This is a genomic window from Geotalea daltonii FRC-32 (assembly GCF_000022265.1).
GTDB classification, from domain to species: domain Bacteria; phylum Desulfobacterota; class Desulfuromonadia; order Geobacterales; family Geobacteraceae; genus Geotalea; species Geotalea daltonii.
The window spans coordinates 3,842,818-3,900,488 of the sequence record NC_011979.1; the positions used below are offsets into that span (position 1 = coordinate 3,842,818).

Genomic DNA, 57,671 nt, shown 5'->3' on the forward strand with positions numbered 1-57,671 from the left:
TAGCAACAATGATGATTAAATTACGATTGAGCATGTAGCCACTCCAATTTTTATAAAATATTTGTTCTCTGAAAATTGTGAAATAAATTTACACTAGCTCCTCAATCACATTAACAATGGTTTCTACAAAATTGTTTAGATCTTTACTGGTGGTGTAATCTTTCATCTGCATGCCTAGCAAGGCAAATGACAGCTTTTTCAAAAATTCTGTTGATACTCTAACCCACAACGTATCAAGTTTATCTACAACAATTTTATTAGCTTCATATTTCGATATACCAACTAAAACACAGTAAAACCCTTTTTGAAGTTCTCCTGAAGAGTACAAAACACTATACATTTCTAAACCAGAATCTCCGGCTGCAGCCGCAATTGCTAAATAATGCATTAGTTCTGCAACCATTGCTCGTTGCAGCAGTCCCCCATTCATGGCACCATTAATCATATATGCCCCAGCACAAGTCTCAGGATTAGTGATGATATAGCCACAGCCAACCCAGCCATTGAAGTTTATATTCGTCTTAGACACAGTAACGACTTTGCCAGCGTTAACTGCATTGCTAATATCCTCTTTGGTCTGCTGATCAAGCTGTAGTTGCGGCATCAGTGCGGATACGTTCTGCTGGTTGATTGTGTAGATGGGTATTCCCTGATCATTGGCAATCTTAAGTGCCTTGACTGTGCTGATTGCTTGTGCTTGATTCTCCGGTGTTGAAAAAAGTTGTTCCGGCACGCTATGCTCCAGAGCGGATGATGTCATGCCACTGGATAGCATGTACTGCTTCGCTGTATCGTTGTTGCCATCCTTTGCCTTCACCACCTGCATCAAATAATCTGCATCCATATTGAGTCCGCCAGTGCTGACGAAGCGTGGTATGCCAAAGAACATCGCCACTCTCAGTTTGGTAGCAAAAATAGTTTCCGAAGGCACAGTGATGGCATTGACGTTCATTGTTCTGGCGGTGATGTAGTTCATGGTGCCAAGCTCTGCATGGTAGGCCAGCGCGGTTGTATAGAGCAGGTCACCGACAAGGTCGTCCTTCATCATGCCGCTGAAGTCGCTGTTCTGCAGTTTTGTTTTGGTCGTCTCCAGCTTTGACTTCAGCGCCGTCAACTGCTCTTGGCTGATCCTCCCAAGATTGAGCCCAATCGCCTGATACACACCGGCATCGATGTAATTGGTTATCTGACTCGCTCCATACGACGGATCGGAAAAAGTGATAGTAAAGATGTTGGTCCCTCCAAGCCCAACCGGTGCACCTGTGGCAACCACCTGGCCGTCAATCCTCAACTCGGGTTTTACATTGATCAGGTATGCCGGGAGTTGTGACGGCAGTTCGCTTGGCTGGATAGGCGATCCATCTGCATGGGGAGTCGGCAAGAAAGAATTGATGACGGCTTCATCCTGTGGGGTCGCTGGTGAGTAACTGAGGGTAATCTTCTTCCCTGCCAGTTCGGCAAGGTTTTTGCTGATATTCAGTGATGTATCAGTGGGTAACGGTGCATCGGGATCATAGGCTGTAATATCGACTGTCTCCTTTTTGACGTAGAAGGACAGCTTGTGGCGCAAGGTATCTGGAACAGCGGCAAAGGTTGCTCCCTTTACGGCGGTGCGGTACGGCAGGGTGCCCAGGAGATACGGATATTCCTTTTTGACGATCTCTTTCTTGCCGAGGACGTCGCCAACTGTGGCATTGGGATAATTCTGCTGTATGTAATTTTGCACCCGTGTCTGGTAGTCCTGCATGGTCTGCTGGACGAGCAGAGAATTTACACCTGTAACATAGCCTTGGGTTTCGTTGATGGTGGCGCCTGATTGAATCTGGGTCAGGAAGGATTGCGCGTCAAAGGGAACGGCTGTCTTGATGTCGATCCCTTGGGAATAGTTGTACTGCTTGTAGCTTGGATCGAGCCTGATCCAGGTATCTCCTTGTCCCTGTTTGTGCTTGGCGCCTCGGGACGGAATATAGTCGATGAAGGCTTCGACCCAGACATGCTCGAACCGAGCGGCTACTATTTTGCCATTAGCAACGAGACCTTTGGTGGGTATGCCGCCGCTGGACATGAAATCCAGGGCTGCCATGGGGTCGGAAAAGCCCCCTGCCCAGTTCATAATTTTTTCGATAGGCAGTTCCACGGTGCCGGTGACATAACGTGCATGAATCCCGGCTGTCCGCAGCAAAGCGATAAGCAGAGATGAAGTATCGAAGGCATTCCCCTGTTTTGTCTGCATGGTCATCTGGGCACCCTGAATGGAGCCCCAGGTGGGGACGAATTCGATGTTGTTCCTCACCCACTCATAGATCTTCACCGGGTTATTCCCCAACTCCAGCGCCTTGGCCCTGATCTCCGGGGTCAGTTGCACCTCGATGGTCTCGGCAAGGTCGTCGGGTGTTAACAGCCCGGCCGTAGAGCCTGCGGATGCCAGCATAATTCGCATCTGGTTCTTCCAGGCATGTTTGTCCTTCTTCAGGTCCTTCTCGAACTCTTCCTTTTTCATGCGCGGTTCGCGCTTGATAACCTTGGGTTGACGATGGGGGAGATTGTTGGGGTCGAGTTTTTGATGGCGGGATGGGGCTTTTGTTTTTTCCAGATGCTGGTGGGCTTTTTCCATGCCCGTATCGGCCTCTGCCTTGTCCTTGGCTTTCTCTATGATATCGAGATTGCCCTTCAGTTCTGCCAAATTGTCATCGTAATGCTTGACGAACTTACGGTGCCGCTCCAGGATCTCCGGGGGAAGCTTGGCATCCTTCAGCTTCTTTTCCGTCTCGGCGAACTGCTTGCGCACTTCCACGTCAAGGGCTTCGATCTCTGCCTTCTTGGTCCGCAGGCGCCCTTTCTTGGTCTGCAGATCTTCCTTTTTATCGCCGAGGATGTCTTCAACCTCTTCGGTTGCCTTGGCAAAGCGCTCCTCTGAGCCCTCCGGCTTTTTCTCGACCTGCTGCAACTTGGCCTTCTTCGCCTCGATCTGGGCTGCATTGGCAATGCTGAAAACCCCACCGGACGTCCAGGTAAAAAAGCAGAGAACTACTGCGGATATCTGACGTGAGTATTTGCGGAACATCTTTCCCCTCCATAAAAAACATTCAAAAACATCAAACCTTGAATTGGACGCGGAAACTGCGGATCAGAACGGATCAAGCATTAACCCAAAATCCTAAGTTTTTGATCTTGGTTTAAAATCCGCCTTTTCAGCCGTTATCCGCGTCCCATTCAAAAGTCTTTAAAATCTTAAAATCCTCAAAACCTGAATTGGACGCGGAAACTGCGGATCAAAGCGGATCAAGCATAAACCCCAAAAGCCTTAGGTCTTTGATCCTGGGTTTAATCCGCCTTTTCCGCCTTTATCCGCGTCCCATTCAAAAGCCTTTAAAATCTTAAAAATCCTCAAAACCTGAATTAGACGCGGAAACTGCGGATCAGAGCGGATCAAGCATTAACCCAAAATCCTAAGTCCTTTGATCTTGGTTTTAAATCCGCCTTTTCCGCCGTGATCCGCGTCCCATAAAGATTTTTGACTTTAATCCTGCAGTCCGCTCTTCACCGAAAAGTGCACAAAACTTCATCAGTGTCACCAAAAGTGTAAAAAAATTTTACAGTGTAAAAAATTTTTACAGCCTATATCATTGTTTTTAAAGGGTAATCAGGACTATAGAAAATTGATGAAAGGATTACAACTGAATTAAAAATATAATTTGTTAATTTGTAGGCACAAAATCAGCATCAAACCAAAGAGACGCTTTCATTGGAGTGGGAAAAGCTGAGGCGGTTGCTGCGTAGGGCCTGTGAGAATGGCTCGGAGAGGGTTTAGAGATCCAGATTTATGAAATCGAAGGCCTGTACCATGTCGGCAACGGCTTTGGAGCGGCAATACTTGATGAATTCCCTTGCAAGCGGGGTCGGTTCCCCTTTCGCCACCAGGTTCAGGACGCGGATTAGCGGGTACGAGCCGTTGACGATGGAAGCCTTGGTGGGAAGCCGGCCGTCGAGGGCAATCATGTGGATCTTGCCCTGCCGGCTGGAATAGCGGTAGGCCTCGCCGAAGGAGACATAGCCGATGGCGCCGCTGTTTTTTGCCACCGCCTTGATGGTAATGGCCGATGAGGCAGGAATGAGAATCCCCTGCAGCTGCGACACCGGTATCTGCAGATATTCGGAAACGATTTTGGTGGATGATCGCCCGTCACCCCGCAATATGGCCTTGAGCGGCTGATCTCTGCCGATAAATTGCTTCCAGTTGCTTGCCTTGCCGGTGAAGACCTGCGCCAACTCGGCTCTGGTCATATTTTTTACCGAACTGTTGCCGGAAACGATGAAGCAGATGGCATCGAGCCCAACGGGGAATGCCTTCAGGTCCCGTTCCGTTTCCTTGAGCGCCCGCGACACCATGCCGAGGGAATTTCTGCTGGTTCTGGTATCGCTCAAACCTCTGGCGGAGTTATAGCCCTGGACGGTGATCGTCACCCCCGGGTGCAGTCGCTCGAAGGATTTGGCCATTTCCGCAATGAGCGGAGCCATGGTTTCCGAGCCGGTAATCAAAAGGCTGCCGGAGAGGCGCTCGGCGGCCGATGCAGGCAAGGGGCTGAAGATCAGCAGGGAAAGCAGGAGAAAAGCCAAAAGACACGGGTGCTTGCTCGTAACCATCATTTTTTTCCTTTCAGGGGAAAAAGGAAAGAATTTCATCGTGTCGGTCCAGCCGTGCGAATGCAGGCATATCTGCCTTGTAGGCGATAAAGGGAACGCCCGCAGCTTCGGCGGCCAGACGGTCTACCTCGGAATCGCCGACGAAAAGGGCCTGCTGCGGTTCAAGCCTGTAATATTCAAGTACCTTTAGCAATGGGTCCGGGTAGGGCTTTGGTCTCTCCACCTTGGCCGCCGTCATCACATAGCTGAAATAACGGGAAAGATCGAAGGATTCCAGCACCATATCCACGGAGGTGGAGCGGTTGGTGCAGACTGCCAGATGGACCAGCGGCTGCAGTGCTGTCAATGTCTCGCGGAAGTTCTCCTCCATGGACATCAGATGCACCAGATCGCCGTAGTTTATGGTCCCGGCAAAGGCCTGGGCCTCGGCGCAACGTTCATCGCCGGCAAAAAGGTACGCCATGACATCGGCATTGGCATAGGTATGCAGCACCCGCATCATCTCCCCATCATTCCGGTCCAGGGGAGGTTTGCCGAAATTGGCCAGGATCCGTTGATAGAAGGCGAAGTTGGCCTCGAAGGAATCGAACATCACCCCGTCACAATCGTATATTACCGCTTTATAGCTTGCCCTCACTCCTCACTCCTCACCGACTGCAGATATTCCTCCCATTCAATGGGAAGCAGGTGCTTTTTCCGGTTGTTGCACTCCTTGCAGGCAGGCACCACATTGCCCCGGGTGCTCTTGCCTCCGCGGATAACCGGGACGATATGGTCCATGGAGAGTTCATCTGCGGGGAACCTGCCGCCGCAGTAGTGACAGATCCCCCGGGCAAGGCGATTTTTCCACCACTGGGACTTGCGCAGTTCACGGGCCTTTTCCCGCTCCCGTTTTATTTCCTGTTCCGATATTTCGATGATGAAGGACAACGAATGTACCCCTGATTACAATCAATTCTTTCTGCGAGGGGGGGCTGCCGCGGCTTCGTCCGTTCGTTCGATCGCAGCAACTGCGGACCTTGCAGTGCCGCCCTTTATTCCTCAGGCGTCCATGATGCAGGTTATCGGTGCTTCTTGCAATATCCGGCGGGTGTCCGCTCGCCGTTGCTGCTCAGTCACTCTCTCCCGAAGCCACGGCAGCCGTTATTCCACATGATTCAACATTAATTTCAACAAGACCGCCGGAAGGTTTCTATGGCCGCCCTGGCCAGCTCATCGCAGCGCTCGTTTTCCGGGTGACCATTGTGCCCCCGCACCCAGAGCCAGTGGATGGTGTGAAGGCGGGACAGTTCCATGAGCCGTTCCCACAATTCCCGGTTCAACACCGGCTCCTTTTTGCTGTTGACCCAGCCTTTCCGCACCCAGCCGCCGATCCACTCGGTCATCCCCTTGACCAGATACTGGGAATCGGTGGTCAGATGGACCTCGCACGGTCTTTTCAGGGAAGCGAGCGCCTCTATGGCGGCAGTCATCTCCATGCGGTTGTTGGTGGTGTTGCCGTCGGCGCCTGACATCTCCTTGACGTTGTCCCCATAGCGGAGGATGCAGCCCCAGCCGCCGACACCCGGATTACCGCTGCAGGCCCCGTCACAAAAAATCTCAACCTTCAATATAGGCCCCTTCAGCTTTCAAAAGCTCGGCGATTGCCGCCATTACCCGGTCAACGATGAGCTGATGGGTCTCTTTGCAATCCTGCAGCAAATACAGATCGGAAAAATCCAGCGGCTGGCCGAAGACAACAGCGGCTTTCTGGCCGATGCCGGGAAATTTCCAGTGATTGAGGCCGATGAGCGCGGTGGGAATCACCACGGGCCTGGTGTCATAGATGATCTTGCCGACTCCGCGGTTGCCCTTGCCCAGCACGCCGTCCTTGTGCCGGGTTCCTTCAGGGTAAAGCATGACCTTCTGATCCCTGAGCAAGTCATTGATTGTTTTGCCCGCCCGTACATCGCGGCCGCGTTTGACGGGAAAAGCGCCCCATGAACTATAGAGCCAGCGCTGAAATATGCTGGTGAAGAGCTCTTCTTTGGCTGGAGCCCAGAGCATCTGCAAGGCATGCCGCCTGATCACCGCCCAGGGAAGGAATATGGTTTCATAGGCGGATATGTGGTTTGAGGCTATCAACACACCGCCGGACGGGGGAATGTTGTCGCTCCCCTTGATGTGGAAGTTGTTGATGGACGAGGCGTAAAAACCGACAACATGGCAGGAAAAGGTTACCCAGAAGCGGCGCAGAAATGAGACTTTCAAGGACTACCTCTGTTAGAAATGGGATAGAGCCATACATATAGCATGATTGACAAAAAGGGGGCAAGTTTGTTGAAACAGCAGGAGGAACCGGGAACAGGGAATGACAGCTAATGGAGCGGCAGGGGCAGGGGCAGATGTCTCTGTTAAATTTCAGTTGAAGGTAAAATAAAAGGTGGCTCCTTTTTCCGGCTCTCCTTCTCCCCACACCCGGCCGCCGTGATGCTTGATTATACGCTCTACCGTCGCCAGGCCTATGCCTGTCCCGGAAAAGTCGCTGCTGCTGTGGAGTCTTTGGAAAGGTTTGAAAAGATTCCCTGCCTTTTTCATATCGAAGCCGGCGCCATTATCCCGGATAAAGTAAACCTTTTTACCCTCATCTTCCCTGGCCCCGAAATCAATTCGTGCATCGGGACGTTTGCCCGTATATTTCCAGGCGTTTCCCAGCAGGTTTTCCAGTACCACATGTGCCAGTTCGGGATCGCAACAGGCGGTGACATCTGCCGCAATATTGAAAACAACCTGCCGGCCCGGCGCTGTCAGCTGCAATTCGGTGGTAATGTCGAGGGCAAGCCGGCTAAGGTCCACCTCTTCCCGCTTTATCTCTGCCTTTGTCACCTGCGACAGCGCCAACAGTGCTTCAATCAGCTCTTCCATCTGCTCGCACGCATCGGTGATGGTATGCACGAAAAATTTTCCATTTTCGTCGAGCAAGGGGGCGTAATCTTCCTGCAGAGCCTGGCCGGCGCTGAAAATGCGCGTCAACGGCGTACGCAGATCGTGGGAAACGGAATAACTGAAGGCTTCCAGTTCTTTATTAGCCGCTGCCAGTTCTGCAGTGTGGGCGAAAAGATCTTCATTCAATTTTTTTATCTGTTTTTCCGATTTCTTCAATTCCGTAATGTCGATGACTATGCCGACAAGTCCGGCAACGCCCCCCCTGGCATCGGTAAAGGTGGCACTGTTCAAAATGACCTGCCGCTGGCCGCTATCTGCACAAGGAATTGTGGTTTCGAATATCTGCACGCCGGGCTCGGCGAAAAGTTTCCGGTCCATGCTTTCCTGGGCCGCGGCAAGGTCGGGAGATAAAAATTGAGAGGCTGTCTTACCGATGACACCACTTTTGGCAATACCGCTGCAGTGGGTAAAGGCTTCGTTGCAACCCAGGAAAACGCCATTTCTATCCTTGTAGAATATCGGGCTGGGTATGGTATCGATCAGCCGTTGCAGCAGATTGGCCTGACGCTCAAGCTCGGCTTCGGTCTGCTTGCGCCTGGTAATGTCCCTGACCATCTCGATGCCGGCGATGACTTTGCCGTTTTTATCCCGCAGGGACGAGGAAATGATCTCGACGTGGATTTTCCCTTCTGATCTGGCTGGAGATGATTCGCGCCGGTAAACCTTGCCGTCGCGAAAAGATTTGGTCAGATCGCAAAAATCACAGGTTTTTTCATTCATTTGGTAGGCCCGGTAGCAGTATTCACCCACGTGGTCACCTACCAGCGCCTTATGGGCATCATTCTGATAAAGTACTTTGAGGTCGGTATCCTGAATGCTGATGCCGTCCCCCATGGCGGAGACTATGGCTATCGTCTTTTCCTTTTCCGCTTCAGCCTCGTCCACCGCGGCTTGCAGGGTAGTTTCCAGCAGATCACGCTGCATCAGAACCCGTCTCATATAGAAGGCAAATCCAATGATGAACAAGGAGAAAAAACCACGCATGGCCAGCTCTCGGGTTCCCGGCGCGAACAGCTGCTGACGCAAGGTCCCTTCGCGCATGAGATGGGCATCGAAGACAGCGTCTCCAAACCAGAACAGAGCGAGGGCCCCCATGGCAATGGGGATAATTTTTTCGCTGGTGTTCCTCTTACTCATTATTTCATCCGTCCTCACAAACTCATTAATGCTCACAACCATATCCCATCGACGGCAAATTTACAATGACCGCATTTTCCCCCGGTCAATTTATCGGCTGAGACCACATATCCGGTGCGGCGGATGAGCAGCTCGCCGCACTCCGGGCAAAAGGTATGTTCACCCTGGCTGCCGGGGACATTTCCTTCATAGACATAGCGCAGCCCCGCGTTTTTGCCAATCTGCCGGGCACGGTCCAGGGTAGCCAAAGGGGTCCTCGGCTGGTCGAGGAGCTTGTAGGTGGGATAGAACTGGCTCACATGCCACGGCACCTCAATGCCCACCTTTCCGGCAATAAAGCGGGCGATGCCTTCCAGATCGGCATCCGAATCATTCCAGTTGGGAATGATCAGCGTGGTGAGTTCAATCCAGATTTCCTGCCGCTTGTATTCCACAATGGAATCCAGCACCTCCTGGAGCATGGCATGCACCACCTCTTTGTAGAAGCGGTCGGAATAGCCTTTCAGATCGATGTTGGCCGCATCCAGGTAGGGCCGGATCTGGCTCAATGCTTCCGGGGTAATGTAGCCGTTGGTGACGAAGATGTTCTTCAATCCTGCTGCCCGTGCCAACACTGCAGTGTCATATGCGTATTCGAAATATATGGTCGGTTCGGTATAGGTGTAGGAGATGGAAGCACACCCGCTACGCTTGGCATTGGCGACTATTTCCTCAGGGCTGAGTTCCGTTCCCATGATCTCCAGCGTACCGCCGCTTGGTTGGGAGATGGCATAGTTCTGACAATGGAGACATCTGAAGTTGCATCCCACTGTGGCTATTGAGTATGACCTGCTGCCTGGAAGAACATGGAACAGTGGCTTTTTCTCTATGGGGTCCACGTGTTCCGCAATTGCTTTGCCATAGACAAGGGTATAGAGGGTGCCGCCCTGGTTCTCTCTCACCATGCAGATGCCCCGTTTGCCTGAAGGTATCAGGCAACGAAAGCGGCAGAGTCCGCACTTGACAGTATCGCCCGTTTTCCTTTCATAAAACATTGCCTCTTTCATGGTATTACCTCCTCTTGCTTATCGGCAAAGGTAATGGGAAAATAAGGAAAAGTTCAAGATCCTGCGGCGGGATTTGCCCCAGTACACTACTTTAACTGTACCATTAACCACAACGATAAAAAGCGGTAATAAAAGCGCCCCGGTGCAGATTATTTGCATCGCATAGCCGCTCCGAACAAGGGCAGACGGATGCAGCAGGCATAAACCACTGTTTTATTCAATAGTTATCAAATTATTGTCTTGCAGGAAAAATGTTGATTACCTAAGATAATGGAAACAAAAGAAAAAAGGAGAGATGAATGCATTGCCCAATCTGTAAAAGCAGCAAAAAAGTGGAAATCGACATGCATGCCGACGGCTACGCAAAGGACCTGCTGGAGTGCAACGAGTGCGGAGCCATCTGGACAGACTACCTGGGCAAGATTACCCTGCTGAACGCACAGGCCGCCTGATCGACAAATACCGGGAATCCGCGCCACCCGGATTCCCGGAAAAATTTTCCTGCTGCAAACACTCCTTACCAGCCTATTACTCCGAGACTACCTTTTCCAGGATCTCATCATAGATACCCGCCATCACCTGCCAGTCATAGCGACTGACCGCATCCCTCAGCATCTCCGTCGAAGGGTGAGCAACTTTCAACAATCCCTCAAGCTTCGCCTCAAGCTCCGTTTCTCCATCATAGAAGAATTGCCCATACTGCTCATCCGGAAGGTGTTCCGGATATGCAAGCCGCTTCGGCAGCAGCGGCAGACAGCCGCAATAAACTGCCTGGACGACGCTTGCGCCAAAGAAATCATGGTAAGAGGTAACTGGCAGTATATCCGCTTCCCATAACCAGCATGCGTATTCGGCAAAGGTTTTCGCAAAACCGAATTGAATAATTCTATCGCCAAGCCGCTCACGGGCTTCGTGAAAGACTCCCGGTGCATTGGAAAAACTCTCACCCAGAACGGCAACCTCAAAATCGAGATTTCTGGCTGCCAGGCGTTCAAGCACGTTAAAGAACCCATCGGGGTTCTTGTCATATTCCCAACGGTGGTTCCATAATACAAGTGGCGGTCTTATAGCAGGCTCGCTTTGTATTTGACGATGCGGGTCCAATTGCCGCAGGTCCATGCCCAAATGCAGCACCCGGGATTTCCGACCTATAGATTGAATGCTGCTCCACTCCCGTTTGTCGGGCATCGCCTTGAGGAAACATGGCAATTCTGCCATGAAGGCATCGTGGTGATAGGCGGAGTTGAAAAAGACGGCATCGGCGGCAAGGGCGCTTGCATAGTTGATGAATGCGTAATGCATGTCACGGTTCAGGGCCTTGTCGGCATCATCGGGAGACCACGGGTAGGTAAGCTGATTTTCGTGGAAATAGAGAGCTGCCTTGCAGGGGGCCGATTTTGACCGTGTCAGGGCGAGAAAGGTGGTTAGATCCAGCATGTCCGTGGCCAGAAGGAGATCCGGCTGGAATTTTGAATCGAGGAACCGGTGAGCTAGAGCGACGGCGCCGCCATGCATCCGCCATTTCCAGTGCCTGCCGGGAAGACTGAGGATCTCCACCTGGTGTCGGCTATAGCGGGCATATTCCTCGGCCCAGGCGGCATGAGACCCCGTGAAGAATGGTTCCAGGAGGGTGATTTTCATTTAGATTCCTCAGAGGCCTTCTGAGTGAATGGCAACGCGGCAGATTGGCCCTTTAGGCCCCGCGGGTCCGCAGTAGTTTTGCATCAGCTTCTTAGAACATGAAGCGGCGCATGCTGATATTGAGGAGTATTCCCACCCCCACCATGGATGTAACCATGGAGGTCCCTCCGTATGAAAAGAACGGCAGCGGTACCCCCACCACCGGAAAGAGACCGATGACCATGCCCATGTTGATGACGATATGCCAGAAGATCATGGCCGTAACACCAACAGCCATGAGGCTGCCGAACCGGTCGTTGCACCTTGAGGCAATATGCAGTCCCCACAGGACCAGAAACAGGTAAAGGGCCAGTACCGTCATGCAGCCCACAAAGCCCCATTCCTCTGAAAAGACTGAAAAGGCGAAGTCGGTATGTTGCTCGGGAAGAAACCGCAGCTGGCTTTGGGTTCCATGGAGGAAACCTTTGCCGAGCACCCCCCCCGAACCGACGGCGATCTTGCTCTGAATGATGTGGTAGCCGCTCTTCAACGGGTCCTGTTCAGGGTTGAGGAAGGTAATGATACGGGCCTTCTGGTAGTCCCGCAGGTAGTAGTGCCAGGCCAGGTAAAAAATCGGCACCGCTGCAAGCATGATGGAGACGACGGCACTCCATCGGACCTTCACATAAAGGAGCATCGAGGAGGCGATGAGGATGACCATGATGGCGGTACCCAGGTCGGGTTGCTTCATGATAAGCAGTGCCGGGATGCCGAGTATCATGCATGGATAGATCAGGTCTCGCAGCGTAAGGCCGTTAAACACCGGGTACCTGCTGAAGAAACGGGCAAAGGTCATTATGACCACAATCTTCATCGGCTCGGAAGGCTGAATATTGATGAATCCCAGGTCCAGCCAGCGCGTGGCCCCCATAGATGTCTTGCCGATCAGGAGAACGGCCACCAATAGCAGTACCACCCCCCCATACACCCAGTAGGCTATGTCATCCAGGATGTGATAATCGATACTGCAGGCCAGAACGCAGAGAGTGACCCCGGCCGTGATCCAGTATAGCTGCTTGATGAAATAAGGGGGTCCTGCCATCTGGTAAGAAGCGGTGGCGCTGAAAATATTGACCACCCCGATACCGCAGATAAGCAGCACCAGCGTCAGCAGGGTCCAGTCGAAATTGGTGAACAACCTTCTGTCAAACATTAAGGACAGCCTCCACTACCAGGGCTTGCAAAACAGCCTGCCATTCAAAGCCCCGCTGAAACTCATTCTTCATCTTCTGCAGGAATTTCATCCGTCTGCTCCACATCCTCTTTCTTAACCGGTTTTTTTATCACTCCTTTACCCTCGAAATAAGCCCTCAGGATGCGTCCGGCTATGGGAGCCGCGGCGGCGCCTCCGTGCTCGCCGTGTTCAATGACGACGCCGACCGCCACTTCAGGCTTTTCAAAGGGCGCAAAGGCTACAAAAAGGGCATGGTCGCGGAACTGGTAGGGAACATCACCCCTGCTGTCCCGAAGCTTTACCACTTGTGAAGTGCCGGTCTTGCCTGCCACCTTTACCTCATAGAGACGTGCCGCCCCACCGGTGCCGTGAGGCTCGTTGACGACGGCAGCCAACCCCTCTTTGACCAGTTTGTATGTGGAAGGTTTTATTACGGCAGTGCCGATAGTTTCCGGTGCAAATTCCTTTAGCACCTTTCCGTCCGGATCTATTATCCGCTTCACAAGATGTGGCCGATAGATGGCGCCTTCATTGGCAACGGTTGCTATCATCGAAGCAAGCTGGATGGGCGTTGTCAGCACATAGCCCTGGCCAATGGCGACGGAGAGCGTTTCGCCCCGGTACCACTTTTTGCCATACTTCTTGAACTTCCAGTCGGAAGTGGGTATCACTCCACTCTTCTCGTTATCGAGACCGACCCCCATGGTCTGGCCAAGGCCGAGCTTTCTGGCATATTGAGCGATCTTATCCACCCCCAGGCGCTCGCCCAGTTGGTAAAAATAGACGTCGCAGGATTGTCTCAGCGCTTTCTTCAGGTCGACTCGGCCGTGCCCTTTCTTTTCCCAGCATTTGAAGGTACTGTTGCCGAACTTGTACGAGCCGCTGCAGTTTACAGCAGTATGTTCATCGATCAGTCCCTCCTCCAGGCCGGCAATGGCCGTAACTATCTTGAAGGTGGAGCCGGGGGGGTATTGTCCCTTGAGAGCCTTGTTTTCCAGGGGATGCCGCTTGTCCTCAACGTACGATTTCCACTGCTCGGGAGAAAGCCTGCCGGAAAAGAGAGCCGGGTCAAAGCCCGGATTGCTGGCAAAGGCAAGGATTTCGCCGCTGTTCACATCGATAGCGACAGCAGCGCCTGCCTTGTCGCCAAAAGCTTCCTCTGCTGCTTTCTGCACATCAGTATCTATTGTGAGGACCAGGCTGTTGCCGATGGTGGGACTGGTCTCCGTCACGGTCCGCAGAAACCTCCCTCGTGCATCGACCTCCACCTCCCGGCCGCCGTCGGCGCCATGGAGATCTGCTTCCCAATTCCGCTCAATGCCGCTTTTGCCGATGTAGTCACCCAGATTATACTCGCTGAACCGCTCTTTAGCCATCTCCTGCTCGTTGATTTCTCCCAGGTAGCCAAGGAGGTGGGCGGCAAGAATACCGTTTGCATATGCGCGGATCGGTTTCATTTGAATGTCGACCCCGGCAAACAACCGCATGCGATTCTCTTCCAGGAACTCCAACTGGTCACGACTGATGCCCGAAGCGACAATGATCGGATAATATTTCGCTCTCCCTCTGCCTTTGTCCCATTTCTGCACCAATTCATCCCGGTTCAGTCCCAGGTATCTGGACAGGTTGTCGAGCAGGACCTCCTTGTCCTTGACGTCCTGTGGGATCAGCGCCACGCTGAACGAGGGGGTGTTGCTGACCAGAACCTTGCCGTTGCGATCCAGTATTGCGCCACGTGGCGCGGCAACCGGCACAAACCTTAGGCGATTATTCTCCGATTGATCGAGAAGATTATCCGATTCTATGATCTGCAGATACCAGAGCCGGGTCAGAAGCAGGAAAAACATGGTTGCTGCTGCAAGTGAAAGACCGAAGATGCGCCTTTTCGGCTCCGCGTTTTCCCGGATGTAGCGTTGATCCATTTTCATTTACGGTTCCTCTGCGACAACCGAGGCAGGCATCATGAAAATCAGGGAAGCGATCAGGGCATTGACAAGCGCCTGGGGAATCAACGACGACAAAAGCGTTGCATAGATGCCGTTGGCTGCAGAGAAAATGAATAAAAGCAGCATGTTGAAAAGCCCCGTAACGATGGTGGCAAAAAAAACGGTCAACACCATCAGATAGCGGCTGTCGGTATAGAGCCGGTCGGCTGTCTTATGGAGAGCATGGAAAATGCACAGATAGGAAAAACCATTGAGCCCGAAATAAATACCGCTGAAACAATCATGGAGAAGCCCCAGCGAGAAGGCAGCCAGTGCGCCGAAAGGGCTCTTGGAGCGTAGCCCCAGATATACAACCATGATAACCAGCAGGTTGGGATGAAAGGGGGCCAGCAGATAGTAGGGAAATACGGTTGTTTGCAGTAAGAGAACGGCAATGACGATGGAGAGAGCTTTGACAAATTTAATCATATGTTTGCTGGAGGAGGACCAGTACCTCTTCTAGTCTGGATATATTCACTGCGGGCCTTACCTCTACCGTCTGAAAGATACCATAGGCACCTTTTTTCACCATGGTAACTTCACCAACTTTTAAACCCTTGGGAAAGCCACCGCCAACACCGGAGGTAACGATAACATCCCCCACCTTCACATCTTCGTCACGCAGGGTGAACTCCAGTGAGCAGCGGCCATCGCCGGTCCCCTTCACCACTCCTCTGGCCCTTGAACGCTGCACTACAGCCGCTATGCCGCTGGCATGGTCGGTCAGAAGGAGCACCCGTGAGCTTTCTGCCGCTACCTTGACCAGTCGGCCTATAACCCCGTCAACGGCAACTACCGGCATCCCTTCCTGAAGCCCTTCGGCTGCTCCGCGATCTAGAAACAGCGTCTTGAACCAGGGAGACCCATCTTCACCAATGACACCTGCCGCCAGAGAAGGAACCTGGGTGGAGGTTTTCAACTCCAACAGGCTTTTCAACCGCTCATTGGCCATGAGCGCTTCGCGGCTTTCCGTTTCGCGGGCATTGTATAATTTGATGATCCGCCGCAGCTCCTTATTTTCCCTGCGTACGTTCACCAGGTCAAGGTAATCTGACCATAGGCCGGAAAAAAAACCATTGCCCGCCGAGCCCAGCTTCGATGCCGGCGCCATCACATTCATGACGCTTCGCTCAAGCGGACCGGCATGTTCCCTGTTTTTTAGGTGCAGTGAGTAGAAGATGAGGGCGGCCAGAAGCGATAGTCCGACCAGAAGGTAAACCTTGTATTTGTTGAACAGCTCTATCATGTGCGCTCTGGAAAATTTAAAGGGAGGCGGATGTTCCCCCTGAAATTTTCAGCTGATGTGATCCCAATTGCATTCAGTCCAGAACAAAAGGAGAAGAGGCGACATCCTCGTGGCGAATTTCATCCACGGGCTGTTTTTTGTTTTCACCGGCAAAGAGCTTGTTGGGGGCATTGAAAACAATGCCGTTGCCGATACCCACGTTCTTGTAGGCATGCACCACCCCCGGCGGCACGGTCATCATCATCGGCACGTCCTGGCCGGCAAAGATAACCTGCTTTACGCCATAGGTGGGAGAATTTTTGCGATTGTCCCACAGGTAGATCTTGAAGTTGGAAGGACCGATAAAGCAGAAGTAGTCCGTCTGATCCACATGCTCATGGGGTCCGCGGGCTACTCCCGGCTGAGTCATTGAGATATACGCCATTACCGGCATTATCTCCTCGGCAATTTCGTCAGAGCGGTACAGTTCGGCCAGCCAGCCCCTTTCGTCCAGATATTTTGTCAGGGGCCTTACCAGCACGTCATGGATCTTGCCTTTTTTGAATTCCATTTTATTTGCTCCCACAAAGTTCATTTTCGTTGTAAACGTGCTGCAGATAATCACGATAACTGGATTTGGGAGTATTGGCGATAGCCTCGGCCATGCCCTTGCAGTCAATGAATCCCAGACGGAGGGCTATCTCTTCCAGACAGGCGATCTTCAGTCCCTGGCGCATTTCCAGCGTGCCGATAAAATGGCTGGCTTCCAGCAAACTCTGGTGGGTTCCGGTATCCAGCCAGGCAATGCCGCGCCCCAGCTTCTCCACCTGCAGCTCGCCCCGGCGCAGATACTCAAGATTCACGTCGGTAATTTCCAGCTCCCCCCGTGGGGAAGGTTTCATGGCTTTTGCTATCTCCACCACCTTGCCATCATAGAGATAAAGTCCGGGCACGGCATAATTGGTCTTCGGCAGCTGGGGCTTTTCCTCAATGCTTACCGCCCGGCCCAGGCTGTCGAACTCAACCACACCATAGCGCTCAGGATCCTGCACATAGTAGCCGAAGATCTTCGCCCCGCCGCGGAATTCGGCAACGGCCCTATCCAGCCCCATTTTACCGTAAAAAATGTTATCTCCCAGAATCAGGCAGACCGGGTCGGCGCCTATAAACCGCTCACCGATGATGAACGCCTGGGCAATGCCTTTAGGCTCAGGCTGCACCTCGTAGGTGAGACGGATGCCCCAGCGGGAACCGTCCCCCAGCAGATCACGGAACCGGGGCGTATCGTGGGGAGTGGAAATGATGAGAATGTCGTTTATTCCTGCCATCATCAAGGTGGCAAGGGGATAATAAATCATCGGCTTGTCGTAGACCGGCTGCAGCTGTTTACTTGCAACAAGCGTCAGCGGATACAACCTGCTTCCCGCTCCGCCGGCAAGAAGAATCCCTTTTTTGATCCCTTTCATAGCGCCCCTTCCAGCACATTCAAAATATTAAAACCTTTATTTTCTAGCATATTGCCTGAAAGGTCGTCAAACACTAATGTTTATCGGCAATGGTGGCATCCCTTCGATAATAACAAGACTGGCAGCCATAATATCATCAAAGGCCTTGATATCGTGTGGCAGAAGCTGTTCCTCGGCTTGTCCGTAGCCGGTTCTGACCAGAAGGGGCCGACATCCGGCGGCAAGCCCTGCTTCAATATCGGCAAGCTTGTCGCCGACCATGAAAGAGGCGGCAAGATCGATGTCCAGGTCCTTGGCAGCCTGAAGAAGCATGCCCGGCAAGGGTTTGCGGCAGGCGCATTCTTTGCGGTAATGGCCAGTGCCGTGCTTCGGGTGGTGGGGGCAAAAATACCAGGCATCAATCCGTGCTCCTTCCTTGGCCAATTCCTTTTCCATATGACAATGGAGCTTTTCCAGCTTCAGCTCGTCATAATAGCCCCTGCCGATTCCGGACTGGTTGGTGACCACGACAACGAGGAAACCGGCCTCATTCAACAACCTGATAGCTTCCGGCGCATCGGGGATCATCTGAAAATCCTCGATCCGGTACAGATACTCCTTCTCCACGTTGATTGTGCCATCCCGGTCAAGAAAAACGGCCCGCCTGGTTCCTGTCATCTCACCACCAGCCTAGCGCCTCTCACCGAACAACCGCTTCTCCAGCAGGTCACACAGGATATGGATAATGGTGATGTGCCCCTCCTGAACTCTGGGGGTATCGTCGCATGGGACCGTTATAGGAACGTCTACTATTTCGGCAATGGTTCCACCATCCCTGCCCAGAAGGCCGATGGTCCGGCAACCCAGTTCGTCGGCAACGAGAAGGGCTTTATACACATTCTTCGAAGTTCCGCTTGTGGAAATTCCCACTACCACATCTCCCGGTCTGGCAAGAGCTTCAATCTGGCGACTGAAGATATTTTCGAATCCATAGTCATTGCCGATGGCGGTTAGGATGGATGTATCGGTAGTAAGGGCAATGGCGGGAAGACCGCGACGTTCCATCTTGAAGCGGCCTACCAGCTCCGCCACCAAGTGCTGGGCATCCGCTGCAGACCCGCCATTTCCCATTACCAGCAATTTTTTGCCATTGCCAAGGGCATCGGCCAACAGCTCGACAACTGCCGCAATCTTTGGTGAAAGTTCCTGACCGATGGATTCCATCACCTTCTGATGGGAATGTATCTGGCTCTTAATCTCTTCTATCATCGCATCTCCTTATCCTGCTCTCCAGTTCGGCAAATGGCAGCAGAGGCGCTTCACCCGTATAGCTCATGCCGTCTATACCGGCTACGACAATTGTCTCGGGGGCCTCCGATAATATCCGGCTTATCATTTTCTGTACGGTTCCGGCAGTGTGGAAAAAGGGCACGGCATGGATGGTGATATTTTCATGCAAACTGCCATGGCCTGATTTCATCAGGAGCGTGTGCAGGTGGGACGGCACAATGAAGTGAAAAAGGCAGCCTTGCCGGGCAGCCGGCAGAAGAAGCTCGATCCGGCAACGAACCATCTCCGGATCAGTGCCCTTTGGCATCAGCAGACAATATGAGGAGTCCTGCCCCCACCTGACCCTGAATTCGGCAATGGTCTTCTGCAGATTTTCCCGACGCCTGGTCTCTGAGCCAAGTTGCACCTCCTCCTCATACTGGACGTCCGCGCCCGGCACAAGAAAAGTGAAAGATCCCGATCGACAGGCCCTGCGTGCATAGTCCCTGAGACACCAGGTGCCTCCGTCCATCCCCTCGTCAAAACCGCCGATGGCATCATAGAGACTCTTTCTGATGAGCATGGCGGCAAATGACCCCTGGGCAACTTCAATGGCGGCAATCTGCTTGCCCTTGACCTTCCCCCGCCCCTTCAGCACAAGACCAGGCACAATCAGCCCAGCGTCTTTCCTTTGCCGCGCAAATTCCAGCAGCGGCTCAAGCCAGCCCGGCCCAACCAAGGAAGTATTCTTCACTATGAACAGGTACTCCGCCTCCCCTTTTTCCAGTCCCCTGTTCAGGGCCTTCACCAGTCCCTGGTTCACGTCGTTTCGCAGGAGGAATGCCCGGTCATCAAGCCCTTCTGAAAATTCCTGCAGCAGCTTTTCCGTTTCCCGGTCACTGCCGTTGTCCACCATAATTAATCTGGCATTGGGAGAATGATTGAGGAGGTTGACAAGACAGTTACGTGTCTCAATCGGCCTGTTCCACACAGGCACAATGATGTCAATTGCCGGTTGAGTCATCACAGTTCCACATTTGATGTAAAGGTTGGGATAGTAAGAGGGTAGGACACGTTATCTCTGGTGGGAAAGGCAGGGGCCGGAATACCGAGCCCCTGCCGTTGCCTCTGTGTTTGGATCAAGAACTGATAGCCACGTTTCTCAGGAGGGCCAGTTCATCGAGCACCTTTCCCGAGCCAAGAACGACGCATGACAGCGGATCTTCGGCAGTAACCACCGGCAGCCCCGTTTCTTCCCTGAGCAAGCTGTCCAGGTTACGGAGCAAGGCACCGCCCCCGGCAAGAACAATTCCCTTGTCGACGATATCGGCCGCCAACTCGGGAGGAGTTCTTTCCAGGCAGATACGTACGGCATCGACGATGGCATTTACCGGTTCGGAAAGTGCCTCGCGAATCTCGTTGGAATTAATTTCGATGGTCTTGGGAATACCCGATACCAGGTCACGCCCCTTCACATCCATACTCCTCAGCTCGCTTCCCGCATAGGCCTCGCCAATGTCGATCTTGATGATCTCCGCCATCCGGTCGCCGATGAGCAGATTGTACTTGCGCTTTATATACTGGACGATTGCCTCGTCCATCTTGTCGCCGCCGACGCGCACCGATTTCGTGTAGACGATGCCTGCCAGGGAGATAACAGCCACCTCGGTTGTCCCCCCTCCGATGTCGACGATCATATTGCCGCTGGCTTCGGTAATGGGCAGGCCTGCACCGATGGCAGCGGCCATGGGTTCCTCGATAAGGTAAACTTCACGGGCGCCTGCAGATTCAGCAGATTCCTTGACTGCCCTTTTCTCGACCTGAGTAATACCGGACGGCACGCAGATGACAATTCGCGGACGGACCAGTGTCTTGCGATTGTGCACCTTGTGGATGAAGTAGCGGAGCATCTCTTCGGTTATGTCGAAGTCGGCGATAACTCCGTCCTTCATGGGACGGATGGCAGTGATACTACCCGGCGTACGTCCGAGCATCTTTTTCGCTTCCATTCCCACCGCCAGCGATTTCTGCTGGCCGTTGCTCATCTTCTGAACGGCTACAACCGAAGGCTCGCGTACCACAATCCCCTTCCCTTTCAGATAAACAAGGGTGTTGGCAGTGCCCAGATCGATAGCCAGGTCGTTTGAAAACATTCCCAGAAAGGAATCGAATATCTTTAACATTGAATAACTCCTTGGTTTTTAAATACTTAGTCGTTGACGCAAACTAAAGAACAATAACAAAAAGCCCCTCTTCATGCAAGAGAGAAAATCTCGTCTTTACACAATTTAAAAATGAACCGACTTTGATCAAAAACAAGGCCTCTGAAGTGAAAAACAATGCTCCTCCTCCGACAGTAGTGAGAGGTCGAACTCTCGTGAGAACCTCATGAATACAGCCATTCTCCTGTTGCTTTTGCAATTAAAGTATATTACTATTCGACCCGTTGCATAAGGCTTAAAGCTAATTTCCCCGAAAAGGAGTCCCACCGCAATGCTTGGTATAATGAGGAAATACAAACAATCCGTCCTTATCAAGATTGTTTTCTGCATCATCGTCTTATCCTTCGTCGGCACCATCTTTCTGGTATGGGGAAGAGGCGACGAAACCACTGGCGGGGATTTCGCCGCAAAGGTAAACGGAACCAAAATATCAATGGACGACTACCTGAAGAATTACGATCGGATGAAAAGCCTTTATCAACAGATCTACGGACAAGCCATGACGCCAGACCTGGAAAAGCAGCTGGGTATCCGCAAAATGGCCATTAACAGCCTGATCGACAATGCCCTGATCGTCAAGGAAGCAAAACGGATGGGCATAGCGGTAAACAAGGATGAAATAGCCAACGAGATAGCCAAGGTACCGGCCTTTCAAAAGGACGGTGTTTTCAACTTCGACCAGTATACCCAGATGCTCAAGGCTTACCGGATGACCCCTGCCAACTTCGAAGAGGGACAGGAGCAGGAAATGCTGGTGAAGAAAGCCAGGGAAAAGGTCAAGGAGCGGGCCACGGTCAGCGATCAGGACCTGCAGCAGGCTTTCAACAAGCAGAATGACAAGGTAGATCTTTCTTTCATTTCCTTTTCCCCCAGTGACGTCAAGAACGAAGTGAAAGTGACCGATCAGGATCTCACCACGTACCTGCAGGGACATGAGAAAGAATTCCAGACCCCGGAGAAGGTCAGCATTGCCTATGCCCTTGTAAGTCCTTCCCGCTTTTCCTCAAAGGCGACGGTAACCGATGAAGAGGCTGAAACCTACTACCGGAAAAACATCGACCGCTACCAGGGCAAAGGAGGCATCCTTCCCTTCGCTGAGGTGAAAGACCGGGCCAAGGCAGACGCCATTAAACAGAAGGGTACCAGGGAAGCCTACGAAACGGTAGCCGACACCATTAACAAAAACCTGAAAGGTGGTGACATAAAAGCCGCTGCCGCCAGTCTCGGTGTGAAAGTCGACGAGACCCCGCTCTTTACGGCAAAGACAGCCCCAGCACCACTGGCCGACGAAGGCGAGGTCATCAAAAGAGCATTCCTCCTCAAGCAGGGGGAACTTGGCGGACCGATCGAGACTGCCAAAGGAATTTACATCATCAAAGTCATGGAGAAAAAACCTGCTGCAGTACCCCCCCTGGCCGAGATCAAAGGTCAGCTCACCCAGAAGGTCACTGAAGAAAAGGCCCGAGAGCTGGCAAAGAAGAAGGCTGAAGAAGCACTTGCACAACTGGCCAAAGGGACCGGCACGGTGAAGACCCAGGAAACAGGAGCTTTTGCCTATGCCGCCAATGGCGTCATCCCCCGCATCGGTACCTCCCCCGATCTGATGGAAGCCGCCTTTAATCTAACCGCTGCAGCCCCCACACCGAAAAACACCTTCAAGGCCGGGGATCGCTGGTACGCGGTCAAACTCAAGCAGCGCATCGAGCTCAACCGTGCTGATTTCCAGAAGAACAAGGAACAGATCAGACAGACCCTGCTGCCGAAGAAGCAACAGGAGGCTTTGGACAACTGGATGAAAGAATTGAAAGCCAAGGCCAAAATACAAATTAATCCATCTATACTTTCTGATTAGCAATTTAAAGGAGTTAAAGATATGTCCAAACTTGTGTTGACTACAGACTTCCCCGACCTGAAACTTGCCGCACGGGGCAAGGTGCGTGATATCTACGATCTGGGCGAGACGCTCCTCATTGTCACCACCGACCGCATTTCCGCCTTCGATGTCATCATGAACGAAGGGATCCCGGACAAGGGATATGTCCTCACCCAGATCTCCGCCTTCTGGTTCAGGCAGATGGAGGACATTATCAAAAACCACATCATCTCCACCGAAGTGAAGGATTTCCCGTCGGCGTGCCAGAAGTATGCTGATATCCTGGAAGGCCGTTCCATGCTGGTGAAGAAGGCCAAGCCCCTACCCGCCGAGTGCATCGTTCGCGGTTATATCTCAGGCTCAGGCTGGAAGGATTACAAGGCCACCGGCTCCATCTGCGGCATCAAGCTGCCAGAAGGACTTAAAGAATCCGACCGGCTGCCCCAGCCTATCTTCACCCCTTCGACCAAGGCAGAGCTGGGTACCCATGACGAAAACATTTCCTTCGAGAAAATGGTGGAGCTGTGCGGAAAAGAAACCGCCGAAAAAGTCAGGGATGTAACCCTGAAGATCTATATGAAAGCCCGCGACATCGCCGACACCAAGGGTATCATCATCGCCGACACCAAATTTGAATACGGCATTTACAACGGAGAACTGATCATCATCGACGAGTGCATGACACCGGACTCCAGCCGTTTCTGGCCAAAGGACAGTTACCATCCCGGCGGGCCGCAACCCAGCTTCGACAAGCAGTTCCTGCGGGACTACCTGGAAACCCTGGACTGGAACAAATCAGCCCCTGCTCCGCCACTGCCTGAAGAGATTGTCAGAAAGACAGGCGAAAAATACATGGAGGCGCTGGTAAAGCTTACGGGAAAAGGAAAGTAGTAAAAAAGCCCCGATCGGAAACGGTCGGGGCTTTTTTATGCAGAAAATGACAGAAAATCACTCCAGCTCGACCAGAAGGCTCTCAAGCTCATCAGCAGTTGTTACTGGTGGCCGACAGGCCCCACTTGCGCATATATATGCTGCTGCGCCAACTGCCGGCGCCTCCATTGTCCCTGCCCCCGCATCACCGTCTTCGGCATGCCTTAGAACCAGCCCCGCAATGAAATGTCTGTTTACGGTGGCAAGCAACGCCCTGATTTCGGCCCCTTCCCTTGCCCCAGCCAGTGTTATCTCTATTTTTTCCGCGTGCTGGTAGTCATGGGCCATTATGAGTTGCAGGTAGCCGGCGGGCTGTTGCAGGGCGTTGCCGAGAAATGCCCCCACGCCATGTTCTCCCGCTGTTTCCAAAGAATCATCCTTGAGTATTTTCCCCAGGCGCAGCAGATTCATGGCGGCTATTGAATTGCCGGAAGGCATGGCCCCGTCATAAGCGTTCTTCTGCCGGATCAGGACCTCCTCCGCGTCCATGCCGTTGTCGTAAAACCCTCCGCCCGGCGCAGAGAAAAGCCTGATCATATCCCTGGCCAGCCGCAATGCTTGGAACAGGTATCCCTGATGAAGAGAAACCTGGTAGAGCTCCAGCAATCCCCAGCCGAGAAAGGCGTAATCTTCAAGAAAGGCAGGGATTTTCGCCTGCCCCAGGTGATAACTTCTTGACAGACGCCCTTCTTTGGTCTGGAGCTTCTCCAGGATAATTGTAACCGCACTTTCAGCGGCCCTCAAATAGGTTTCATCCCCGGTCACCCCGTATCCCTTGGCCAGGGCAGCTATCAACAGTCCATTCCATGCCGTCAGCACCTTGGCATCCCTGAGCGGCCGAACCCGTTTTTGCCGAACGGTTAGCAGCTTCGCCCGCCATTTTATCAGTTCACCTTTGAATGACTCGGCAATCAGCCCCTCACGATCAGCGAAAGATGCAATGGAAACCGGCAGATGAAGGATGTTTTTGCCTTCGAAGTTACCTTTTTCCGTTATGTCGAAAAGCCGGCAAAATAGCCGTGCAGCCTCTTCTCCCAGAACTTCTTTAACCTCGGCAGCGGCCCAGAGGTAGAATTTCCCCTCTTGACCCTCTGTGTCTGCATCCTGAGCGGAACAAAATCCCCCATCGATACCGGTCATCTCAACCAGACAGTAGTTCAGTATTTCCCGCACCACTTCGCGATAATAATTCTTGCCTGTCGCCTGGAAAGCCTCGGCAAAGGCAATGGCAACAAGGGCTTGGTCATAAAGCATCTTCTCGAAGTGGGGCACCAGCCATTGCCGATCCACCGAATATCTGTGGATGCCGAATCCCAGCTGGTCATAGATGCCTCCCTGCCGCATCCTGGTCAGCGTATGTTCGGCCATCTGCAGCGCCTCAGGTCGGCCAGCCTTCCAGCAGCGGAGAAGGAAAGAAATATAGTGGGGCATGGGAAATTTCGGGGCCTGGCCAAATCCTCCCCAATCATCGTCATACATGGCAGCCAGCTGATTGAAGGCTGCCTCTTCAAGTTCTCCACCTGCATAGGCTGGTTCAGTCCGGTTCAGCCGCTCAAGCGATGCCATTATGGTACTGCAACTTTCCTCCACCTTATCCCGCTCCCTCTGCCAGAACCGTGAAATCCTCTCCAGCAGGTCAATGATACCGGGCACCCCCATCCGCCTTTCCTTCGGCAGATACGTGGCGGCAAAGAAGGGTTTTTTATCCGGTGTCAGGAGAACATTGAGGGGCCAGCCGCCGCTGCCTGATATCATCTGTGCCACCGCCATAAACTGGTCGTCTATATCCGGCCTTTCCTCCCGATCTACCTTGATGGCCACAAAGGAATCGTTCAGCGCCTTGGCCACCTCACGGTCTTCGAATGATTCATGGGCCATGACGTGGCACCAGTGGCAGGTGGCGTAGCCTATGGAAAGAAAAATCGGTTTATCTTCAGCCCTTGCCTTGGCAAAGGCTTCTTCTCCCCACTGAAACCAGTCGACCGGGTTTTCCGCATGTTGCAACAGGTAAGGACTGTCGGCAAAAATGAGCCGGTTGAAATCCGCGCCGCCATCGGCCGGAATACGACTTTTATCCAGGGATGCAAGTCTATGCAGTTTTTCGTTCTCGTCGTGAAATCCCCCATGCGCAGCCATATCAGCTCCATTGACAAAAGTTGCGGATTTTTGGTTTTTAGATTATTGTACCACCGCCCAATATAGTTACCCTAGGAGTCTGTCGGATTTAGAATGAATCGGCTGCGAAAATGGCAAATCGGTCCGGATCTCCGTAAATTTTCGACAAATAGGTCCACTATTTGCTCTCAAATTTCCAAATATCCGTCCTCGATTTTCCATTCTTTCGCTTCGATCCCTAAATCCGACAGACTCCTAGTTGTCGATCAAAACATCTGTGGAGTCCAAACCAATGCCTGTACTTCTCTTTGCGTTCCTGCTGTCAATAGTTGCTGCCCTACCATCGCTGGCAACAGAACTAGTTGTCGGCAAGTTCAGCGCCGAGGATCTGGGAGAGTGGACTGAGAAATCTTTTCGGGGAAAAACCGAATACTCACTGACAAAGGACGAAGGCAAAAGCGTACTCATGGCACATAGTGTCAAGGCCGGCTCCGGGCTGGTAAAGAAGGTTTCCATCGATGCACGAAAATTTCCTGTTTTGCGCTGGTCGTGGAAAGTCGACCACACCTTGAAGAAGGAAGATATCAGAAAGAAAAAAGGGGATGATTTCGCAGCTCGAGTCTATGTGGTTTTTCCACGTACCTTCTTCTGGCGGATGCGGGCCATCAACTATGTCTGGGCATCTAAAATGGCCAAGGATTCCCATGCACGGAGCCCCTACACCTCGAACTCAGTAATTATTGCCGTTGAATCCGGGGATGAGAACATAAAGAAATGGGTCACTGAAGAACGGAATGTCTACGAAGATTACAGGAAGGTTTTCGGCGAGGAGCCGCCGCTTTTGGGAGGGGTAGCCATAATGACCGACACCGACGACACCCAGGATGAAGCGACCGCTTATTACGGAGATATCTTTTTCGAAGGGAAGTTGCAGGGCGCACAGGAAAACGTGCGCCCCTGAGGCTGCTTTATCCGATTATCTTTGCCAGACGGCTCCGCTGTTTCTCCAGTCGGTGTTGTCCCTCTTCGATAACCTTCAGAAGCTCTTTCTTTGTCTGGTGCGCCATGTCGGGTGCCTTGTCAAGGATCTCTTCAGCCTTGTCACCGACCGTTTCCACAATGTCCGAGACATGGGCGGAGAATTCATGCACTACCCCTTCCGCTTTCTGCCGGGCCTTTTTCACACAGCGCACCAGATCGCGTCGGGTCCTCTTGCCGGACTGGGGAGCAAAGAGAAGAGCCGCCCCCGCCCCGATAATTCCCCCTGCCATAAGCAGCAGCGCCCCAACCAGTACGTCGTTGTTCCTCTCTTCCATTTGCAGCCTCCCCGTAATTTTCTCAAAATGTATTATACCGCGCTTCGGGCAAAATCCCACAGCTCGGTAAATATATAACAGGATGATGAAGGGTTATGGGGTCAATGACGCATCTCTTCTTTCAGCCCCTCAACAACGGCTTTCACCTCGGCGATCATTTCCGCTGCCTGGGGCGATTTCTCCTTCTTCAGGTAAAGCTCAAAGTATTTGGTTGCCTCGGCGAGACGCTCCTGGTCAATGCAGATATTGCCAAGGGTGAGATAAGACATGGTGAAATTGGGATCAAGCCTCACCGCTTCCAGGGTCTCCTTTTCAGCTGATTCCAGATCACCCAGATCATAAAACAGGTCTCCCAGGTTGAAACGTGCTGCGGCATCGTTGGGGTCCAGGGCAATCCCTTTGCGGTAGGCTTCAATTGCCTGGTCATTGTTGCCAAGGCCGTAATAAAGGTCGCCAAGGGCATTCAGAGCAAACACATTGTGCGGATCTAACTCCAGCGCCTTGTTAAAGGCCTGCAGCGCATCATCTGCCCGTTCCAGGCTGTTATAAACAAGCCCCAGGCTCACGTAACCATCAGCCTCCGCTGGACGCAGTTCTATTACTTTTTTGTAAGCAGCAATCGCTTCTTTATGCTGCCCGCTCTCGAAGAGGATATCACCCAGTGAAGTCCACGCCTCAATATCTTCCGGTGCGCGCTTCAACCCTGCTTTAATCGATTCTATGGCCTCTGCCTGTTTTCCGGTCTCGGCAAGTGCCTCGCCAAGGTAAAAATAGCCCTCGGCATTATCCGGTTCGACCTCGGTGCATGCTTTGAATTCCACCGAGGCTTTTCCGTATTCTCCAGCCTCCAGTAAGGAAATGCCCTGAGCCAGACGCTCATCGAAATTTGTCGTCATTTATTCCTCCAGTCTGTGTCAGTTTCAGTCTCAGGAAAACCATACATGGCTTCCGGGAGGAAACTATATCAAAAACTTCCAATGATTGCTACAGCAACCATCTGCCAGCCCATTAAAGTTTACCCTTTCCTTTTCCGTTGACTGTTCTATAATTAGAATATTTTTGAGCAAAGGCTGCCATTATGGGCGACGAGCGCCACGAAACTCTGGGACTACGCACGCTGGAAGATATCAGCGGCCTGATCCTCCATTCCCATGATCTGCAGGAGACCTTGGACAACATCGTCAACCTTGTTGCCAAACGGGTCGGTTCGGACGTCTGTTCCATCTATCTTCTGGAAGATGACGGAGAAACCCTGCGACTCAAGGCTACCAAAGGTCTGTCCCGTGGTTCGGTAGGCAAAATCACCATGAAGACCTCAGAGGGTCTTACCGGCCTGGCTGTTGAGGATCGCAGCATAATTGCCACCGATAATGCCCCCCTTCACCCCCGATACAAATATTTCCGTGAAACGAGGGAAGAAAAGTTCCTTTCTTTCCTTGGTGTGCCGTTATTCGAGCGCAAAACTCCAGTTGGCGTACTGGTTGTCCAGACTCGCGAGGCCCGCGTCTTTACCCCTGCCGAAATAAGCACTATTTCAACCATTGCCTATCAGATCAGCAGCATTGTCATAAATGCAAAGCTCCTGGACTCCATTCACCAAAAGGAAAAGGAACGCGCTTTCTTCGCCAGCGAACTGGAAAAAATGAAAGCCAGTGAAATCAAAGGAAGGGTTCACCCCGAACAGGAGAAAAAGCGAAAACTGGCTTCCCTGATTGGCACCCCGGTTTCGCCAGGCTTTGCCTGGGGTAAGATCTACATTTTCAGCCGAAACGAAAACGACGGCATCGACATGGAGCACGCCGCCTCCCGCCCGGAAGAACGGAAACGGTTCCAGATTGCCCTGGAAAAAGCGAAAATCCAGACATTATATATGGAGAAGCGTGTTGCCGAGGTTATGTCCAAGGAAGACGCCGCGATATTTCACAGCCACCTTATGTTTCTGGAGGATCGTGGCTTCATCACCAAGATCACCGATTCCATCGATAATGGATACAGTGCCGGACAAGCCATAAGGGAAGTGGTCGACTACTACGTCAACGCCTTTGCCAAGATGGAGGATCCCTATCTGCGCGAGCGTTCAGCGGATATGGAAGACATCGGCCGGCGGCTGCTCGGTGCCCTCAACGGCAACAGCAGCTCCAGAAAAAAATTCCGCGAAAAAAGAATCATTGTTGCCGACGACATTCTCCCTTCGGATATGGCAACCATGGATCATGAAAAAGTGCTCGGCATAGTGACGGAGAGAGGGAATGCCGGATCCCATGCGGCCATCATGGCAAAATCTCTCGGCATTCCTGCCGTCGTCGGCATTGACGGGTTGATGAAGCAGATTTCGCCCCGCAACGAGGTAATCGTCGACGGCACTTCCGGCCATCTCTACATCAATCCCGATCAAAGGATAAAGGAGGAATACGAAAGGCTGCAGAGGGACTTCAGCCTGAAACAGCGGGAACTGGAAGGGCTGCGCGATCTGCCGGCTGAAACCGTCGACGGCAGCCGTGTCTTCCTTCGAGCCAACATCGGCCTGCTCAATGATGTGAAAGTTGCCCAGGCGAGTGGGGCCGAAGGGGTCGGGCTGTACCGTACCGAATTTCCCTACATGACCCGCAAGACTTTTCCCAACAGAATAGAGCAGTACAACCTTTACCGTAAAATAGTCGAGGGTTTTCCCAGTCACCCGGTAACCATTCGCACGCTGGATATCGGCGGCGATAAGGGGCTCTCCTATTTCCCCTTTCCCAAAGAAGACAATCCATTCATGGGCTGGCGTTCCATCAGGGTATCCCTCGAAGAAGAGGACATTTTCCGTGAACAACTGGCTGCAATTCTCATGGCATCCGTTCACGGCAAAATCACGGTAATGTTCCCTATGATTTCCAGTGTCGAGGAAATCAGGACCGTGAAACGGATCCTTGAAGAAGTAAAAGATGAGCTCACGGCAGACAAGAAACCATTTAACCCAACCATTCCACTCGGAGTGATGGTTGAAATACCGGCTGCGGTCCAGATAGCCCACCTGCTTATTCGGGAGGTGGATTTCTTCAGCATCGGCACCAATGACCTTATCCAGTATACCCTGGCTGCCGACCGCAATAATCCAAAGGTAAAACAATACTACGACCCCTACCATCCGGCCATACTGCACTCCATAAAACGTGTGGCCGACGTGGCAGGGGCTGCAGGGAAAAAAGTCTCAATCTGCGGAGAAATGGCTGCAGACCCCATCAACGCCATCCTCCTTCTCGGGATGGGGATATCTGACTTCAGCCTGACAGCTCCGTACATCCCCCTGATAAAACAGGCGATATTGAAAATTACCATGGCAGAAGCCAGAGAAATCTCAGCAGCAGCACTGCAAATGGAAAGCAGCGCCGACATTCGTGAATACCTGGCCAAAGCCAAAGCTGCCTTGAAGCTGTAGCCGCAACACACCCTCCATCAGATTAAAAGCATCTCAGTGTTATCACATCTCTATTACGCGTTTTACCTGAACAAAGAAAGCTGGTCAATGATTGTTGGCGCTGGTGCCAATGCCTGAGGACATTAGTTTGCATGTGGAATAAAATATGCAGATTAAGGATGTATTAATAATTCATATTAATATTAATATGTCTGGTGGCGGAGGAACAGCCATGGAAAAGGTATTGATCGGTTTGGTTGCATTTTTGCTGATTTCGGCGTGCGGATACAACAATCTTAAGGCAAAAGAGGAGCAAACCAACAGAGCCTGGAATGATCTTGGCTTCTCGTGCCGCCAGCGAGTAGAACTTGCTGCTGTCTATATCGAAGCTTTGCAAAGGCACATTTCACCGCAAAACGACGTTGTGCAACAGGCAGAAAAGACCGTAAAAAAGGCTGCCCGCGAGGGATGTCCAATAACCCCGCCGGAAACCTCAGAAAGATTGCTGAAATTCCGTCAGGTCCAGACAGAGCTGTCTGAGACACTGACCCGGCTACATATATTCTCCAGCAGCCAGCCTTCCCTTTTGCAGGACGACAGCTACCTTGCCATACAAAAACGAATGGAAAAGGCAGAAAGTCGATTGAATGAAGCTATAGCCGATTACAACTTCGCCAGCCATGATTTTAATATCAGCAAGAGAAGTTTTCCCCACTCAATGACCAATGCTTTGTTATTGAGATACAGGGATAAGGAACCGTTCGTCGCGGGAGAGGATGTAAAACTGCTCGGCAGGCTGGACTCGTAGGCGGGCTGAAGTAGAAAGGGCATGTAAGGCTGATGAAAAAGCCCCAGGTGCAAGGCGCCCGAAACCTGAGAAGTGAGGCGTACTTAACGGTACGCCGCAGCGACGAATTGATAAGGGCAACGCCGCAGATGGGGCTTTTTCATCAGACTCAAGGGGGGCGGCTGGTTAGCCCCCCTTCTTTTTTATGCCAAGACAATCAGCAGGTCATCCTTCTCTATTTTGTCCCCTTCCTTGAATTTAACCTGAGCTATTTTGCCGTCTTCCTTGGCCTTGACATTGGTCTCCATTTTCATGGCCTCGGTCACCATAAGGACATCGCCAGCAGAAACCCCATCGCCCGATTTGACATTGACCTTCAGAACCTTGCCCGGCATAGGCGCCCCAATGTGCAGGCTGTTCCCTTTATCGGCCTTTTCCCTGCTGACCTCATCGGTTATTGCCGTCTGATCGCGCACTGTAACCTGGCGGGCATCGCCGTTCAGTTCAAAGAAAATATGGCGGGTGCCGTCCGGGTGAACACGACCGATGGCATTGAGCTTGATGATAAGGGTCTTGCCAGGCTCGATATCAATGGCGGTCTCCTGGCCCGGTTCGAGACCATAGAAAAAGATCGGCGTAGGGATGACTGAAGTATCCGAGTACTCCTGACGATGCTTGTCGAACTCGGGAAAAACGTGGGGATAAAGAATGTACGATATAAGCCCCTTATCGTCAACCGGGCGGCCCACTTTTGCCTCAGCCTTGAGCCGCTCCTCGTCAAAGTCAGCCGGCTCGATCAATTCGCCCGGCCTGCAGGTGATCGGTTCTTCTCCCTTAAGGATGATGCGCTGCAATTCCCGGGGAAAGCCCTGGTAGGGCTGACCGATCATCCCCTTGAACATTCCCACCACCGACTCGGGGAAGGTAAGATCGTCCCCCTTGATATAGACATCATCAACATCCATGTTGTTTTTGACCAGGAACATGGCCATGTCCCCGACTACTTTCGACGACGGAGTAACCTTGACGATATCGCCGAAGAGCAGATTCACCCGGTGGTACATCTCTTTGCACTCTTCCCAGCGGTCGAGCAGCCCCAGACCAGCCACCTGGGGTTTATAATTTGAATATTGCCCCCCCGGTATCTCGTGGTGATAAACCTCGGCAGTGCCGCTTTTCAACCCAGATTCAAAGGGGGCATAATAATCCCGCACCGTTTCCCAATAATTGGCAAGCTTCTGCAGGTTTTCCTCATTGAGGCCGGTATCCCACTCACTCCCTTTCAGGGCAGCCACCAGCGCATTGAGATTGGGTTGTGAGGTCAAACCGGAGATGGAGGAAAGTGCGGCATCCACGATGTCGACGCCTGCCTGGCAGGCCATGAGGAGCATCGCGCCACCGTTGCCTGAGGTATCATGGGTATGGAGGTGGATCGGTATGCCAACCTCCGATTTAAGGGCTTTGATCAGCCGGGAAGCAGCCAGCGGCTTGAGAAGCCCCGCCATGTCCTTGATGGCAAGAATATGGGCGCCCATCTTCTCCAGCTCTTTAGCCATGCCCACGTAATATTCCAGCGGATATTTGTCCCTTTTGGGGTCATTGATGTCACCGGTGTAGCAGATGGCAGCTTCGCAGATTTTCCCTTGCTTGCGCACCGCCTCCATTGCGACCTTCATGCCGGTGGTCCAGTTGAGGGAGTCGAAAACGCGGAAGATGTCTATGCCTGAATGGGCTGCTTCCTCGACGAAGCGCTCCACCACATTATCGGCATAGTTGGTATAGCCTACGGCATTGGACCCCCTGAGCAACATCTGGAAAAGGACGTTGGGAATGGCCTCCGACAGTTTGTGCAGCCGCTGCCATGGGCACTCCTTGAGGAAACGCATGGAGACGTCAAAGGTAGCCCCCCCCCACATCTCCAGAGAGAAGAGATCGGCAGCCAGATGGGAGGTAGGCTCGGCGATTTTCAACAGGTCATAGGTCCTTACCCTTGTGGCCAGCAGTGACTGATGGGCATCGCGCATGGTGGTGTCGGTAATGAGGACCTTCTTCTGCTCCAGTATCCACTTGGCCAGGCCATCAGCCCCCTTCTCCATGAATATGTCGCGGGTGCCGGCCGGCCTGGGCTTGGTGAAATCCACATCCGGAACCGTTGCCTCCAGGAGCTCCGAAGATTTCAGCGGCTTGATGATGCCCGGGGAGCCGTTGACAATGACATCGCCGATAAAATTGAGCACCTTGGTGGCGCGGTCTTTCTTTTCCCGCAATTGCAGCAGCTCGGGATGCTTTTCGATAAACGAGGTGTCGCATTTGCCGTTGAGGAAAACCGGATGGGTAACGACATTCTCCAGGAAAGAGATATTGGTCTTGACTCCCCGGATACGGAACTCTTGCAGGGAACGGTGCATGATGCGGGCAGCTTCATCGAAGGTAAGCCCCCAGGCGCTGACCTTGACCAGCAGCGAGTCGTAATGGGGGGTGATCTGCGCACCGGTAAAGGCATTGCCGGCGTCAAGGCGCACTCCGAAGCCCGCCGACGAGCGGTAAGCCTTGAGAATGCCGAAATCGGGGGCGAAATTGTTGGCGGGATCTTCGGTGGTAATCCTGCACTGCAAGGCATATCCCCACATCTTGACGGCATCCTGATTGGGGATATTGATTTCCGGGTCGGACAGGGGCTTGCCTTCGGCTACCAAGATCTGGGTCTGCACCAGGTTGCGGCCGGTGATCATTTCAGTGACGGTGTGTTCCACCTGGATGCGCGGGTTCATCTCGATAAAATAGAAGTTCCCCTCCTGGTCCAGCAGGAACTCCACCGTACCCGCATTCCGGTACCCCACATGGCCGGCAATTTTCAGGGCTGCGCTGCATAACTCCTCACGCATCTCGGGAGTAATGCAAAGGGATGGAGCAAATTCCACCACCTTTTGATGACGGCGCTGGATTGAACAATCCCTCTCGAAGAAATGCACCAGATTGCCATGGCTGTCACCGAGAACCTGGACCTCGATGTGTTTGGGATTTTCCAGGTAACGCTCCAGGAAGACGGCAGGATTGCCAAAGGAAGCCTGTGCTTCGCTGCGGGCAGCGGCTAGCCCTTCAATGAGTTCCTTGCGGTTGTTTGCCACCCGCATCCCCCGGCCACCACCACCGGCAGCAGCCTTGATAATGATGGGATAGCCATAGTTCTTGGCGAAGATAAGGGCATCCTCTTCGTGCTCCACAGGCTCTTCGGTACCGGGAACGACAGGTACGCCGGCCTCCATGGCAACCTTGCGGGCAGCTACCTTGTCTCCCAACCGCCGCTGCATTTCAGCAGTGGGACCGATAAAGGTAATTCCTGCAGCTTCGCATTTCTCCGCAAACTCCGCATTTTCGGAGAGGAAACCGTAACCGGGATGAATAGCATCCACATCCCTTTTCAGAGCGAGGGCAATTATTTCGTCTATACCCAGATAGGCGTCTATGGGACTTTTGCCTTTACCGATCAAATATGCCTCGTCAGCCTTGTATCGGTGCAGAGACAGCTTGTCTTCTTCTGAATAGATCGCTACAGTGCCAATACCCAGCTCGGTGCAGGCGCGAAATATCCTGATGGCTATCTCACCGCGGTTAGCAGCCATAATCTTTCTGAATTTGCGTTGTGCCATTAGTGCCTCCAGACTTAACTATTTTACCGAAAATAAAACAAATAAACTATAGATAAATATTTATTGGTACTAAAATTCTTTAGTTTTTCTAGATATTTAGCTTACACCAAACGAAGTAACAATAAAACCAGAATCATATTTTATTGTCAATAGTAAACATCTGTTATATTATGTAAAGAGTTTAATTTTTCTAAAGATGTATATTTACCAAACCCTTCTTTAATGGTATATTTCTGCAAAAATTCCCCAAAGGAGAGATAAAGATGTCGGCAAAAAAAATATCTTTAGTTGCAGCGCTTGCTGTTTTTGCAATTCAGTCCATGCCAGCACTTGGTGCAGAGCCACAAAAAACAGCGGCATCTGCCGAGCAGAAAGAAGTCAAGGAAACGGTAAAAAAGGTTTCTCCTTCCGACCCCGTGGCAAAGATTAACGGTACCATCATCACTCGCAAAGAGCTGGACCGGGCTGTAAAGGTGCTCGTCGCCCAGAACAGGCTCCCGCAGGCTCTTCCCCCTGAGCAGCAGAAACAGGCAGAGGAGGCTGCCCTTGACCAGTTGATCTCCGCGGAATTGATGTATCAGGCAGGTCAGAAAACCGAGATCAAGGATATCGACAAACAGATAGAGGAAAAAATCGCCCTGAATCGGGCAAAATTTCCCAATCCTGAAGAATTCGACAAGGCGCTTAAATCAGTGGAAATGTCCGAGAAGGATCTCAAGGAGTTCACCCGCAAGGATATTGTTATCACTGCATTCATTGAGAAAAACATCATCTCCAACATCAATGTGGCTGAAGCCGACGCCAAAAAATTCTATGATGACAATACCGAAAAATTCAAACAGGACGAAAGCATCAGAGCCAGCCATATACTCATCGGAGTTGACGCCAAGGCCGGCGAAGAAGACAAGAAAAAGGCCAGGGAAAAGGCCGAAGGCATTCTGAAAAAGATCAAAGCCGGCGAAGATTTTGCCACCCTGGCAAAAGCAGAATCAACATGCCCCAGCAGCAAGCAGGGTGGTGACCTTGGCACCTTCCCCAAAGGTCAAATGGTCGCCCCCTTCGAAAACGCCGCTTTTGCCCTTAAACCGGGTGAAGTCAGCGACGTGGTTGAAACCCAGTTCGGTTATCACATCATCAAGCTGGCAGAAAAGAAAGAAGCCGGCATGGTGAAGTTTGACGAGGTCAAGACCAAGATTGTTGATTACCTGAAAAGCCAAAAAATTCAAAAGGGCGTCGGTGATTATCTTGAAGAGTTGAAAAGCAAGGCAAAGACTGAAAAACTCTAGAGGTATGACTATCCTACCCCTTGCTCCCCCCCTCAATCCTCCCTATTTCATAGGAGGATTGAGGGGTTAGTCAAAGCCAAAAGCCCGCAGCTGCGGGCTTTTTTATTGATTCAATAGCCTCCTCAGGCAGCAGTTGCCGGAGGCGGAACGAAGATCCGGGCTGCCATTTCCCCGTCCAGCATGAGCAGCCCATGGCCGTTGTCACCTATCAGTCTCAGTTTGCCGATAAGATCCCGGTCATTTTCCTCTTCCTCGATCTGTTCGGTGACAAACCACTGAAGAAAAATGTGGGAGGCATGATCCTTTTCCTTCAGGGCCAGATCGGTCAGATCGTTAATGCACCGGGTAATGAACTGCTCATGCTTCAGGGTCTGCTCGAACATGTCGAGCAGGGATTTATACTGGCCTGGAGGAGCAGACATGGCGGAAAGGCCGATAGATGCCCCCTGGCTGTTGATGTAGTTATAGAACTTCATGAAATGAACCATCTCTTCCTGGTATTGGACCATGAACCAGTTGGCAGTCCCTTTTAGGCCGATGGAATTGGCATGGGAAGACATGGAGAGGTAGAGGTAGGCGGAGTATAATTCGATGTTCATGTGCTTGTTCAATGCGGCATACATTTTTTTGTTCAGCATGGATTCTCCTCCTGTTATAAATCCTGCAATCGCAGTATCAAGACTTTTGTCTATCCCCTATTTTATCGAGAAATATGCTTATCAGGTCTATGGGCACCGGGAAAATGGTAGTGGAATTTTTTTCTGCCGCTATGTCCGTTAAAGTCTGCAAGTAGCGCAGTTGCAGGGACATTGGGTCAGCCGCAAGCACCTTGGCCGCGCCAGCCAGCTTTTCGGAGGCCTGCAGTTCACCCTCGGCATGGATTATTTTAGCCCTTCGCTCCCTTTCCGCCTCAGCCTGTTTAGCTATCGCCCGAAGCATTTCCTGGGGCAGGTCGATATTCTTGACCTCCACATTGGCCACCTTCACTCCCCACGGGTCGGTATGGCGGTCCAGAATTTCCTGCAACTGCTTGTTTATTTTTTCCCGGTTTGCCAGCAGTTCATCCAGTTCCACCTGGCCCAGCACGCTGCGCAGCGTCGTCTGTGACAACTGGCTGGTGGCATACAAATAATTTTCCACATCGATAATGGCCTTTTCAGGAGCTACCACCCGAAAATAAATAACAGCCGAAACCTTGACCGTGACGTTATCATGGGTTATGACATCTTGCGGCGGCACGTCAAAAGCCACTGTTCGCAGAGATACCCGCACCAGTTTGTCTATGCCGGGAATGATGAAGAAAAGGCCCGGCCCCCGCACCCCGGCAAAACGTCCCAGGCGAAACAGCACACCGCGCTCGTACTCGGGAAGAACTCTGATGGCGCTGGCGGCAAACATGATGAGCAGCACAATCACGAAAATAAATGGTATGTAATCGAAAATATCAAACATGTCCAAAGCTCCTTTAATGTGTAGTACCCAGCTATTCTTCAGGCATGCCTTATGCCTTCTTAACCTTTAATCGCATGCCCTCCACCGCCACCACGGCAACCTCCTCCCCTTTCCTGACAGGGCTGTCACTGGAGGCCTGCCAGTATTCCCCATGGACAAATACCTTTCCTTCATGGTTAAGATCGGTCTCTGCCGTCCCCCTTTCGCCAATCAGCCCCGCGATGCCGGTGAGCGGTTTTTTCCGGTGGGCCTTAATGGAAAGTGCAACCGCAGAAACGAAAAAGACGGTGGTTGCCAGAACGGTGACAGTAATGACGCTCCAGGAGACGCGAAGATACGGTTCAGAGCTTTCGAAAAGGAAAAGAGAGCCCAGAACCAGACATATCACCCCTCCCACTGTCAGCATGCCATGGGAAATGATCTTTATCTCTGCGATGAACAGCACCAGGGCCAGTAACAGCAAGAGTACCCCTGCATAATTAACAGGCAAGGCCTGTAAAGCAAAAAAAGCAAGGATAAGAGAAATACCCCCGACAATGCCAGGGAGCATGACGCCCGGATTGGAAAGCTCGAAAAATATGCCGAGAAAGCCGAGCATCATGAGCACGTATGCAACATTGGGATTACTGATGACATTGAGGATTCTTTCCTTGGCAACCATCTCATGTCCCCGGACTTCAGCGCCGGCCGTTTCGATGACCAGCTTTTTGCCATCCCTGATCAGGCTCAGACCATGGAGTTCAGCCAGAAGTTGTGCCTGATCGGTGGAGATCATGTCGATTATTTTCCCATCCAGAGCTTTATCGGCCGACAAAGAGAGACTTTCCCGAACCATCTGCCCTGCAAGTTTGACATTCTTCCCTCGCTTTGCGGCAATACCCTCCAGGTATGCTTCCGCGTCATTTACGACCTTATCCATCATGACCTTGTCAGGCTTTTCACCCATGGTAACGGGATGGGCAGCTCCGATATTGGTGCCGGGGGCCATGGCACAAATATCGGCGGCAAGGGCAATCACCGCGCCGGCGGAAGCTGCGCGAGCACCACTGGGAGCCACGTAAACGACTACCGGAACGGTGCTTGACATGATCAGCTTGACGCTGTCGCGCATGGCAGAATCAAGTCCGCCTGGAGTATCCATGGTAATCAGCATAAGATTTTCGCGGCCTGCTTCCGCCTCCTGCAAATTCCGCTGCAAATAACCGGCAACGACCGGGGTTATCGGTCCACTAATGGAAATTTTGCGTACCACAGCTCCAGTGGCCCCGGCAGGGGGGCAACAGATGAAGAGAAACAGACAGAAGAACAGTAAACGAGGCATTGACACTCCCATATTCATATCAGGAACAGTATACTTTGTGACCTGCCGGCGTCAAATCCCGCCTTGCCAATTTGACGGTAACATGTTAGTTTTTCACAATCTGGGAGCCTTCCGATGAAAGAACGCGTGAAAATCCTGCTCATAGAAGACGAAAGGCCGAGCCGCGAGGCGCTTTTACTCCTGCTGCAAGGAAACAGCTTCACCATAAAGGGGAGCGGTTCCGGCGCCGAAGGCCTGAAGCTCATGATGAACGAGCGTTTTGATATCGTCATCACCGATTTGTTCCTTCCCGACATCAGCGGCATCGATATCCTGAAAAAAATAAAAGATACATCCCCACACACGGAAGTCATCCTCATTACCGGCCACGCCTCGGCCGAGACCGCTGTCAAGGCCATGAAGGAAGGGGCTTACGACTATATCACCAAGCCACTCAACATCGATGAACTCCGTATCATCATCGATAAAGCAGTGGAGAAGCACCGGCTCGTCAACGAAAACGTCTACCTGAAAGAACAACTGCGCGACCGGTACGAATTTGCCAACATCATCGGCAGTTCCGAAGCGATGCAGCAGGTTTTTTCCAGGATGAAAAAGATCATCAAGACCGATTCGACTGTTCTTATCCTCGGCGAATCGGGTACCGGCAAAGAACTTGTAGCCAAAGCCGTCCATTTCAATGGAGCCCGCCGGGATAAGCCCTTCATAGCCATCAACTGTTCAGCCATCCCGGAAAACCTGCTGGAAAGCGAGCTCTTCGGCCATACCAGGGGCTCGTTCACCGGTGCCATCAAGGACAAGGTCGGCAAGTTCGAAGCGGCAAATCATGGAACTATATTTCTCGATGAAATAGGCACCCTGCCCATGCACCTGCAAACCAAACTGCTGCGGGTTTTGCAGGAGCAGGAAGTGGAAAAGGTAGGCTCCAACAAACCCATAAAGCTTGATGCCAGGGTCATTTCCGCAACCAATGTGGATTTGGAGCAGGAAGTAAAGCGGGGAACTTTTCGTGAAGACCTCTATTACCGGTTGAACGTTATCCCCATAAACATTCCCCCCTTGCGAGAAAGGACAGAGGACATTTTCCTGCTTGTCAGACACTTTCTGGAGAAGAATTGCCGGGAAATGAAACGCCCGGCCATGAGCATCGACAAGGAAGCATATGAAGCCCTTGAATTCTATCAATGGCCGGGAAATGTGCGGGAACTGGAAAATGTCATTGAACGGATTGTTGCACTCACGGAAGGGGACCACATCTCCCTGAACGATCTGCCGCCGAACATCGCCAGAGCCTATGGAGAGCAGGAAAGAGCGTCCACCAAGGTTACCGAGGACGGTATAGATATGGCGAAAACTGTGAATGACATCGAAAGAAAAATGATCAGCGATGCCCTGCTCCTGTCCAAGGGGGTAAAGGCCAGGGCCGCAAACATGCTCAAGCTGAACCGTACCACCCTTGTGGAAAAGATGAAGAGACTGGGGATGGAGGGGTAAACATCTGCTGCTGTGCGGAGACAACAAAATTTTTACCTAAACAACAAAGTTCCTACCAGATCAAAGTTCTTACCCCAATATCACCTCCCCCTTTTGCAGAGACAACGAAGTTCTTACCAAACTCAGCACATAATGGTGTGTGAGCTACTCGCGGGACTTAAACCTCAACAATGAGTAGAAATAGTCGTTAAGGATCGAATTTGGTAGATTCATCACGTAAAAGTCCGCAGAAAGTAGTGCGTGAAGTTATTGAGTTGTGCGCCGACTGCGACACCTGCCGCACGCTTATGGAGAAGGATTGTGTATTCTTTCCTGAGCTTTATCGTCTCTCTGATCGGGAAAAGGAAGAGGAGATACCGGTTACCGAGGCGGAACTACGAGAGCTAGTTGAACTATGTACCCTCTGCGGCCTCTGTCCGTGCCCCAGGGTGCCCGAGGATCTGGTCAAGGCCAAGAATGGTTACATGCAGAAGGAAGGCACTCCCATCTCAACCCGGCTAATGATTGATGTGCCAGGGTTGGCCCGCTTATGCGGCACATTTCCACGACTATCCAAGGCGTTAACCAACAATAAAGCCATGAGCACGTTGCTCCGGAAAGTCACCCGGACTCATCCTGCACGGCAGATCCCAACAGTTACAGAACCGGATTTTTTTCAGTGGGCGAAAAAGAAAGGTTTAACTAACAGGCTTCCAGGAAGCCGTAATGTCACCTATTTTGCGGGCTGCACCGCGGGTTATCTCTTCCCAGAGGTCGCACGGGCAACCGTAGAAGTCCTGGAGCGCAATGGTGAGACTGTCTATGTCCCGCCTCAGCAATGCTGTGGTATGCCGCATTTGGTGGAAGGAGACTTCGATGGCTCGCTGCAGCGAGCCGGTTTAAACATTGAATCGCTGCTGGAATCCGCCAAGGCAGGGGATAATCTGGTCTGTTCCTGCCCTACCTGTGGGTACTTCATGAAAGTCTTACTCAAAGAAAGGGCCTATTTTTCAGATGATTATCAAGGATCGATCGGTGCTGGAGAAAACGAGATCAGGGTTCCTGACCCGAGTAGCGGCAATAACCAGTTCAGAATATTAAATCTGCCTACAAGGATATCCTTAAGGATGATGGCTGTTTTTCTGCTTTTGATCCCATGTCCCGCATCGGGCTGTCCGATGCGCTTTGTGATGCTGGAGAATATCTGGCACGCCTCCATGCTGAAGGAAGACTTGATACCTTCTTTAACACCATCAATGAACGGATGGTTTATTATGCACCGTGCCATCAGCGGGAACAGAAGATAGGTACCCCCTACTTGGACCTGCTGGCACTCATTCCCGGATTGAGACTGGAATCGCTGGAGGAGACGGATTGTTGCGGGATGGGGGGCAATTTCGGCTTCAAGACTCATTTTCACGAAAAATCACTGGCCATAGGAAAGCCTCTAATGCTGAAAATTCGTCAGCACGCCCCCCAGGCAATAATCACCGATTGCCTCAGTTGTCGATTGCAGTTCAATCATGCACTCCCTTACCCGGTATTTCACCCTATGGAAATTCTGGCGAGAGCCTATCGAAATGCAGAACGAGGAGGAAACATCTCTTGATCAGTATCAACGAAGCACAACAGAACATTCTTGTACATGTATCGCCTCTGGAAACCGAAAAGGTGTTTCAGGGGCTGAACAGAGTAACTCCGGAAGACCATATAGCACCCTGGGACATCCCCACTACCGACAACTCCGCCATGGATGGCTTTGCATTCTCTCACGCAACCATTGAGGAGGGAGCACATGAAGCATTTGCTTTAAGCTGCTTCTGTACCGCTGTTCATCGGCTTTGTGGAATCGGGCGTTCCCCTTGGCGTGACCTTATCGTTTCTCATTTCATCGCCCATGGTCAACGAGGTGGCTCTTATCATACTCTGGGGCATGTTCGGCTGGAAGGTAGCCCTCGTCTACATAGGAACCGGGCTTCTGGTGGCCATCTTTGCCGGGATGATTATCGGCAGACTGAAGATGGAAAAATACGTTCAGGATTATGTCTGGGAGATGCAAGTCGGCAACACGGAAATTGCCGAACAGCGTTGGTCAGAGAGATTTGCTAACGCCCACCAGTACACCGCAGGCCTGTTGAAGAAAATCTGGCCGTTTGTGGTAGTCGGTATCGGCATCGGGGCCTTCATTCACGGCTACGTACCCCAGTATTTCCTTGCCCGTTGGGCTGGACGGAACAATCCCTTCGCTGTGCCGGTGGCCGTAGCGCTTGGCGTGCCGCTCTATTCCAATGCCGCCGGGGTCATTCCCATCGTTCAGGCTCTAACGGCCAAAGGGATGGCGATCGGCACAGTGTTGACCTTCATGATGGCAGTGACCGCCTTATCATTGCCGGAAGCGATAATCCTCAGTAACGTGCTGAAGAAGCCACTCCTCGCCACCTTCTTTGGAGTTGTGGCGACGGCCATAGTGGCCGTCGGCTATCTGTTCAATGCCATTTCTCTAAAAACATTTACAGGAGGAAAAGATGAAAGTCGAAGTGCTGGGAACCGGCTGTGCAAAGTGCAAGACCCTCTACGAGAATACAAAGAAGGCACTGGAAGAAAGCGGGACAATTGCCGAAGTAGTAAAGGTTGAAGATATTCCTTCGATTATGAAATACGGCGTCATGAGCACCCCGGCGCTGGTAGTCGATGGTAAGGTAAAATTTTCCGGCAAGGTGGCATCCGTTGCCGAAATTCTGGAGGTGCTGTCATGAGATTGCTCATGATTGCAGCGATGCTGCTGTTAACCACTACCGCTATGGCAGAGATTCCGTCCGCTACTGACGCAGTTATCAGCCAGGCGCTCACTTCCGGCAAACCTACGGTCATCGACCTGGGAGCTCGCACTTGTATTCCGTGCAAAAAAATGGCCCCCATCCTTGAAGGACTATCCAGAGAGTATCGGAGTAAAGCCTCTGTTCTCTTCATTGATGTCCACGAGGACAAGGCCGCTGCCAGTAAGTTCCGCGTCCAGATGATACCTACCCAGATTTTTTTCAATGGCCAGGGGAAAGAAGTGAAGCGCCATGTGGGTTTCATGGACAGGACCGACATCGTTAAAGAATTGAAGGCAGCAGGGCTGAAATGACCTTTCTCGACAATATCGAGCAAATCATCGCCCTCTACCCCATCATCGCCTTCGGCGCAGTCTTTCTCGCAGGAGTTCTCTCATCGGCTTCCCCATGCGTGCTGGCGACCATCCCGCTGGTGGTCGGCTTCGTCGGCGGTTACAGCGATGGCGACCGCATGAAGGCTTTCCGTTATTCCCTGGCCTTCATCCTTGGACTGTCGCTTACCTTTACCGCCTTTGGTGCTGCTGCCGGGCTTCTGGGAACGATGTTCGGCACATTGGGTGGCCCTTGGTATCTGATTGCCGGAACTATCGCCCTGGTGATGGGGGGACAGATGATGGGTTTTTACGAAATCAGGCTGCCCGTCAAACGCAACTTCAAGCCAAAGCGCGGTGGAATTATCGGCACATTCCTGCTGGGGCTGTTTTTCGGCATTGTCTCATCTCCATGCGCTACGCCGGTGCTTGTCGTACTGCTTACTCTGGTAGCGGGGAAAGGTCAGGTGTTGTATGGCATTGCCCTGCTCTTCTGTTACGCAATCGGACATTGCCTGCTCATGCTTTTTGCCGGCACCTGCACCGGATTTGTTGAAGGATTCGTCAAGGCGAGGGGGGTGGTTAACTTCTCCGCATGGGCCAAGCGGGTCAGCGGAGGCGTAGTCGCCCTTATTGGAGGATGGTTTGTCTGGCAAGGCTTTTAGCTGCCATGAATGGGGAATCATATGAGGAAGTTTTTAGTTCCATCGGAAAGTATTTTTACTGTGCCTGCTCATGCAGGTACAGTATATATCCACTGCACTGGCGAAAGAGACAACCTTCGATGTTTTCTTTCAAGATTTGGCTATGAAACCCGCGCTGATATGTAGATAGATAGCAAAAAGCACTTTTTTCATGTCTCATTTTTTGAGAAGTTTATGCCCCCTTGGCCGGGGCGGGTTCAGTAGCCCCTGGTGCATTGGGCGACGATATCCGCTAACTCTGCATCGGACAGATCGTCGTCAAGGCGGATCGCACCATTGGCATCCCGGCGGAGTTCGGTTATTCCCGGATAATGCTGCTCCAGGTATTTCAACTCCTGGCTTTGCTGTCTGACCGCCCGCAGCAGTCTCCTGTTCTCCGATTCCAGATCGTATTTTTCGATGGCAGAGCGAATAGCCAGCTTCAACTGGACCTCGTCCCATGGCTTGACGAAAAAGCGGTAGATCTCGCCATTGTTGACCGCCTTCATGGTGGCATCGACACTGGCATGGCCGGTGAGCATGATGCGCACCGTCTCCGGATAACGCTCTTTTACTACAGACAAGAAAGTGGCTCCGTCCATGCCGGGCATCCTTTCATCGGAAATGACTACTTTGTATGATTTTCCTTCCATCAGCTGCAAAGCCGCTTCCCCGCTATTCACCCCTGTAGTTTCGTAGCTTTCATCAATCAGGGCACGTTGAAGTGCTGATATAACATAGGCTTCATCATCCACCAGCATAACATTAGTATGGTGATTCATACACACCTCCCAAACCATATGGAATTATAAGACGTCTTTAGGACTGCCGCAATTCGGACAGTTTAACCAACTAGTCTCTAATGAAATTTTGCATGTCTTGCAAAAATTCTGACGGAATGAACCACAATAGGGACAAAACAGAAACTTGGCATCGAAGTTTCTATGGCAATTATCGCAGCATCTTTCATAAACGAGCTGTGGCCCTATTACGCGGAGCAACTCTTCAAGAGTAGTAAGTCCCAGACGGACCTTTTCCAGACCGTCTTCAACCAATGTCCGCATCCCGGCAGCACGAGCCATCTCGAATAACTCCGTTTCGCGATACCCTGTGCTTATCATATGCCTGAAATCTTCATTCATGACGAAGACTTCATAGATGCCCGTCCGTGACATATATCCAGTCTTATTGCACTGATCACACCCCATACCTTTACTGACACCGTCAGCAAATAAATCAGGTGGTACTCGAAGAAGGTCAAGTATGTCGGGATCTGGTGACACTGTCGTTTTGCAATGAGGACAGATTTGTCTAACCAGACGCTGTGCAATTATCCCTTCCAGTGCAGAACCAATAATGTATGGTTTAACGCCCATATCGATCAGGCGGGTAATGGACGCTACAGAACTATTAGTGTGGAGGGTGGAGAGCACCATGTGTCCGGTGAGGGATGCCTTGAATGCCACGTCTGCCGTCTCGTGGTCTCGGATCTCTCCCACCAGGATCACATCCGGATCCTGGCGCAAGGTGGCACGCAGGACCTGGGCAAAAGTCAGCCCTATCTTATCCCGCACCGCCACCTGGTTTGCATCCTCAAGGAAATATTCCACCGGTTCTTCGATAGTTTCAAAGTTTTTGCTGCTCTCAAGCATGGCGGCAAGAATCGAATAAAGCATTGTTGTTTTGCCGCTACCAGTTGGACCGGTTGTAACAATGACACCTTGTGGCTTCCTTACGATCATGGAGATTTTTTTCAGGTCATCTTGAAGTACACCGAGCTCATCGAGGCTCCTGATTGCAGAGCTCTTATCCAGAATCCTCATCACGATCTTCTCACCATTTAGTGTCGGTAGTGATGAAACACGCATGTCGACAATGCGAGTGCCGGCTTTAACTGTTATACGCCCGTCCTGTGGCTTGCGGCGTTCGGATATATCCATTTTGGCAAGAATTTTAAGCCGAGAAATGATTGCAGCATGAAGATCAGCAGGTATCTTGATTTTGCTGTGAAGGAGTCCGTCTATTCTGAACCGAATCAAGGTATACTTTGTTTTAGCTTCCACATGAATATCACTTGCCCTGAAGCGGATAGCTTCCGAAATGACGGCATTGACTATACGGATAACCGGCGGAACCTCAGACGAGCCTACCAGTTCTTGAATACTCACATCTTTTTCATCTTCTTCTATTACAATGTCAATTTCATCAAGTGGCTCTATATCTATACATTCATCAATGTCATCAATATTATTTTCACCGTAAATTCTCTTCAAAAGTGCAACAATTTCTGTGCTAGCACTCAACAAAGCTGTTACCTTCAACCCTGTCATTGTAGCAATGTTGTCTATTTTATAGATATCCGATGGATCCGCCATTGCCATAGTCAGCTGACGGCCATCCATTTTAATGGGAATTATCCGATTTCTTTCACAAAGATCCCGGGGCAGGAACCTCGCTGCAGTCTGGTTAACTTCATACTCGCGCAAATCCACATACTCAATATTGAGGTTTTCCTGCAGAGCCTTTATTATTTTAGCCTCACTGGTATATCTCAATCTGACTATTGCTTCACTGAGAAATTCTCCCTTTTCCATATTTTCTAGTGCATTTTCAAGCTCTTCCTGTTTAATAACTCCACTTCTGACCAAAATGCTTCCCATCATACCGTGGTTTTCATCAAAGAGGCTGCTATAGTTCTTCAGTTTGAGCTGTTGAGTACGAGCTAAATCTTTTAGCCTTTTGTTCTCCTGAATTAAAGTGTACTGCTGGAGAGCTAAGCTTACCGTCAGACGCAGATCTTCATCATTCCAGGGTTTGGTAATAAATTTGTATACAGCTCCATCTTTTACAGCACCCATTATGGAATTGACATCCGCATGACCTGTCAACATGATGCGTATTGTCTGAGGCGAAAGTTCCTTGATAGCTTTCAGAAGTTCTGCACCTGTCATACCTGGCATACGATGATCCGACACAACCAGATGAATCGGCTCGGCGTCAAACATGGATAGGGCTTTTTCCCCATTCGATGCAGTAAGAATGTTGTAGTTTTCTTCCATGAAAATACGCCGCATTGCAGACAACACACCATCTTCGTCATCCACAAAAAGAATGGTAAATTTTTCTACACCTCCAGGTTGGCCGGAAGAAACACTTACATCTCCCATGGGCTCATTGATTCCATCGGTATTAGTAGTATTGCGGAAAAGGTTGGAATACTTAGCCATTATTTATTCCTTATTCAGAGGAATTGTAATAATAAAATCAGCCCCACCATCAGCTGCATCTGCAACTGATACAGTTCCCCCAAGTTTCAAAACGCTGTCATACACCACGGCCAGCCCCATACCTTTACCTGCACCCACTTCACGAGTAGTAAAGAAAGGTTCAAACACCCGGCCGCGATGCTCTGGAAGAATTCCTGGTCCATTATCAGCAATACTGATTCTGATTCGTTTCCCATCCCAGGCTGTAGCCAGAGTTACACGGAGGCCATCCCCACGGGATTGGATTGCATTTTGTATAATATTGAGGAAAACTTGACTAAGTACTGCCGCTTGAGCCTTGATAACAGGCAATGGTTGAAGATCACGTACAATCTCCACTTTGTTTTTTAATTGATGACAAAGAACACTTAATGTCAGTTCAATTTCTCTATTCACATCAATGTCAATAAGCCCAACTTCATCGACATGAGAAAAACCTTTTAAATCAGCCACTATGTTCATAACACGTTCTGCGCCGGTCAACGTTTGGGATAGGAGATCACCAACATCTGTACACACCATGTCTATTTTTAATTCTTGCCATTTTTGTTCTGTCTGTTCGACTAAAGTGGAGGTTGTCGAACCAATCTTGTTCAGATCTCTGCAGAAGAATAACATTGCACTGAGGCGATTGACATATTTTTGCAAGGTGTGAAGATTGCTTATGATGAAGCCAAGGGGATTGTTTATCTCGTGAGCTATTCCTGCTGCCAGTTGCCCTATGGCTGCCATTTTTTCTTGCTGAAGTAGATGCGAATGAGCTTTTTTCAACTCGAATGTTCTCTCATTCACTCGTTTTTCAAGGCTCTCTGCCAAATCTCGATACCGTGCTTCTGATTGACTTAGCTGTTGATTTATTTCAACAAGTTGCTCAAAGGATGTATTGACTACAGTAGTATGAATTTCTGTTGTAAGAATTCTTTTAAGGTTATTTGAAATCACAGTATTAAGCGCAACAGCCAATAGTTTACCAACTGCAAAAAGCAAAGGCTTTGAATCCTGATCTCCAAAAACATTTATAGTTCCTACCGGTTCCCCTTCCAATTTCAGGGGGAAAATAACTAAAGGTTCCGCCAGGAATGGACGCTGGGTGGCACCCCAAATCTCCATCCCGTCTGGGTCCAGTATGGTCACATTATCGGCACCTGCCTGTACGGCACCTTCAAGAAGAGGAATAACCTCAGTATCTATTAAAACGTCATGCAGGCGCTTCTCATCGCCGACTACATATGAAATTCCTTCCTGTGAAGGCAGCATCTGTATCAATCTCCTTCCTGCTCAGCAACATTGACCATGCGATTCACAAATGCTCTTTTGTCAAGACCATGGTCGGACGCGATTCTGTAGCGATCATCAATTCTGTCGTAAAGGCGTTCGACCAGCAGTGAAAATGTTTCTACTACTCCCAATCCTTTAATAGCTGCTGCCATAGTCACGGGAATTCCGGTAGGCTCCCAAGTATGAAGAATATCCTCTTCTGCAACTATTGCCGATAAATCTCGCTTGTTAAATTGAATCACAAGCGGCACTGAATCAACATCCAACCCTACCAAAGCTAAATTGTTTTCCAAGCTTTCAAAGCTGGCAAGGTTGTTCGTGCTTTGCGAAAGCTGGGAATCAGCGATAAAAGCAACGCCATCAGCTCTCTGTAATACAGCCTTACGTGTGGCGTCATGTCTTACTTGGCCTGGAACTGTGTAAACTTTGACTTTTATTTTTAACCCGCTGGGTGCAACAATGAAAAAAGGCAGAAGATCAAAATAGATTGTTCTATCGTCAGTTGTATCCAAGACCATCAGATCTCCTCGACCTTCATGTTTTAACAATTCATGCAATTGAAGAAGATTGGTTGTTTTCCCAGACATGGCAGGGCCATAATAAACGAGTTTCAGAACCATGCGCCGCTCTTTTTCATTAAATTCAATCATGATGGGAATCCTGTTCCTTGAATCAAGAAGTTGAGTCTGTAGATTACAAAAGTAAATACTCATTGAGAAACGAAAACAAACACTCCCCCCTCGGGAGGATCTACACTGTAATATCGCTTCAGAGCGTGTATTTTAGCCTCATCCAATGTCGCCCCCTTGTTTAGAAGCAAAAGCCCCGTGCCGCTTATCACTTCTCTGGCCAGGACCATGCCTGTACATAAGTCTTTTGGTGAAATTTCTTGCACAACCATCGAACGATCTGTAAGACCAATATAATAACTAGTGGATACTTCCTGAACTGTTGGCAGCAGCTCTGGATCAAAAAAGCTTTCTGCTTTCTCCTTTAGGCTTTTCATTATTGATTCGATTGAAACCGAAGCATCCATTCTTGAGATAGTCGTATCCACGAAATCTGCAATGGCGATTATACGTGCTCCAATCGGTATGTCCTTCCCGGATAGCCCATCTGGAAATCCTGTTCCATCATAGAGTTCATGATGGTGACGAATTATCTGGCCTGCTGAGCGTAAACCTTCGACCACATCAACAACTGCCTGTCCCCGCACCGGATGCCGGGCATACTCTGCACGCTCCTCATCATCAAGCAACTCATACCGCATTCTTAGTATGCCTGGTTCTATACCTATTTTCCCTATATCATGCAAAAGTGCAGCGACTCTTATAGTTTCGATTTCGTCTTCTGTTAACTGTAATTTGCGAGCGGACTCTTCGGCAACAGCGGAAACATTGTTAGAATGATTCTTTGCCAGTGAATCTAAAAGGCCGATAACGCTGGAAAAGGCAAGAATGGTATTCTGCCAGTTCCTGGTGGCAATCTCGCCACTCAGGCGCAATTCCTCCATCTGCTGCCTGATCCGGGTCGTCTGTTCCATTACGCGGCTCTTCAGCCCGTTGTTCCACTCGTGCAGCTCGGCATTCTGCTGCTGTACCAGTGCGGAAAGGCGCTTGTTCTCCATGGTCATCCGGTAGCGCTGGACGCCTTCTGTCAGGGTCTGCACAAGCATGCCGTCATCCCACGGTTTGGTGATGTAGCAAGAAGCCCCACCCTTGTTGATTGCGTCCATGGTGGCATTGATGTCGGCATAACCGGTCAATACCATGCGTATCGCTTCCGGAGCCAGGCTCTTTGCCTGTTGCAGGAATTCCGCTCCCGTCATTCCCGGCATTCGCTGGTCAGAAAGGATCAACGCCACATCCGGGTGCGCCTGCAGAACGCTGAGCCCTTCGCTTCCCGAGCCGGCAGTCAGTACATTGATGTCGTTCTCCTCCATCAGCAGGCGGACAATGGCCCGGAGGATGTTTTCTTCGTCGTCGACGACAAGTATGGTGCTTGTGGTTTGGGCTACCATTGTTCTTTATCCTTCTGAGCCTGTTTTTTCCGTGTCCAATGTTTGGAAAAACATGTCTACCAGCCGTCCTTCCAGGTGGTTTCCTCGCATATCTCCCATGAGCTTGTGCGCCTTTGCGAAACTCATGGCAGGCTTATAAGGTCGATCCGTAGTCAGGGCGTCGAAAACGTCGGCAACGGCCACTATCCGTGCCTCCAGAGGGATCGAGACCCCTTTCAGACCGAAGGGATACCCGGTTCCATCGAAGCGCTCATGGTGATGGCGGATAATGTTGATCAAAGTAGGAGATAAGTTGGCCTGCTGGGCCACGTTGGCTCCCCACTCGGGATGCTTCCTGACAACGATCATTTCCTGCTCCGAAAGCATGCAGGTAGAATTGAGGATTGTCTCCGGCACGCCGATCTTGCCGCAGTCGTGCAGCCAGCTGCCGTAACGAATCTCCCGGGATGTGGTCGAGGGAAGCTTCAAAAGCTCGCATATCCTTAAAGCGTGGTCGGCAACGCGGTTACAGTGCCCGCGGGTGTAATGGTCTTTCAGCTCGATGGTCTCGGCCAGAGAATGGAGAACACCTTCATCATGTTGTCTGAGGGCGTCCCAGATACGGAAACGGGCAACCCCTTCGCTGACCGCCTGGTATAGCTCCTCATTTCGCCAGGGCTTGACGATGAATCTGAAGACCTCGCCACTGTTGATCGCCTGCAGCGCCGTATCCAGATCGGCATGGGCTGTCAGCAGACATTTGACGGTCTCCGGTGATTCCTCCTTGATCCGTGTCAACAGTTCGATTCCTTTCATTTCAGGCATCATATTGTCCGAAACGATAACGGCAAACTTTTTACTGCGACACAGTTCCAGTGCCTCTATTGGGCTACGGGTGAAAACGGTTTCCAGGCCGCTTTCCGAGAAAACCCGCTGCAGGGCGTTGAGCACATGTTGTTCATCATCAACAAAAAGGATAGGTTCGCTCATACTGAAGACTCTCCTGTCAGGACTATGACGATGGCAGGTGTTGCACCCTGATCCAATGCGGTCGCATCAGCCTGCAACGTCCTGCCGTCGGCGGCAATGCCGGTCCAGCTTTTCTCTCCGGCCAAAACCCGGCCGATAAACCCGCAGATATCAGCAGGGAGTACATGGGCCATGGGCCGACTCAGGCATTCGTCCCTATCCCTCCCCAGCAGCAGGGCGGCAGCAGTGTTCATTTGCATGACCGTATCGGCGAGGACCGACAGCACGCCGAAGGGAAGGCTGTCCAATATTATGAAAGGATCAAGGCCGTGGGGGCCACCCGCCACCAAAACTTGCTGTTGATCAACGGCACCGCTCAAAAGCTCCAGAGCCAGGGACTTGACATGGAGTTCTTCGGACAACTTTGCGTTTTCCCGATGAAGGGCGAACATCTCCACTGCCTTGGCAATGGTCATCTTCAGCTCATCTTCGTTCCAGGGCTTGGGGATGAACCGGTAGATCTCCCCCTCGTTGATCGCCGCAACGACAGCAGCGGTATCCGCATAACCGGAGAGGACGATGCGGATTGTTTCCGGATGGAGGCTGCACGCCTTCTTGAGGAATTCCACCCCGTTCATGCCGGGCATGCGGTAGTCCGAGATGATCACATGGAAATTTTCGCTACTGGAGAGCTTTTCCAATCCCTCCTCCCCGGAAGAGGCGGTGATGATCTCGTAGTCCTCATCGATAAACATTCTTTCAATTGCGCGGAGCACGTTTCGTTCGTCATCGACGCAAAGAATTCTCACGGTTTCATCCATTCGCTACTCCACAGGAATTCGGATAGTGAAGGTCGTTCCCTGTCCCGGTTCACTGGTAACATCTATAGTCCCTTTATGTTTGTTGATGATGTCGAAACTGATGGAAAGACCTAGTCCAGTTCCTTTTCCCACTTCCTTGGTTGTGAAGAATGGATCGAAAATCTTGCCGATCACCTCCGGCGGAATCCCGCAACCGGTGTCGCTGATGGCAATGCAGGCGGTCTTGTCCTCGCACCAGGTCGCAATCCTGATTTCCCCACGCTCCTTGATGGCATGGGCGGCATTGATCAGCAGATTGAGGAATACCTGGTTCAGCTGCTGGGGAAAGCATTTGACCTGGGGCAGTTCGCCGTAATCCCGGACCAGCGTCACCTTGTATTTCAACTCATTCCAGGCGACCATGATAGTACTTTCCAGGCATTCGTGAAGGTCCATATACTTGCTTTCCGCATTGTCGATCCGGGAAAAGGATTTCAGGTTCTGGACGATATGTTTGACCCGCTCGGCCCCCTCTGTCGACTCGGACAACAGGCTCCGAGCATCATTGAGTATGTAGTCCAGCTTGCATCTGGCGCTCAGTTCGGCGATCTCCGTCCGGACCTCGGCCGGGGCGGTGTCGTTAATGGCTGCGCTCTGGGCGGCAATAATTCCCTGAAGCCGCTCCAGGTACTTGCCCATTGTCCCCAGATTGCTTGAAATGAAACCGATGGGGTTGTTGATCTCATGGGCAACACCCGCCGCAAGCTGGCCGAGGGAAGCCATCTTTTCATTCTGGAGCAATTGTTTGTGGGTGGTTTTCAGATCCTCGTAAGTCCGAAACAACTCCTGGGAAACCAGCTTGATCTGGGTCAGGTCATGGAGAGTAATGACTGCCCCGTCAGCATCCCCGTAAGGGTAGCTGCTCAGATCGAACCAGCGGTTGGTTGGCTCATGATGGAACTCGATCTTCCTGCTGTCCCGGTCGAAGGTAAAACCGAGGGAGGCGCAAAGATCGGGCCATTTGCTGGAAATGAGGCCGGTATAGGAAATGCCGCAGAATTCCATGAACGACTTGTTGCAGCGTCTGACATGATCCTGGCCATCTACGAGTATGATCATGTCGTCGATGCAGTCCATTGTCTTTTCCCACTCCCGCTTGCCCTGCTCCACCTGCCTGAACAGGTTGCGGAGTTCTTCATGTTTCACCACCAGCTCAGCCTGCTGTTTTCTCAGAGCCCGCTCGTTATTTCTCAGTTCGGTAATGTCCTCCTCGGCAATAACGAGATTAGTTATTGTCCCGTCCGGGTCCGTCACCGGCATCACGGTGACAGTCTGCCAAAAGGCGGTTCCATCTTTCTTTCGGCTCATGAGTTGCACCTGCCAGGCATCTCCTGCAGTTAGGGTCTGCCACACTTGATGGTACAGCTGCGGCGATTGCTGCTCCGGATCGAGAACCGGCGGTTTCCGCCCCAGTATCTCCTCTTTGCTGTATCCGCTGATTTCGCAGAATTTCCGGTTCACATACTGGATCGAGCCTTCCAAATCGGTAATGATGATTGAGCTGGCGCTTTGATTGATGGCCTCGGAAAAGAGCCTGAGGCTGTCCTCCGCTGTCTTACGCTCGGTGATGTCGTAAATGGTTTCTACGACGGCCACCTTTTTGCCGTCACTGAAGATGGGGGCGGCATCTAAGATCAGATAGCGTTTTTCTCCGTTGGGCATTTCAAACCACTGTTCGCAGCGAATGGATTTCTTGACAAAGGGATCTTTGAAACAGTGCTGGTAACAGCGCTCGATGTCCCCATTGAGACCATCCAGAACCAGGTCGCTCAGGGTCGGTCGTTGATCCCCATAAAAAGGCTGCCATTGCAGGCTGGTCCCCAGGACATCGGCGGCGGCCTTTCCCGTCAGTTCCACCATGGCACGGTTCCAGGCAATGACCTTATGATCGGCATCGATGACGAAAACCGGCGTAAGAATGCTATCGACGATACTTTCGCTGAAGACTCTCTGGTCATTAAGTCTCTGCTCCAGGATGATCCGGTGGGTGACGTCCCTGAAACTGGCGCGGATTGCTATGCGGCTGCCGTCCGATGCGACAACGGTATGACAGACATGGTTGAACCACCTGGTCTCTCCGTTTTTGGTGATGATCCTGATGTCGAAGCTTCTACCGCATCCTTCTTCGTCCGGCAGTTCACAGTGATGGAGCCATGCGTCCAGGTCCTCGGGATGAACGATTTTTTCGAGAAAGCGGGGATTACCGTGGAACTCCTCTTCCGTGTAGCCGGTCAGCTTGAGGCAGTTGCCAGACACATATCGTACGGACTTGTCCGGATTGAACAGGATTGCCAGTTCCGAAGTGAACTCGGCGAGAATCTTGTAAAGCTCCCGGTTCTCGTGGAGCAATTCCTGCTTTTCGTCCATCTGGAGAATCATCTCGTTGAAGGCTGCAGCCAGGGAACCCAACTCGTCGCGGGTATCGATATGAATAAACCTTCCTTCTCCCCGTTTTGCCGACAGTTTCTTCACATGGGCAGTCAGCCTTACTACGGGGCCGACGATTTTTCCCGTCACGAAATAGGCAATAACCAGGGAGGCAACAAAAGCCATGCAGAACATGGCAGCCATGAAGTAGTTGATCCGACTTATGGGTGCATAGGCCTCGGAAAGAGGATAATGAATGGCTAGTATCCAGTCGGCATTGACCAGGGGTTTGAAGGATGAAATCCCTTTGGCGCCCATACTGTTCGTATTCTCCATGCTGCCGGTAAAGTTGCTTTCGATGGCAGAATCGAGCCCAGGGTTTGCGCCCGACAGAATAGTCTCGGTAATGCGTCGCTGGTTTGGATGCATGATCAGCATGCGCTTCCTGTTGACCAGGTAGATGAAACCCTTATTGCCGATCCGTAGTTTGTTCAGATCGGCAAGGTAGCTGTCATGCAGCAGATCGTTGGAACCGGCAAGAACACCGATGGCCCTGCCATCATGAACAATAGGGACACTCAGGGTGACCATAGGATGGTGGGGGGACGCGGCCTCTATATAGGGGTTGGAAAGAAATGTTTTGCCGTGCTTGAGGGGAAAGGAGACATAGTCCTCGTTCAGCAATGACTTGGTCGGGGCGGCGCCCTCAGAACCTGTTTTCGCAACGACACGTCCCTTAGTATCGATGATGCACAACCCACCGTTGAAGTGCTGTTTGTCTTTCCATAAGGAAATGATCTTACGGTTAGTTTCAGTATCTCGAAGGTCCTTGTCGGCAAGATCCAACGCCAGATGCTCCAGCATATGCCGTGAATGGGCAATCTGCTCGTCGAGCGGCCCCGCGACCAAGGACAACAAAGCGGACTGCTGCTTTGCAACCTCATCCTTGAGTACCTCGATCACATAGTGATGACCAATGACACTGATCGCTCCCATTAAAAGCGAAACAAAGATGGAAATGATTGTCGCGGTTTTTGTTTTGATGCTCATGCTGATGGTCTTCACCTGAGTTCCCCGGACATGCACCCGATTAAATCATTCAGGAGCTGCAACTGAAAGGTGTTCCGTACTTGAAACATCTATCGGTTCGGGGACCGGAAACTTAAATCCGCAAATTTATCAGCTGATGCTCTAAAGTTGCCGGCATAAATGCCGAAAGGGATCAGTAGACGGGCAAATCAACGACGGAGAGAGATGATGAAAATTCTTCTGGTGGATGACAGCTTTATCACGAGGCAGTGGATCAAGGACACATTGTCTCCACTGGGCGAATGTGACATAGCCGCCAATGGTGAGGAAGCGATATTGGCTTATAAACTGGCCTTCGAGGCTCAGAAACCATACGACTTGATCTGCATGGATCTGTTGATGCCGGTCATGGACGGCAACCAGGCCCTACGGGCAATCAGGGCCGTAGAGCAGGCATCGAGAATTTCAGCTGTTCATCAGGTCAAGGTCATCATGATTACCGCTTGTGATGATCCCAAGACTCGCCTGGATCCCACTTTCCTGAATGGGTCCACTGCTTTTTTGGTCAAACCGTTCACCGCTGAGGACCTTCTGCAAGAGATCATAAATCTTGGCCTGTATCAGTGAGTTAAAGTTTCCCTCTGCACTCCCTCTTCTTCACCATGGTGGTCCTTGCCCAGCACAGGCAAGGTAATGGTGAATCTGGTTCCTCTTCCCAGCTCGGACTCCAGGGTAATACCACCATTGTGCTTTTTGATGAGGTCATAGGAAATACTGAGCCCCAGCCCGGTCCCTTTCCCTACCTCTTTTGTGGTAAAGAAGGGCTCGAAGATCCGGTGCCGAATTTCTTCAGGAATTCCGACTCCGGTGTCAGCTATTGAAACGGAGATCTGGTCACCGTTATGGGAAGTGGCCACGGTGATCTCCCCTTGGGTATCGATTGCCTGGGCAGCATTGACAAGAAGGTTCAGGAACACCTGGTTGAGCTGCTGAAGGTTGCACTTCACTTTCGGCAGGACGCCGAATTCCTTCTTTACGGTGGCCTTGTATTTAATCTCGTTCCACACGATATTAATGGTGCGGTCAAGACATTCATTGATATCAGCGAATAAATATTCCTTTGCATCAGCACGGGAAAATGTCTTGAGGTCAGTCACAATATCCCTGACCCGTTCGGTGCCCTCCAATGATTCCTTGATCAACTGCTCCGCGTCTTTCCTGATACGGTCTATCTTAAGAGTTTTCCGCTTCAGTTCCAGTTCTTCCAGGTGCTCCGGAGCAACGTCGCTCAATTTTTCTTCCTGCAGGTCAATAAACTCGTTCATTCTGCTCAGATACTTGTTCAGCGTGGTGAGATTGCTTGAAACGAACCCTATGGGATTGTTGATTTCATGGGCGACTCCGGCGGCCAGTTGTCCGATGGAAGCCATTTTTTCATTTTGCAGCATATGGAGTTGAGCCGTTTTAAGTTCTTCGCTCGAAGCTTTCAGCTCATGAGTCCGCTCCTCTACAATCTGTTCCAGGGACTGCTTCGAAACCCTCGTATTCGAAAGGTTGTCCAGCATTTTGTTGAAGGTCTTCCCCAGGGCCTCCACCTCTTCGTCGGACGAAATCTCAACCCTCTGAGACAGGTCGTCCTTTTCCATAATCGACTGCA

At 51.4% G+C, this 57,671-nt stretch carries 51 protein-coding genes and 1 pseudogene (2 of these 52 only partly in view); 16 read left to right on the forward strand and 36 right to left on the reverse strand.

All coding sequences use genetic code 11. From position 1 onward, the window contains the following. The 9 genes from GEOB_RS17235 to amrS all read right to left on the reverse strand — a co-directional run. Positions 1 to 34, reverse strand: partial view of a carboxypeptidase regulatory-like domain-containing protein gene (locus tag GEOB_RS17235; protein ID WP_012648536.1) — the 5' portion only. It extends 8,672 nt beyond the left edge of the window; the window shows 34 of its 8,706 coding nt (coding positions 1-34); the start codon lies at positions 32 to 34; its stop codon lies beyond the left edge, outside the window. Between the two features lie 54 nt (positions 35 to 88). Beyond that, complete coding sequence (locus tag GEOB_RS17240) at positions 89 to 3,064, reverse strand: transglutaminase-like domain-containing protein (protein WP_012648537.1); 2,976 nt, start codon at positions 3,062 to 3,064, stop codon at positions 89 to 91. A 743-nt stretch (positions 3,065 to 3,807) separates the two neighbouring features. Further along, a complete protein-coding gene (locus GEOB_RS17245; RefSeq protein WP_012648538.1) occupies positions 3,808 to 4,647 on the reverse strand; it encodes a phosphate ABC transporter substrate-binding protein in 840 nt (279 codons plus the stop codon). A 10-nt stretch (positions 4,648 to 4,657) separates the two neighbouring features. Next, entirely contained in the window at positions 4,658 to 5,281 is a 624-nt protein-coding gene (locus GEOB_RS17250) for an HAD family hydrolase (protein WP_012648539.1), read from the reverse strand. Beyond that, positions 5,278 to 5,574 (reverse strand): HNH endonuclease, encoded by a 297-nt coding sequence (locus tag GEOB_RS17255; RefSeq protein ID WP_012648540.1) that lies wholly within the window; start codon positions 5,572 to 5,574, stop codon positions 5,278 to 5,280. The genes GEOB_RS17250 and GEOB_RS17255 overlap by 4 nt, the downstream gene beginning before the upstream one ends. Before the next feature lie 239 nt (positions 5,575 to 5,813). Beyond that, positions 5,814 to 6,254 carry a ribonuclease HI gene (gene rnhA, locus GEOB_RS17260; RefSeq protein ID WP_012648541.1) on the reverse strand — a complete coding sequence of 147 codons (441 nt, stop codon included), beginning with the start codon at positions 6,252 to 6,254 and terminating at the stop codon, positions 5,814 to 5,816. Beyond that, the gene (locus tag GEOB_RS17265) at positions 6,244 to 6,894 is read right to left on the reverse strand and encodes a lysophospholipid acyltransferase family protein (protein WP_012648542.1); all 651 of its coding nucleotides are present in this window, start codon (positions 6,892 to 6,894) and stop codon (positions 6,244 to 6,246) included. Before GEOB_RS17265 ends, rnhA begins: the two co-directional genes overlap by 11 nt. 150 nt (positions 6,895 to 7,044) lie before the next feature. Further along, a complete protein-coding gene (locus tag GEOB_RS17270; protein WP_154650516.1) occupies positions 7,045 to 8,766 on the reverse strand; it encodes a PAS domain S-box protein in 1,722 nt (573 codons plus the stop codon). Positions 8,767 to 8,798: 32 nt separating this feature from the next. Continuing rightward, positions 8,799 to 9,812: an AmmeMemoRadiSam system radical SAM enzyme gene (gene amrS, locus GEOB_RS17275; protein WP_012648544.1), complete on the reverse strand. Its 1,014-nt coding sequence runs from the start codon at positions 9,810 to 9,812 to the stop codon at positions 8,799 to 8,801. A gap of 299 nt (positions 9,813 to 10,111) precedes the next feature. Here amrS and GEOB_RS20350 point away from each other — a divergent pair, with 299 nt between their 5' ends. Beyond that, positions 10,112 to 10,264 (forward strand): hypothetical protein, encoded by a 153-nt coding sequence (locus GEOB_RS20350; protein ID WP_012648545.1) that lies wholly within the window; start codon positions 10,112 to 10,114, stop codon positions 10,262 to 10,264. Positions 10,265 to 10,340: 76 nt separating this feature from the next. Here GEOB_RS20350 and GEOB_RS17280 read toward each other — a convergent pair whose 3' ends face one another. The 11 genes from GEOB_RS17280 to GEOB_RS17330 form a co-directional block, all read right to left on the reverse strand. Beyond that, the gene (locus tag GEOB_RS17280; protein WP_012648546.1) at positions 10,341 to 11,453 is read right to left on the reverse strand and encodes a tRNA-queuosine alpha-mannosyltransferase domain-containing protein; all 1,113 of its coding nucleotides are present in this window, start codon (positions 11,451 to 11,453) and stop codon (positions 10,341 to 10,343) included. 91 nt (positions 11,454 to 11,544) lie between these two features. Beyond that, complete coding sequence (gene rodA, locus GEOB_RS17285) at positions 11,545 to 12,645, reverse strand: rod shape-determining protein RodA (protein ID WP_012648547.1); 1,101 nt, start codon at positions 12,643 to 12,645, stop codon at positions 11,545 to 11,547. Positions 12,646 to 12,707: 62 nt separating this feature from the next. After that, on the reverse strand, positions 12,708 to 14,594 hold the full coding sequence (gene mrdA / locus GEOB_RS17290; RefSeq protein ID WP_012648548.1) for a penicillin-binding protein 2: 1,887 nt from the start codon (positions 14,592 to 14,594) through the stop codon (positions 12,708 to 12,710). Continuing rightward, positions 14,595 to 15,080 carry a rod shape-determining protein MreD gene (gene mreD, locus GEOB_RS17295; protein ID WP_012648549.1) on the reverse strand — a complete coding sequence of 162 codons (486 nt, stop codon included), beginning with the start codon at positions 15,078 to 15,080 and terminating at the stop codon, positions 14,595 to 14,597. It abuts the gene before it with no gap. Next, positions 15,073 to 15,897 carry a rod shape-determining protein MreC gene (gene mreC / locus GEOB_RS17300; protein WP_012648550.1) on the reverse strand — a complete coding sequence of 275 codons (825 nt, stop codon included), beginning with the start codon at positions 15,895 to 15,897 and terminating at the stop codon, positions 15,073 to 15,075. Before mreC ends, mreD begins: the two co-directional genes overlap by 8 nt. A gap of 73 nt (positions 15,898 to 15,970) precedes the next feature. Then, positions 15,971 to 16,447 (reverse strand): dTDP-4-dehydrorhamnose 3,5-epimerase family protein, encoded by a 477-nt coding sequence (locus tag GEOB_RS17305; protein WP_012648551.1) that lies wholly within the window; start codon positions 16,445 to 16,447, stop codon positions 15,971 to 15,973. 1 nt (position 16,448) lies between these two features. Beyond that, positions 16,449 to 17,342 (reverse strand): glucose-1-phosphate thymidylyltransferase RfbA, encoded by an 894-nt coding sequence (gene rfbA, locus GEOB_RS17310; protein WP_012648552.1) that lies wholly within the window; start codon positions 17,340 to 17,342, stop codon positions 16,449 to 16,451. Positions 17,343 to 17,408: 66 nt separating this feature from the next. Continuing rightward, on the reverse strand, positions 17,409 to 17,999 hold the full coding sequence (gene gmhB, locus GEOB_RS17315) for a D-glycero-beta-D-manno-heptose 1,7-bisphosphate 7-phosphatase (protein WP_012648553.1): 591 nt from the start codon (positions 17,997 to 17,999) through the stop codon (positions 17,409 to 17,411). A 12-nt stretch (positions 18,000 to 18,011) separates the two neighbouring features. Continuing rightward, positions 18,012 to 18,590 carry a D-sedoheptulose 7-phosphate isomerase gene (gene gmhA / locus GEOB_RS17320; protein WP_012648554.1) on the reverse strand — a complete coding sequence of 193 codons (579 nt, stop codon included), beginning with the start codon at positions 18,588 to 18,590 and terminating at the stop codon, positions 18,012 to 18,014. Beyond that, positions 18,574 to 19,614 carry a glycosyltransferase family 2 protein gene (locus tag GEOB_RS17325; protein WP_012648555.1) on the reverse strand — a complete coding sequence of 347 codons (1,041 nt, stop codon included), beginning with the start codon at positions 19,612 to 19,614 and terminating at the stop codon, positions 18,574 to 18,576. The genes gmhA and GEOB_RS17325 overlap by 17 nt, the downstream gene beginning before the upstream one ends. Before the next feature lie 115 nt (positions 19,615 to 19,729). Next, complete coding sequence (locus tag GEOB_RS17330) at positions 19,730 to 20,773, reverse strand: rod shape-determining protein (RefSeq protein WP_012648556.1); 1,044 nt, start codon at positions 20,771 to 20,773, stop codon at positions 19,730 to 19,732. A gap of 310 nt (positions 20,774 to 21,083) precedes the next feature. On the opposite strand from GEOB_RS17330, the gene GEOB_RS17335 reads away from it, so the two are divergent. Together GEOB_RS17335 and GEOB_RS17340 are read left to right on the forward strand one after the other, a co-directional pair. Continuing rightward, on the forward strand, positions 21,084 to 22,664 hold the full coding sequence (locus GEOB_RS17335) for a peptidylprolyl isomerase (RefSeq protein WP_012648557.1): 1,581 nt from the start codon (positions 21,084 to 21,086) through the stop codon (positions 22,662 to 22,664). Positions 22,665 to 22,685: 21 nt separating this feature from the next. After that, on the forward strand, positions 22,686 to 23,576 hold the full coding sequence (locus GEOB_RS17340; protein ID WP_012648558.1) for a phosphoribosylaminoimidazolesuccinocarboxamide synthase: 891 nt from the start codon (positions 22,686 to 22,688) through the stop codon (positions 23,574 to 23,576). A gap of 57 nt (positions 23,577 to 23,633) precedes the next feature. Here the strand turns inward: GEOB_RS17340 and GEOB_RS17345 are convergent, their stop codons facing one another. Next, a complete protein-coding gene (locus GEOB_RS17345) occupies positions 23,634 to 25,751 on the reverse strand; it encodes a thioredoxin domain-containing protein (protein ID WP_012648559.1) in 2,118 nt (705 codons plus the stop codon). 271 nt (positions 25,752 to 26,022) lie between these two features. Here GEOB_RS17345 and GEOB_RS17350 point away from each other — a divergent pair, with 271 nt between their 5' ends. Next, positions 26,023 to 26,691, forward strand: coding sequence for a DUF3047 domain-containing protein (locus tag GEOB_RS17350; protein ID WP_012648560.1), 669 nt, complete (start codon positions 26,023 to 26,025; stop codon positions 26,689 to 26,691). 7 nt (positions 26,692 to 26,698) lie between these two features. Here the strand turns inward: GEOB_RS17350 and GEOB_RS17355 are convergent, their stop codons facing one another. Both GEOB_RS17355 and GEOB_RS17360 read right to left on the reverse strand, forming a co-directional pair. Then, on the reverse strand, positions 26,699 to 27,046 hold the full coding sequence (locus GEOB_RS17355; protein WP_012648561.1) for a YtxH domain-containing protein: 348 nt from the start codon (positions 27,044 to 27,046) through the stop codon (positions 26,699 to 26,701). A gap of 101 nt (positions 27,047 to 27,147) precedes the next feature. Beyond that, the gene (locus GEOB_RS17360) at positions 27,148 to 27,942 is read right to left on the reverse strand and encodes a tetratricopeptide repeat protein (protein ID WP_012648562.1); all 795 of its coding nucleotides are present in this window, start codon (positions 27,940 to 27,942) and stop codon (positions 27,148 to 27,150) included. Positions 27,943 to 28,124: 182 nt separating this feature from the next. Here GEOB_RS17360 and ptsP point away from each other — a divergent pair, with 182 nt between their 5' ends. Further along, positions 28,125 to 30,467, forward strand: a complete 2,343-nt coding sequence (gene ptsP / locus GEOB_RS17365) for a phosphoenolpyruvate--protein phosphotransferase (RefSeq protein WP_012648563.1) — start codon at positions 28,125 to 28,127, stop codon at positions 30,465 to 30,467. Between the two features lie 145 nt (positions 30,468 to 30,612). Next, the gene (locus GEOB_RS17370; RefSeq protein WP_230198978.1) at positions 30,613 to 31,254 is read left to right on the forward strand and encodes a LemA family protein; all 642 of its coding nucleotides are present in this window, start codon (positions 30,613 to 30,615) and stop codon (positions 31,252 to 31,254) included. Positions 31,255 to 31,436: 182 nt separating this feature from the next. On the opposite strand, the gene GEOB_RS17375 is transcribed toward GEOB_RS17370, so the two are convergent. After that, positions 31,437 to 34,883 (reverse strand): pyruvate carboxylase, encoded by a 3,447-nt coding sequence (locus GEOB_RS17375; protein WP_012648565.1) that lies wholly within the window; start codon positions 34,881 to 34,883, stop codon positions 31,437 to 31,439. 263 nt (positions 34,884 to 35,146) lie between these two features. Between GEOB_RS17375 and GEOB_RS17380 the strand changes: the two genes are divergently transcribed. Next, positions 35,147 to 36,169 carry a peptidylprolyl isomerase gene (locus GEOB_RS17380; RefSeq protein ID WP_012648566.1) on the forward strand — a complete coding sequence of 341 codons (1,023 nt, stop codon included), beginning with the start codon at positions 35,147 to 35,149 and terminating at the stop codon, positions 36,167 to 36,169. 122 nt (positions 36,170 to 36,291) lie between these two features. On the opposite strand, the gene GEOB_RS17385 is transcribed toward GEOB_RS17380, so the two are convergent. Genes GEOB_RS17385 through GEOB_RS17395 form a run of 3 tightly spaced genes read right to left on the reverse strand, consistent with a single transcriptional unit; the run spans position 36,292 to position 38,942 of the window. Next, positions 36,292 to 36,807, reverse strand: coding sequence for a ferritin (locus GEOB_RS17385; RefSeq protein WP_012648567.1), 516 nt, complete (start codon positions 36,805 to 36,807; stop codon positions 36,292 to 36,294). A gap of 37 nt (positions 36,808 to 36,844) precedes the next feature. Next, a complete protein-coding gene (locus tag GEOB_RS17390) occupies positions 36,845 to 37,621 on the reverse strand; it encodes a slipin family protein (RefSeq protein WP_012648568.1) in 777 nt (258 codons plus the stop codon). Between the two features lie 49 nt (positions 37,622 to 37,670). Then, entirely contained in the window at positions 37,671 to 38,942 is a 1,272-nt protein-coding gene (locus GEOB_RS17395; RefSeq protein WP_012648569.1) for an NfeD family protein, read from the reverse strand. Positions 38,943 to 39,056: 114 nt separating this feature from the next. On the opposite strand from GEOB_RS17395, the gene GEOB_RS17400 reads away from it, so the two are divergent. The 8 genes and pseudogenes from GEOB_RS17400 to GEOB_RS17425 all read left to right on the forward strand — a co-directional run bounded on the left by GEOB_RS17400 (position 39,057) and on the right by GEOB_RS17425 (position 44,228). After that, positions 39,057 to 40,436, forward strand: coding sequence for a sigma-54-dependent transcriptional regulator (locus GEOB_RS17400; protein ID WP_012648570.1), 1,380 nt, complete (start codon positions 39,057 to 39,059; stop codon positions 40,434 to 40,436). A 236-nt stretch (positions 40,437 to 40,672) separates the two neighbouring features. Next, on the forward strand, positions 40,673 to 41,722 hold the full coding sequence (locus GEOB_RS19500; RefSeq protein WP_230198979.1) for a heterodisulfide reductase-related iron-sulfur binding cluster: 1,050 nt from the start codon (positions 40,673 to 40,675) through the stop codon (positions 41,720 to 41,722). Then, complete coding sequence (locus tag GEOB_RS20525; protein ID WP_230198980.1) at positions 41,680 to 42,024, forward strand: heterodisulfide reductase-related iron-sulfur binding cluster; 345 nt, start codon at positions 41,680 to 41,682, stop codon at positions 42,022 to 42,024. The genes GEOB_RS19500 and GEOB_RS20525 overlap by 43 nt, the downstream gene beginning before the upstream one ends. Beyond that, a pseudogene (locus GEOB_RS20730) lies at positions 42,021 to 42,191 on the forward strand (gephyrin-like molybdotransferase Glp); the annotation flags it as partial. The gene GEOB_RS20525 and the pseudogene GEOB_RS20730, both read left to right, overlap by 4 nt. A gap of 52 nt (positions 42,192 to 42,243) precedes the next feature. Further along, positions 42,244 to 43,050 carry a permease gene (locus tag GEOB_RS17410; RefSeq protein WP_268741665.1) on the forward strand — a complete coding sequence of 269 codons (807 nt, stop codon included), beginning with the start codon at positions 42,244 to 42,246 and terminating at the stop codon, positions 43,048 to 43,050. Beyond that, entirely contained in the window at positions 42,941 to 43,171 is a 231-nt protein-coding gene (locus tag GEOB_RS17415) for a thioredoxin family protein (RefSeq protein ID WP_012648571.1), read from the forward strand. The genes GEOB_RS17410 and GEOB_RS17415 overlap by 110 nt, the downstream gene beginning before the upstream one ends. Beyond that, positions 43,168 to 43,545: a thioredoxin family protein gene (locus GEOB_RS17420; RefSeq protein ID WP_012648572.1), complete on the forward strand. Its 378-nt coding sequence runs from the start codon at positions 43,168 to 43,170 to the stop codon at positions 43,543 to 43,545. Before GEOB_RS17415 ends, GEOB_RS17420 begins: the two co-directional genes overlap by 4 nt. Next, positions 43,542 to 44,228, forward strand: a complete 687-nt coding sequence (locus GEOB_RS17425) for a cytochrome c biogenesis CcdA family protein (protein WP_012648573.1) — start codon at positions 43,542 to 43,544, stop codon at positions 44,226 to 44,228. Before GEOB_RS17420 ends, GEOB_RS17425 begins: the two co-directional genes overlap by 4 nt. 236 nt (positions 44,229 to 44,464) lie before the next feature. Here the strand turns inward: GEOB_RS17425 and GEOB_RS17430 are convergent, their stop codons facing one another. From GEOB_RS17430 to GEOB_RS17465, 8 genes are read right to left on the reverse strand one after another with little or no spacing between them, the layout of a single operon-like run. Beyond that, positions 44,465 to 45,028 (reverse strand): response regulator, encoded by a 564-nt coding sequence (locus GEOB_RS17430; RefSeq protein ID WP_012648574.1) that lies wholly within the window; start codon positions 45,026 to 45,028, stop codon positions 44,465 to 44,467. 24 nt (positions 45,029 to 45,052) lie between these two features. Continuing rightward, positions 45,053 to 47,473, reverse strand: a complete 2,421-nt coding sequence (locus tag GEOB_RS17435) for an ATPase, T2SS/T4P/T4SS family (protein WP_012648575.1) — start codon at positions 47,471 to 47,473, stop codon at positions 45,053 to 45,055. Between the two features lie 3 nt (positions 47,474 to 47,476). Next, positions 47,477 to 48,769, reverse strand: coding sequence for a sensor histidine kinase (locus GEOB_RS17440; protein WP_012648576.1), 1,293 nt, complete (start codon positions 48,767 to 48,769; stop codon positions 47,477 to 47,479). 5 nt (positions 48,770 to 48,774) lie between these two features. Next, positions 48,775 to 49,440, reverse strand: coding sequence for a GTP-binding protein (locus tag GEOB_RS17445; RefSeq protein ID WP_012648577.1), 666 nt, complete (start codon positions 49,438 to 49,440; stop codon positions 48,775 to 48,777). A 59-nt stretch (positions 49,441 to 49,499) separates the two neighbouring features. Then, entirely contained in the window at positions 49,500 to 50,810 is a 1,311-nt protein-coding gene (locus GEOB_RS17450; RefSeq protein ID WP_012648578.1) for an HD domain-containing phosphohydrolase, read from the reverse strand. A 6-nt stretch (positions 50,811 to 50,816) separates the two neighbouring features. Beyond that, on the reverse strand, positions 50,817 to 51,779 hold the full coding sequence (locus GEOB_RS17455; RefSeq protein ID WP_012648579.1) for an HD domain-containing phosphohydrolase: 963 nt from the start codon (positions 51,777 to 51,779) through the stop codon (positions 50,817 to 50,819). Beyond that, the gene (locus GEOB_RS17460) at positions 51,776 to 52,579 is read right to left on the reverse strand and encodes an ATP-binding response regulator (RefSeq protein WP_012648580.1); all 804 of its coding nucleotides are present in this window, start codon (positions 52,577 to 52,579) and stop codon (positions 51,776 to 51,778) included. Before GEOB_RS17460 ends, GEOB_RS17455 begins: the two co-directional genes overlap by 4 nt. Positions 52,580 to 52,582: 3 nt before the next feature. Further along, positions 52,583 to 56,050: a PAS domain S-box protein gene (locus tag GEOB_RS17465; protein ID WP_049764395.1), complete on the reverse strand. Its 3,468-nt coding sequence runs from the start codon at positions 56,048 to 56,050 to the stop codon at positions 52,583 to 52,585. A 189-nt stretch (positions 56,051 to 56,239) separates the two neighbouring features. On the opposite strand from GEOB_RS17465, the gene GEOB_RS17470 reads away from it, so the two are divergent. Then, a complete protein-coding gene (locus GEOB_RS17470; RefSeq protein ID WP_230198982.1) occupies positions 56,240 to 56,641 on the forward strand; it encodes a response regulator in 402 nt (133 codons plus the stop codon). Here the strand turns inward: GEOB_RS17470 and GEOB_RS20530 are convergent. After that, positions 56,635 to 57,671, reverse strand: the 3' portion of a protein-coding gene (locus GEOB_RS20530; RefSeq protein WP_012648583.1) for an ATP-binding protein. 925 nt of this gene lie beyond the right edge of the window; the window shows 1,037 of its 1,962 coding nt (coding positions 926-1,962); the start codon falls outside the window, past its right edge; its stop codon occupies positions 56,635 to 56,637. The two genes, GEOB_RS17470 and GEOB_RS20530, sit on opposite strands and share 7 nt — an antisense overlap.

Coding starts and splice junctions, on each gene's coding strand:
- GEOB_RS17240 (WP_012648537.1), bottom strand. CDS start 3,064: ATGTTCCGCAAATACTCACGTCAGATATCCGCAGTAGTTCTCTGCTTT.
- GEOB_RS17245 (WP_012648538.1), bottom strand. CDS start 4,647: ATGATGGTTACGAGCAAGCACCCGTGTCTTTTGGCTTTTCTCCTGCTT.
- GEOB_RS17270 (WP_154650516.1), bottom strand. CDS start 8,766: ATGAGTAAGAGGAACACCAGCGAAAAAATTATCCCCATTGCCATGGGG.
- amrS (WP_012648544.1), bottom strand. CDS start 9,812: ATGAAAGAGGCAATGTTTTATGAAAGGAAAACGGGCGATACTGTCAAG.
- GEOB_RS20350 (WP_012648545.1), top strand. CDS start 10,112: ATGCATTGCCCAATCTGTAAAAGCAGCAAAAAAGTGGAAATCGACATG.
- GEOB_RS17280 (WP_012648546.1), bottom strand. CDS start 11,453: ATGAAAATCACCCTCCTGGAACCATTCTTCACGGGGTCTCATGCCGCC.
- rodA (WP_012648547.1), bottom strand. CDS start 12,645: ATGTTTGACAGAAGGTTGTTCACCAATTTCGACTGGACCCTGCTGACG.
- mrdA (WP_012648548.1), bottom strand. CDS start 14,594: ATGAAAATGGATCAACGCTACATCCGGGAAAACGCGGAGCCGAAAAGG.
- mreD (WP_012648549.1), bottom strand. CDS start 15,080: ATGATTAAATTTGTCAAAGCTCTCTCCATCGTCATTGCCGTTCTCTTA.
- mreC (WP_012648550.1), bottom strand. CDS start 15,897: ATGATAGAGCTGTTCAACAAATACAAGGTTTACCTTCTGGTCGGACTA.
- GEOB_RS17305 (WP_012648551.1), bottom strand. CDS start 16,447: ATGGAATTCAAAAAAGGCAAGATCCATGACGTGCTGGTAAGGCCCCTG.
- rfbA (WP_012648552.1), bottom strand. CDS start 17,342: ATGAAAGGGATCAAAAAAGGGATTCTTCTTGCCGGCGGAGCGGGAAGC.
- gmhB (WP_012648553.1), bottom strand. CDS start 17,999: ATGACAGGAACCAGGCGGGCCGTTTTTCTTGACCGGGATGGCACAATC.
- gmhA (WP_012648554.1), bottom strand. CDS start 18,590: ATGATAGAAGAGATTAAGAGCCAGATACATTCCCATCAGAAGGTGATG.
- GEOB_RS17325 (WP_012648555.1), bottom strand. CDS start 19,614: ATGACTCAACCGGCAATTGACATCATTGTGCCTGTGTGGAACAGGCCG.
- GEOB_RS17330 (WP_012648556.1), bottom strand. CDS start 20,773: ATGTTAAAGATATTCGATTCCTTTCTGGGAATGTTTTCAAACGACCTG.
- GEOB_RS17335 (WP_012648557.1), top strand. CDS start 21,084: ATGCTTGGTATAATGAGGAAATACAAACAATCCGTCCTTATCAAGATT.
- GEOB_RS17340 (WP_012648558.1), top strand. CDS start 22,686: ATGTCCAAACTTGTGTTGACTACAGACTTCCCCGACCTGAAACTTGCC.
- GEOB_RS17345 (WP_012648559.1), bottom strand. CDS start 25,751: ATGGCTGCGCATGGGGGATTTCACGACGAGAACGAAAAACTGCATAGA.
- GEOB_RS17350 (WP_012648560.1), top strand. CDS start 26,023: ATGCCTGTACTTCTCTTTGCGTTCCTGCTGTCAATAGTTGCTGCCCTA.
- GEOB_RS17355 (WP_012648561.1), bottom strand. CDS start 27,046: ATGGAAGAGAGGAACAACGACGTACTGGTTGGGGCGCTGCTGCTTATG.
- GEOB_RS17360 (WP_012648562.1), bottom strand. CDS start 27,942: ATGACGACAAATTTCGATGAGCGTCTGGCTCAGGGCATTTCCTTACTG.
- ptsP (WP_012648563.1), top strand. CDS start 28,125: ATGGGCGACGAGCGCCACGAAACTCTGGGACTACGCACGCTGGAAGAT.
- GEOB_RS17370 (WP_230198978.1), top strand. CDS start 30,613: ATGCAGATTAAGGATGTATTAATAATTCATATTAATATTAATATGTCT.
- GEOB_RS17375 (WP_012648565.1), bottom strand. CDS start 34,883: ATGGCACAACGCAAATTCAGAAAGATTATGGCTGCTAACCGCGGTGAG.
- GEOB_RS17380 (WP_012648566.1), top strand. CDS start 35,147: ATGTCGGCAAAAAAAATATCTTTAGTTGCAGCGCTTGCTGTTTTTGCA.
- GEOB_RS17385 (WP_012648567.1), bottom strand. CDS start 36,807: ATGCTGAACAAAAAAATGTATGCCGCATTGAACAAGCACATGAACATC.
- GEOB_RS17390 (WP_012648568.1), bottom strand. CDS start 37,621: ATGTTTGATATTTTCGATTACATACCATTTATTTTCGTGATTGTGCTG.
- GEOB_RS17395 (WP_012648569.1), bottom strand. CDS start 38,942: ATGCCTCGTTTACTGTTCTTCTGTCTGTTTCTCTTCATCTGTTGCCCC.
- GEOB_RS17400 (WP_012648570.1), top strand. CDS start 39,057: ATGAAAGAACGCGTGAAAATCCTGCTCATAGAAGACGAAAGGCCGAGC.
- GEOB_RS20525 (WP_230198980.1), top strand. CDS start 41,680: ATGGTTTATTATGCACCGTGCCATCAGCGGGAACAGAAGATAGGTACC.
- GEOB_RS17415 (WP_012648571.1), top strand. CDS start 42,941: ATGAAAGTCGAAGTGCTGGGAACCGGCTGTGCAAAGTGCAAGACCCTC.
- GEOB_RS17420 (WP_012648572.1), top strand. CDS start 43,168: ATGAGATTGCTCATGATTGCAGCGATGCTGCTGTTAACCACTACCGCT.
- GEOB_RS17425 (WP_012648573.1), top strand. CDS start 43,542: ATGACCTTTCTCGACAATATCGAGCAAATCATCGCCCTCTACCCCATC.
- GEOB_RS17430 (WP_012648574.1), bottom strand. CDS start 45,028: ATGAATCACCATACTAATGTTATGCTGGTGGATGATGAAGCCTATGTT.
- GEOB_RS17435 (WP_012648575.1), bottom strand. CDS start 47,473: ATGGCTAAGTATTCCAACCTTTTCCGCAATACTACTAATACCGATGGA.
- GEOB_RS17440 (WP_012648576.1), bottom strand. CDS start 48,769: ATGCTGCCTTCACAGGAAGGAATTTCATATGTAGTCGGCGATGAGAAG.
- GEOB_RS17445 (WP_012648577.1), bottom strand. CDS start 49,440: ATGATTGAATTTAATGAAAAAGAGCGGCGCATGGTTCTGAAACTCGTT.
- GEOB_RS17450 (WP_012648578.1), bottom strand. CDS start 50,810: ATGGTAGCCCAAACCACAAGCACCATACTTGTCGTCGACGACGAAGAA.
- GEOB_RS17455 (WP_012648579.1), bottom strand. CDS start 51,779: ATGAGCGAACCTATCCTTTTTGTTGATGATGAACAACATGTGCTCAAC.
- GEOB_RS17460 (WP_012648580.1), bottom strand. CDS start 52,579: ATGGATGAAACCGTGAGAATTCTTTGCGTCGATGACGAACGAAACGTG.
- GEOB_RS17470 (WP_230198982.1), top strand. CDS start 56,240: ATGATGAAAATTCTTCTGGTGGATGACAGCTTTATCACGAGGCAGTGG.